General features: G+C 69.9%; 52 protein-coding genes and 1 pseudogene (2 of these 53 only partly in view). 37 read left to right on the top strand and 16 right to left on the bottom strand.

Going from position 1 to position 55,118, the window contains the following annotated elements:
• From dctP to AC1M14_RS05730, 5 genes are all read left to right on the top strand, one after another.
• Window positions 1-296 carry the final stretch of a TRAP transporter substrate-binding protein DctP gene (gene dctP, locus AC1M14_RS05750; protein WP_102773716.1) on the top strand. The gene continues 760 nt to the left of window position 1, outside the view, so only the last 296 of its 1,056 coding nucleotides appear in the window; its start codon lies beyond the left edge, outside the window; it ends in the stop codon at window positions 294-296.
• Window positions 297-317: 21 nt separating this feature from the next.
• On the top strand, window positions 318-833 hold the full coding sequence (locus tag AC1M14_RS05745) for a TRAP transporter small permease subunit (protein WP_479731187.1): 516 nt from the start codon (window positions 318-320) through the stop codon (window positions 831-833).
• Window positions 833-2,152: a TRAP transporter large permease gene (locus AC1M14_RS05740; protein WP_479731186.1), complete on the top strand. Its 1,320-nt coding sequence runs from the start codon at window positions 833-835 to the stop codon at window positions 2,150-2,152. The genes AC1M14_RS05745 and AC1M14_RS05740 overlap by 1 nt, the downstream gene beginning before the upstream one ends.
• Window positions 2,153-2,227: 75 nt before the next feature.
• Window positions 2,228-3,103, top strand: coding sequence for a 4-hydroxy-tetrahydrodipicolinate synthase (dapA, locus tag AC1M14_RS05735; RefSeq protein WP_102773719.1), 876 nt, complete (start codon window positions 2,228-2,230; stop codon window positions 3,101-3,103).
• 10 nt (window positions 3,104-3,113) lie between these two features.
• Window positions 3,114-4,595 carry an aldehyde dehydrogenase gene (locus tag AC1M14_RS05730; protein WP_111825677.1) on the top strand — a complete coding sequence of 494 codons (1,482 nt, stop codon included), beginning with the start codon at window positions 3,114-3,116 and terminating at the stop codon, window positions 4,593-4,595.
• Between the two features lie 35 nt (window positions 4,596-4,630).
• On the opposite strand, the gene AC1M14_RS05725 is transcribed toward AC1M14_RS05730, so the two are convergent.
• Window positions 4,631-5,287, bottom strand: a complete 657-nt coding sequence (locus AC1M14_RS05725; RefSeq protein WP_102773721.1) for a GntR family transcriptional regulator — start codon at window positions 5,285-5,287, stop codon at window positions 4,631-4,633.
• 242 nt (window positions 5,288-5,529) lie between these two features.
• Here AC1M14_RS05725 and AC1M14_RS05720 point away from each other — a divergent pair, with 242 nt between their 5' ends.
• The 3 genes from AC1M14_RS05720 to AC1M14_RS05710 all read left to right on the top strand — a co-directional run bounded on the left by AC1M14_RS05720 (window position 5,530) and on the right by AC1M14_RS05710 (window position 9,145).
• Window positions 5,530-7,023, top strand: coding sequence for a helix-turn-helix transcriptional regulator (locus AC1M14_RS05720; RefSeq protein ID WP_102773722.1), 1,494 nt, complete (start codon window positions 5,530-5,532; stop codon window positions 7,021-7,023).
• Between the two features lie 242 nt (window positions 7,024-7,265).
• A complete protein-coding gene (gene bioB, locus AC1M14_RS05715) occupies window positions 7,266-8,282 on the top strand; it encodes a biotin synthase BioB (protein ID WP_479731185.1) in 1,017 nt (338 codons plus the stop codon).
• Entirely contained in the window at window positions 8,279-9,145 is an 867-nt protein-coding gene (locus AC1M14_RS05710; protein ID WP_479731789.1) for an EamA family transporter, read from the top strand. The genes bioB and AC1M14_RS05710 overlap by 4 nt, the downstream gene beginning before the upstream one ends.
• Window positions 9,146-9,158: 13 nt before the next feature.
• Here AC1M14_RS05710 and AC1M14_RS05705 read toward each other — a convergent pair whose 3' ends face one another.
• Window positions 9,159-10,538, bottom strand: coding sequence for an MFS transporter (locus AC1M14_RS05705; protein WP_479731184.1), 1,380 nt, complete (start codon window positions 10,536-10,538; stop codon window positions 9,159-9,161).
• Window positions 10,539-10,625: 87 nt separating this feature from the next.
• On the bottom strand, window positions 10,626-11,129 hold the full coding sequence (locus AC1M14_RS05700; protein WP_102773725.1) for a peroxiredoxin: 504 nt from the start codon (window positions 11,127-11,129) through the stop codon (window positions 10,626-10,628).
• Window positions 11,130-11,355: 226 nt separating this feature from the next.
• On the opposite strand from AC1M14_RS05700, the gene AC1M14_RS05695 reads away from it, so the two are divergent.
• Window positions 11,356-11,793, top strand: a complete 438-nt coding sequence (locus AC1M14_RS05695) for a hypothetical protein (RefSeq protein WP_111825680.1) — start codon at window positions 11,356-11,358, stop codon at window positions 11,791-11,793.
• Window positions 11,794-11,834: 41 nt separating this feature from the next.
• Window positions 11,835-12,689, top strand: a complete 855-nt coding sequence (locus AC1M14_RS05690) for a spermidine synthase (RefSeq protein WP_479731183.1) — start codon at window positions 11,835-11,837, stop codon at window positions 12,687-12,689.
• Window positions 12,690-12,787: 98 nt separating this feature from the next.
• Here the strand turns inward: AC1M14_RS05690 and AC1M14_RS05685 are convergent, their stop codons facing one another.
• Both AC1M14_RS05685 and AC1M14_RS05680 read right to left on the bottom strand, forming a co-directional pair.
• On the bottom strand, window positions 12,788-13,666 hold the full coding sequence (locus tag AC1M14_RS05685; RefSeq protein ID WP_479731182.1) for a dienelactone hydrolase family protein: 879 nt from the start codon (window positions 13,664-13,666) through the stop codon (window positions 12,788-12,790).
• A gap of 61 nt (window positions 13,667-13,727) precedes the next feature.
• Window positions 13,728-17,231, bottom strand: a complete 3,504-nt coding sequence (locus AC1M14_RS05680) for a DUF748 domain-containing protein (protein WP_479731181.1) — start codon at window positions 17,229-17,231, stop codon at window positions 13,728-13,730.
• A 171-nt stretch (window positions 17,232-17,402) separates the two neighbouring features.
• On the opposite strand from AC1M14_RS05680, the gene moaC reads away from it, so the two are divergent.
• Genes moaC through AC1M14_RS05655 form a run of 5 tightly spaced genes read left to right on the top strand, consistent with a single transcriptional unit; the run spans window position 17,403 to window position 20,338 of the window.
• Window positions 17,403-17,891, top strand: a complete 489-nt coding sequence (moaC, locus tag AC1M14_RS05675; RefSeq protein WP_102773730.1) for a cyclic pyranopterin monophosphate synthase MoaC — start codon at window positions 17,403-17,405, stop codon at window positions 17,889-17,891.
• Window positions 17,872-18,123 (top strand): MoaD/ThiS family protein, encoded by a 252-nt coding sequence (locus AC1M14_RS05670; RefSeq protein ID WP_102773731.1) that lies wholly within the window; start codon window positions 17,872-17,874, stop codon window positions 18,121-18,123. Before moaC ends, AC1M14_RS05670 begins: the two co-directional genes overlap by 20 nt.
• A 5-nt stretch (window positions 18,124-18,128) precedes the next feature.
• The gene (locus AC1M14_RS05665; protein WP_168202168.1) at window positions 18,129-18,611 is read left to right on the top strand and encodes a molybdenum cofactor biosynthesis protein MoaE; all 483 of its coding nucleotides are present in this window, start codon (window positions 18,129-18,131) and stop codon (window positions 18,609-18,611) included.
• Window positions 18,608-19,129, top strand: coding sequence for a molybdenum cofactor biosynthesis protein B (moaB, locus tag AC1M14_RS05660; RefSeq protein ID WP_102773733.1), 522 nt, complete (start codon window positions 18,608-18,610; stop codon window positions 19,127-19,129). Before AC1M14_RS05665 ends, moaB begins: the two co-directional genes overlap by 4 nt.
• A 3-nt stretch (window positions 19,130-19,132) precedes the next feature.
• Entirely contained in the window at window positions 19,133-20,338 is a 1,206-nt protein-coding gene (locus AC1M14_RS05655) for a molybdopterin molybdotransferase MoeA (RefSeq protein WP_102773734.1), read from the top strand.
• Between the two features lie 13 nt (window positions 20,339-20,351).
• Here AC1M14_RS05655 and moaA read toward each other — a convergent pair whose 3' ends face one another.
• Together moaA and AC1M14_RS05645 are read right to left on the bottom strand one after the other, a co-directional pair.
• Window positions 20,352-21,455 (bottom strand): GTP 3',8-cyclase MoaA, encoded by a 1,104-nt coding sequence (moaA, locus tag AC1M14_RS05650; protein WP_111825685.1) that lies wholly within the window; start codon window positions 21,453-21,455, stop codon window positions 20,352-20,354.
• A gap of 7 nt (window positions 21,456-21,462) precedes the next feature.
• Entirely contained in the window at window positions 21,463-22,563 is a 1,101-nt protein-coding gene (locus AC1M14_RS05645) for a substrate-binding domain-containing protein (RefSeq protein WP_111825686.1), read from the bottom strand.
• Between the two features lie 138 nt (window positions 22,564-22,701).
• On the opposite strand from AC1M14_RS05645, the gene AC1M14_RS05640 reads away from it, so the two are divergent.
• From AC1M14_RS05640 to AC1M14_RS05615, 6 genes are all read left to right on the top strand, one after another.
• Window positions 22,702-23,259, top strand: a complete 558-nt coding sequence (locus AC1M14_RS05640; protein WP_479731180.1) for a formate dehydrogenase subunit gamma — start codon at window positions 22,702-22,704, stop codon at window positions 23,257-23,259.
• Complete coding sequence (locus tag AC1M14_RS05635; RefSeq protein WP_479731179.1) at window positions 23,256-24,827, top strand: formate dehydrogenase beta subunit; 1,572 nt, start codon at window positions 23,256-23,258, stop codon at window positions 24,825-24,827. Before AC1M14_RS05640 ends, AC1M14_RS05635 begins: the two co-directional genes overlap by 4 nt.
• A 13-nt stretch (window positions 24,828-24,840) precedes the next feature.
• Window positions 24,841-27,717 carry a formate dehydrogenase subunit alpha gene (fdhF, locus tag AC1M14_RS05630; RefSeq protein WP_479731178.1) on the top strand — a complete coding sequence of 959 codons (2,877 nt, stop codon included), beginning with the start codon at window positions 24,841-24,843 and terminating at the stop codon, window positions 27,715-27,717.
• A 14-nt stretch (window positions 27,718-27,731) separates the two neighbouring features.
• Window positions 27,732-28,562: a formate dehydrogenase accessory sulfurtransferase FdhD gene (gene fdhD, locus AC1M14_RS05625; protein WP_479731177.1), complete on the top strand. Its 831-nt coding sequence runs from the start codon at window positions 27,732-27,734 to the stop codon at window positions 28,560-28,562.
• 17 nt (window positions 28,563-28,579) lie between these two features.
• A complete protein-coding gene (locus AC1M14_RS05620) occupies window positions 28,580-28,837 on the top strand; it encodes a formate dehydrogenase subunit delta (RefSeq protein ID WP_111825689.1) in 258 nt (85 codons plus the stop codon).
• Between the two features lie 105 nt (window positions 28,838-28,942).
• Complete coding sequence (locus AC1M14_RS05615; protein WP_102773741.1) at window positions 28,943-30,061, top strand: methyltransferase; 1,119 nt, start codon at window positions 28,943-28,945, stop codon at window positions 30,059-30,061.
• Window positions 30,062-30,096: 35 nt separating this feature from the next.
• Here AC1M14_RS05615 and AC1M14_RS05610 read toward each other — a convergent pair whose 3' ends face one another.
• Genes AC1M14_RS05610 through AC1M14_RS05600 form a run of 3 tightly spaced genes read right to left on the bottom strand, consistent with a single transcriptional unit; the run spans window position 30,097 to window position 31,910 of the window.
• Window positions 30,097-30,774: a DUF1345 domain-containing protein gene (locus tag AC1M14_RS05610; protein ID WP_102773742.1), complete on the bottom strand. Its 678-nt coding sequence runs from the start codon at window positions 30,772-30,774 to the stop codon at window positions 30,097-30,099.
• A 36-nt stretch (window positions 30,775-30,810) separates the two neighbouring features.
• Window positions 30,811-31,335, bottom strand: a complete 525-nt coding sequence (locus AC1M14_RS05605; protein WP_102773743.1) for a chromate transporter — start codon at window positions 31,333-31,335, stop codon at window positions 30,811-30,813.
• Window positions 31,332-31,910 carry a chromate transporter gene (locus AC1M14_RS05600; RefSeq protein ID WP_479731176.1) on the bottom strand — a complete coding sequence of 193 codons (579 nt, stop codon included), beginning with the start codon at window positions 31,908-31,910 and terminating at the stop codon, window positions 31,332-31,334. Before AC1M14_RS05600 ends, AC1M14_RS05605 begins: the two co-directional genes overlap by 4 nt.
• A gap of 90 nt (window positions 31,911-32,000) precedes the next feature.
• Here AC1M14_RS05600 and AC1M14_RS05595 point away from each other — a divergent pair, with 90 nt between their 5' ends.
• From AC1M14_RS05595 to AC1M14_RS05580, 4 genes are all read left to right on the top strand, one after another.
• Window positions 32,001-32,918: a LysR substrate-binding domain-containing protein gene (locus tag AC1M14_RS05595; RefSeq protein ID WP_209165741.1), complete on the top strand. Its 918-nt coding sequence runs from the start codon at window positions 32,001-32,003 to the stop codon at window positions 32,916-32,918.
• A 46-nt stretch (window positions 32,919-32,964) separates the two neighbouring features.
• Window positions 32,965-33,768, top strand: coding sequence for a glutamate racemase (gene murI, locus AC1M14_RS05590; RefSeq protein WP_102773746.1), 804 nt, complete (start codon window positions 32,965-32,967; stop codon window positions 33,766-33,768).
• A 92-nt stretch (window positions 33,769-33,860) separates the two neighbouring features.
• Window positions 33,861-34,286: a universal stress protein gene (locus AC1M14_RS05585; RefSeq protein WP_102773747.1), complete on the top strand. Its 426-nt coding sequence runs from the start codon at window positions 33,861-33,863 to the stop codon at window positions 34,284-34,286.
• Between the two features lie 17 nt (window positions 34,287-34,303).
• Window positions 34,304-34,732: a universal stress protein gene (locus AC1M14_RS05580; RefSeq protein WP_479731175.1), complete on the top strand. Its 429-nt coding sequence runs from the start codon at window positions 34,304-34,306 to the stop codon at window positions 34,730-34,732.
• A gap of 13 nt (window positions 34,733-34,745) precedes the next feature.
• Here the strand turns inward: AC1M14_RS05580 and AC1M14_RS05575 are convergent, their stop codons facing one another.
• The 3 genes from AC1M14_RS05575 to AC1M14_RS05565 are packed head-to-tail and all read right to left on the bottom strand — an operon-like array spanning window position 34,746 to window position 37,098.
• On the bottom strand, window positions 34,746-36,119 hold the full coding sequence (locus AC1M14_RS05575; RefSeq protein WP_102773749.1) for a sensor histidine kinase: 1,374 nt from the start codon (window positions 36,117-36,119) through the stop codon (window positions 34,746-34,748).
• Window positions 36,116-36,778: a response regulator transcription factor gene (locus AC1M14_RS05570; RefSeq protein WP_209165740.1), complete on the bottom strand. Its 663-nt coding sequence runs from the start codon at window positions 36,776-36,778 to the stop codon at window positions 36,116-36,118. The genes AC1M14_RS05575 and AC1M14_RS05570 overlap by 4 nt, the downstream gene beginning before the upstream one ends.
• Complete coding sequence (locus AC1M14_RS05565) at window positions 36,778-37,098, bottom strand: PepSY domain-containing protein (protein ID WP_102773751.1); 321 nt, start codon at window positions 37,096-37,098, stop codon at window positions 36,778-36,780. Before AC1M14_RS05565 ends, AC1M14_RS05570 begins: the two co-directional genes overlap by 1 nt.
• Window positions 37,099-37,320: 222 nt before the next feature.
• Here AC1M14_RS05565 and AC1M14_RS05560 point away from each other — a divergent pair, with 222 nt between their 5' ends.
• The 10 genes and pseudogenes from AC1M14_RS05560 to AC1M14_RS05515 all read left to right on the top strand — a co-directional run bounded on the left by AC1M14_RS05560 (window position 37,321) and on the right by AC1M14_RS05515 (window position 45,875).
• A complete protein-coding gene (locus AC1M14_RS05560; RefSeq protein ID WP_479731788.1) occupies window positions 37,321-37,635 on the top strand; it encodes a PepSY domain-containing protein in 315 nt (104 codons plus the stop codon).
• 57 nt (window positions 37,636-37,692) lie between these two features.
• The gene (locus tag AC1M14_RS05555) at window positions 37,693-39,003 is read left to right on the top strand and encodes a PQQ-dependent sugar dehydrogenase (protein ID WP_479731174.1); all 1,311 of its coding nucleotides are present in this window, start codon (window positions 37,693-37,695) and stop codon (window positions 39,001-39,003) included.
• 46 nt (window positions 39,004-39,049) lie between these two features.
• Window positions 39,050-39,754 (top strand): SDR family oxidoreductase, encoded by a 705-nt coding sequence (locus AC1M14_RS05550; RefSeq protein WP_479731173.1) that lies wholly within the window; start codon window positions 39,050-39,052, stop codon window positions 39,752-39,754.
• Window positions 39,755-39,854: 100 nt separating this feature from the next.
• Window positions 39,855-41,420, top strand: a complete 1,566-nt coding sequence (locus tag AC1M14_RS05545; RefSeq protein WP_479731172.1) for a DUF1800 domain-containing protein — start codon at window positions 39,855-39,857, stop codon at window positions 41,418-41,420.
• A 10-nt stretch (window positions 41,421-41,430) separates the two neighbouring features.
• Window positions 41,431-42,810, top strand: a complete 1,380-nt coding sequence (locus tag AC1M14_RS05540; RefSeq protein ID WP_111825698.1) for a DUF1501 domain-containing protein — start codon at window positions 41,431-41,433, stop codon at window positions 42,808-42,810.
• Window positions 42,811-43,063: 253 nt separating this feature from the next.
• Window positions 43,064-43,441, top strand: a pseudogene (locus AC1M14_RS05535) (REP-associated tyrosine transposase); the annotation flags it as partial.
• A gap of 177 nt (window positions 43,442-43,618) precedes the next feature.
• Window positions 43,619-44,074 (top strand): GNAT family N-acetyltransferase, encoded by a 456-nt coding sequence (locus tag AC1M14_RS05530; RefSeq protein ID WP_209165761.1) that lies wholly within the window; start codon window positions 43,619-43,621, stop codon window positions 44,072-44,074.
• 85 nt (window positions 44,075-44,159) lie between these two features.
• Window positions 44,160-44,528 carry a COG4315 family predicted lipoprotein gene (locus AC1M14_RS05525; RefSeq protein WP_111825699.1) on the top strand — a complete coding sequence of 123 codons (369 nt, stop codon included), beginning with the start codon at window positions 44,160-44,162 and terminating at the stop codon, window positions 44,526-44,528.
• A 17-nt stretch (window positions 44,529-44,545) separates the two neighbouring features.
• Window positions 44,546-45,058 (top strand): RNA polymerase sigma factor, encoded by a 513-nt coding sequence (locus AC1M14_RS05520; RefSeq protein WP_102773757.1) that lies wholly within the window; start codon window positions 44,546-44,548, stop codon window positions 45,056-45,058.
• Between the two features lies 1 nt (window position 45,059).
• Window positions 45,060-45,875, top strand: a complete 816-nt coding sequence (locus AC1M14_RS05515; RefSeq protein ID WP_479731171.1) for an anti-sigma factor family protein — start codon at window positions 45,060-45,062, stop codon at window positions 45,873-45,875.
• Here AC1M14_RS05515 and AC1M14_RS05510 read toward each other — a convergent pair.
• The 3 genes from AC1M14_RS05510 to atzF are packed head-to-tail and all read right to left on the bottom strand — an operon-like array spanning window position 45,872 to window position 52,138.
• On the bottom strand, window positions 45,872-46,603 hold the full coding sequence (locus AC1M14_RS05510) for a GntR family transcriptional regulator (protein WP_479731170.1): 732 nt from the start codon (window positions 46,601-46,603) through the stop codon (window positions 45,872-45,874). The genes AC1M14_RS05515 and AC1M14_RS05510 overlap by 4 nt on opposite strands.
• Before the next feature lie 2 nt (window positions 46,604-46,605).
• Window positions 46,606-50,238 (bottom strand): urea carboxylase, encoded by a 3,633-nt coding sequence (uca, locus tag AC1M14_RS05505; protein ID WP_479731169.1) that lies wholly within the window; start codon window positions 50,236-50,238, stop codon window positions 46,606-46,608.
• 28 nt (window positions 50,239-50,266) lie between these two features.
• Entirely contained in the window at window positions 50,267-52,138 is a 1,872-nt protein-coding gene (gene atzF, locus AC1M14_RS05500; RefSeq protein WP_479731168.1) for an allophanate hydrolase, read from the bottom strand.
• Window positions 52,139-52,469: 331 nt separating this feature from the next.
• Here atzF and urtA point away from each other — a divergent pair, with 331 nt between their 5' ends.
• Together urtA and urtB are read left to right on the top strand one after the other, a co-directional pair.
• A complete protein-coding gene (gene urtA, locus AC1M14_RS05495; RefSeq protein WP_111825703.1) occupies window positions 52,470-53,723 on the top strand; it encodes an urea ABC transporter substrate-binding protein in 1,254 nt (417 codons plus the stop codon).
• A 20-nt stretch (window positions 53,724-53,743) separates the two neighbouring features.
• Window positions 53,744-55,118, top strand: the 5' portion of a protein-coding gene (gene urtB, locus AC1M14_RS05490) for an urea ABC transporter permease subunit UrtB (protein WP_479731167.1). 245 nt of this gene lie beyond the right edge of the window; 1,375 of the gene's 1,620 nt are visible here — the first part of the coding sequence; it begins with the start codon at window positions 53,744-53,746; its stop codon lies beyond the right edge, outside the window.

Raw genomic sequence — 55,118 nt, 5'->3', positions numbered from 1 at the left:
CCGACCTCAAGCCGCTGATCGAGGCGGCCGCCGAACTCACCACGCAGCAGAGCCTGGACTACTTCTACGACGCCGACATGAAGGCCATGGCGAAATACCGCAGCGGCCGCAACGAGATCATCACGCTGGCCCCCGAATTCGTGAAGCAGCTGTCCGACGCCGGCAACGACTGGATGCGCAAGACGGCCGAGGCCCGCAAGGCCGCCGGCAAGCCTGAGATGGCCGAGGTGCTGGCCGACTACCAGGCCTATCACGAGCGCTGGAAGGCCGAGAGCGGCTATCTGGTCCGCAACTGACGCACGGTGAGGAAGGCGATCATGCTCGATGTCCTGGCCCGGTTCGCCAATGGCGTATCCCGGTTCGCGTCCCTGCTGGCCAGCCTGGCGGCGGCGGTGCTGACCCTGTCGATGGTTTACGAAGTCTTCGCGCGCTACGTGTTCGACGCGCCCACCGCGTGGGCGTTCGACATCGCTTACATGAGCAACGGCGCGGTGTTCCTGCTGGGCATGGCCTATGTGCTGCGCGAAGACGGCCACATCCGCATCGACGTGCTGCGCAACCGCCTGCCGGCGCGCGTCAACGACGCGGTCCAGGGCGTCGCCTACCTGCTGATCCTGGCGCCGTTTTTCGGCGTGCTGTCCTGGATCGCGCTGTCGCACTCCTGGCGCGCCTGGGTGCGCCAGGAGGTCGAGACGGTCAGCCCCTGGGCGCCGTTGATGTGGCCTTTCTATCTGCTGATCGCGATCGGCCTGATCGCGATGACCCTGCAACTCGCGGCCGAAGGACTGCGCGCCTTCGCGGGCCAGCGCGCATCGGCCACGAAGGAACATTGATGAATCCGACTGTCGCCGCCCTGATGTTCCCCGGGATGTTCCTGCTGATTTTCCTGGGCATCCCGGTTTCCCTCGCGCTGTTCATTCCCGCCATCGTCGGCGGCTGGTTCGCCTTTGGCGGAAACGTTTTCAACCAGCTCTACGGCGGGCTGTATTCCGCCGCCACCAACTACGTCCTGTCGGCGATTCCGATGTTCGTGCTGATGGGCGCGATCCTGGAACGCTCGGGGATCGCCGCGCGCCTGTTCCGCACCATGCAGCTGTGGCTGGGACGCCTGCCCGGCGGCCTGGCCGTGGCCACCATCGCCATGGGCGCGACCTTCGCGGCCGCGGCCGGCGTGGTCGGCGCGGTCGAGGTCATGGTGGGCCTGATGGCGATTCCGGCGATGCAGCGCTTTCGCTATGACAACTCGCTGATCGCCGGCACGATCTGCGCCGGCGGCTCGCTGGGCACCATGATTCCGCCCTCGGTGGTGGCCGTGGTGTACGCCTCGCTGGCCCAGATCTCGGTGGGCGAACTGTTCGCGGCCATGCTGTTTCCCGGCCTCATCATGGTGGGCCTATTCATCCTGTACATCATCGGCGTGTGCGTGCTCAATCCGAAGAAAGGCCCGCCCGCCGACGCCGAGGACATGCGCCTGCCGCTGGCCGACAAGCTGCGCATCACGCTGAGCGGGCTGGTGCCCACGATGCTGCTGATCTTCGCGGTGCTGGGCTCGCTGATGGCCGGCATCGCCTCGCCGACCGAGGCCGCCGCCGTCGGCGCGATCGGCGCCCTGGTCCTGTGCATCTGCTACGGCCAGTTCAGCATCCCGATGCTGCGCGAGTCACTGGCGATCACGGTGCGGATCTCGGCCATGATCCTGCTGATCGTGGCCGGCGGCATCATGTTCACCGGCATCTTCGCGGCCAACGGCGGCTCGCGCCTGATCCAGGGCCTGACCGCGGACCTGGGCCTGGGCGTGAACGGCACGCTGGTGCTGTTCCTGGTCATCGTGTTCCTGCTGGGCTTCGTGCTGGACTGGACCGCCAACGTGCTGATCTGCGTGCCGCTGTTCCTGCCGGTGCTGACGGCCGCGGGCGTGGACCCGATCTGGTTCGGCACGCTGGTGATCATCGTGATCCAGACCAGCTACCTGACGCCGCCTATGGCCTCGTCGATCTTCTACCTGCTGTCGATCGCCCCGCCCGACATGAAGTACGGCCAGGTATGCCGGGGGGTGATCCCCTTCATCCTGGTGCAGTTCTTGACGCTGGCCCTGGTGGCGCTGTTCCCGGTCCTGGCGACCTGGCTGCCGCAGCGCATCGTGGGGTTCTGAACCATCTGGCTGACGGGCCCGCGCGGCCCGGCTTTCTCCCGCTAATACGGGTCCTTTTTTGCATTAGGAAGAGTTATGAATATCGAAGGAGTCCTGGTACCCATCGTGACGCCGTTCGGCGCGGACGGCGGCGTCAACGCCGACGCCCTGCGGCAGCTGGTGGATCGCTTCGTGGAAGCGGGCGTGGCCGGCATCGTGGCCTGCGGCACGACCGGCGAGTTCTACGCGCTGGAAGACGCCGAGCGCGAGCTGGTGCTGCGCACCGTCGCCGAGGCCGCGCGCGGGCGCATCACCCTCATCGCCGGCATCAACGCGCTGTCCACGCCGCAGGCCATCCGCAACGCTCGGCAGGCGCAGGAACTGGGCTACCAGGGCCTGATGCTGACCGCGCCGCCGTACAGCCTGCCCGAACAGGCCGGCATCCTGGCGCACTTCCGCACGGTGGCCGCCGCCACGCCGCTGCCCATCATCCTGTACGACTTCCCGGCGCGCATCGGCGTGCAGATCGCGGTCGAAACCATCACCGAGCTGGCCCGCATCCCCAACATCGTCGGCATCAAGGAAAGCAGCGGCAACTTCAACCGCGCGCTGGCCCTGATCCAGGCCCGCATCCCGGACTTCCAGATCGTCAGCGGGTCCGACGACATGGCCGCCGACTTCCTGTTCTGGGGCGTGCGCAGCTGGATCAGCGGCGGCGCCAACGTGTTCCCGGCCGAGCAGGCCGCCATGGTCAAGGCCGCCGGCGAACAGCGCTGGGACGAAGTGCGCCGCCTGATGAGCGGCATGTACCCCGTGATCCAGGCCATGGAATCGGGCGACTACAACCAGAAGGCCAAGCTCGGCTGCCGCCGCCACGGCGTGGACGCCGGCACGGTGCGCCTGCCGCTGGCGCCGCTGTCGGCCGAGGACGAGCGCGCGTTCATCGCGATGCTCGACGCCTACCAGGGATAAGGAGCGAGCCATGCCTCAAACCAAAGAGCGGATATTCGAGCAGGCCCGCGCCGGCCAGCTTTGGGCGGGCCACCTGATTCCCGGCCACGCCGCCCCCGGCGCCCGCCTGGAGAACACCACGCCCATCGACAACAGCGTGATCGGCGCGATCGAGGCCGGAACCGCGGCCGACGTGGACCTGGCCGTGCGCGCCGCGCGCGCCAGCTTCAAGTCCGGCGAATGGTCGGGCCTGGCGCCGGCCGAGCGCAAGCGCGTCATGCTGGCCTGGGCCGACCTGCTGACCGAGCACGCCGAAGAGCTGGCGGCGCTGGACTGCATCGACGCCGGCAAGCCCATCACCGAATGCCTGAACACCGACCTGCCGGCCACGCTGGACACGTTCCGCTGGTACGCCGAAGCCGTGGACAAGTGCTACGGCCGCATCTCGCCGACCGGCTCCGAGGCGCTGGGCCTGATCGTGAAAGAACCCATCGGCGTGGTGGGCGCGGTGCTGCCGTGGAACTTCCCGGCGCAGATGTACGCCTGGAAAGTGGCGCCGGCGCTGGCCGCCGGCAACTCGGTGATCGTCAAGCCGGCCGAGCTGACTTCGCTGAGCGCCTACCGCATGACCCAGCTGGCCCACCAGGCCGGCATTCCGGCCGGCGCGCTGATCCTGGTCACCGGCCTGGGCGAAGAGGTGGGCCAGGCGCTCGGCCGCCACATGGACGTGGACGTGGTCTCGTTCACGGGCTCCACGGAGGTGGGGCGCTACTTCCTCAAGTACTCGGCCGAGAGCAACCTGAAGGAAATTGTGCTGGAGTGCGGCGGCAAAAGCCCGCAGGTGATTTTCGAGGACGCCGACCTTGACGGCCTGGCCGACCACGTGCTGGCGGCCGCCTTCTGGAACATGGGCGAGAACTGCAGCTGCGGCTCGCGCCTGATCGTCCAGGCCGGCATCAAGGACGCCCTGCTCGAACGGCTGCGCCAGCGCCTGTCGGAATGGAAGGTGGGCCTGCCCACCGATCCCGAGGTCAAGATCGGCCCCATGATCGAGCGCGCGCATTTCGACAAGGTGCGCGGTTTCCTCGAAGGCGCCGCGGCGCAGGGCGCGCGCCTGGCGCACGGCGGGCGCATCCACGCGGAACTGGGCAGCGGCTGGTACATCGAGCCGACGGTGTTCGACGCCGTGGCGGCGGACTCGCGGCTGTTCCAGGAAGAGGTGTTCGGCCCCATCCTGGCCGTCACGACCTTCGAGACCGAGGCCGAGGCCATCGAGCTGGCCAACGACAGCCACTACGGCCTGGCGGCCTCGCTCTACACCCGCGACGTGCGCCGCGCGCAACGCGTGGCGCGGGCCATCCAGGCCGGCACGGTGTCCATCAACGGCTTCTCCGAAGGCGACATCACCACGCCCTTCGGCGGCTACAAGCAGTCCGGCTTCGGCGGCCGCGACAACGGCCTGGAAGCGCTGGACCAGTACCAGCAGGTCAAGACCATCTGGTACGTCAACTGAGCGGCGCCGGGGGCCCCGGTGGCCGCCCGGCTTTCTCACCCTTCGATCACCGTGTGGGTGAATTCCATCAGGTAGCTCATCAGCGCGTCGGCCCCGGCCATGGCGCGCTCGGGGTCGTTGGCGTAGATGCCCTCGGCCTCCATCAGGTGGCATTGGGCGCCGCGCTCCAGGTCGCCTTCGTGCTGGAAGGCGTACCAGAACCGCCGGCACTGGATGATCATGGGAATGATGGCCTGCACCGCGTAGGGGTTGCGGCTGGCTTCGTGGTTGACCCGGTCCAGGGCCTGGTCGGCGTGCATGTAGCCGGCCAGGTCGCCGCGGCTGGCGGCGTCGACCATGTCATGCGCATGCTGCAGCAGCTTGGCGCGCTGCTCCGGCGTGGCGCGGCGCGCCGAGGACATGGCGATCAGCCGCTCCAGCACGCGGCGCGTTTCGATCAGGATCAGGTGCTCGGCGATGCGGATTTCGCTCACGCGCAGGCCGCGGCGCGGCTGCTGCTCGATCAGGCCGCTGGCCACCAGGCGCATCAGCGCCTCGCGGATGGGCGTGCGGCCCAGGCCGGTCATCTGGATCAGGTCGCTTTCGACGATGGGCTGGTTGGGTTCGAGCTTGAGCGTCGCGATCATCTGTTCGATCGCATCGTAGGCGGCTTCGGTCGCGCGGGTTTTGACGACGGGCGGGGCTTGTTTCATGGCGATGATGACCAGAATCCCTGCAACAGCCGCGGCCGCGCCGCGCCGGCCGGCAAGCTCGCTGCACGGATCGTTAATATTTTTTGAGTATATTAGATTCGGGACCGCGCCGCACGGGCCTATCCGAAAAGCCTGCCGGGTCTGCGCCCGGTACGCGCAGACTCGTCCGTTTCGCCATCTGGACAGCAGCGGGCCGCGCCGTCATCCTTTACGTTCGTGCCCTGCGAAATGAAGAGGACTACGTGACCGCGAAAGCCGCCGCGCCCCATGCGCACCGACAGCATCTGCAGGACATCATCGCCGGCCTGAACGAAGGCATCATTCTGCTGGAATCCAATGGCGCCATCGCCTGGGCCAATGACAGCGCCCTGGCCCTGCACGGCGCCGGAAAGCTCGAAGAGCTGGGCGAAACGCCCGCCGGCTACCGCAAGCGCTACACCCTCACCTACCGCAACCATCACCGCCTGCCTGCCCGCCAGTATCCGCTGGACCGCCTGGCCGCCGCCGAGCCGTTCGAGGAACTGATGCTGGACCTGCGGCGCAAGGACGACGAGGAATTCCTGCGCAACGTGCGCGCGCGCGGCCTGAACCTGGAAAACGGCGACGGCGCGGGCTTTCGCGTGCTGATCCTGCACGACCAGACCGAACAGATCAACGCCGAGGAGCGCTTCGAGCGCACCTTCAACGCCAATCCCGCTCCCGCCCTGATCTGCCGGCTGGCCGATCTGCGCTACGTGAAGGTCAACCAGGGCTTTCTGGAAATGACCGGCCATACGCGCGATACCGTGCTGGGCAAGTCCACTTATGAGCTCGACGTGCTGGACGGCGGCGAGGACAAGGAAGCCGCGGTCGCCCGGCTCGACGAGGGCCGGACCATCCCCCAGCGCGAAGGCGTGGTCAAACTGGCCGACGGCGGCGAGAAGTTCGTGATCGTGGCCGGCCAGCCCATCGACATGAACGGCGAGCCCTGCATGCTGTTCACCTTCATCGACCTGGAGGCCCGCAAGCGCACCGAACTGGCCCTGCGCGAAAGCGAGGAGCGCTTCTCCAAGGCCTTCCGCCTGGCGCCGGTGCCCATGGCGCTGTGCGAGGCCGACGACCTGAGCGTGCTGGACGTCAACGACGCCTGCGTGGCGGCCACCGGGGTGCCCGCGGAAAAAAGCGTCGGCCAGGCGCTGACCGAGCTGGGCCTGCAGTCCTACGACGGCCTGGCCGCCAGCCTGCGCGGCGGCGAAAGCCTGCGCAACCGCGAGGCCGCGCTGCTCACGCATGACGGCGGGCAGCTGGACTGCCTGGTCTCGGCCGAGCCCGTCATGATCGGCGGCCAGCGGCGCCTGCTGGTGGTGATGCACGACATCACCGAGCGCAAGCGCTCCGAGACCGAACTGCTGACCGCCATCGAGGCCGTCATGCAGGACACCTCCTGGTTCAGCCGCGGCATCATCGAGAAACTGGCGCAGCTGCGCCAACCCGCTCCCGCCACGCGCGACGTCGCCGAACTGGCGCAGCTGACCTCGCGCGAGCGCGAGGTGCTGGGGCTGATGTGCCAGGGCCATGACGACGACGGCATCGCCAAGACCCTGAAGCTGTCGCGCAACACGGTGCGCAACCACGTGGCCACCATCTACAGCAAGATCGGCGTGCACCGCCGCAGCGCCGCCATCGTCTGGGCGCGCGACCGCGGCATCACCGGGCATGAATCGGCCCGCAAGGCCGACAGGCGGCGCCCGGAATGAGGTCCGGGTTATTTACAATTAGATGCAAAATAATCGGCCCGGGCGCGTCGCCGAAGATGCGGCCGAGTTAACGGAAGCGGCAAGCCAAAATCCGCTAATTTCCGCCAAAAATACATCAATCAGCAGCTAATTTCTTCCATACCAGGCCGATTGCGCAAACCCTGCGCGGCTTCTTACGATCCGCCGGACCTGCCCTTGCCCAGCAAGCGGCTCGATTCCGCCAGACCGACAGGAGCCCGTTCATGCAGACCGCCTATATTCCCGTCCCGACTCCCGCCCGGCCCGCCGCCCCCGCCGCCTGGAGCGCCGCCGACATCCTGGCGCTCTACGAGCTGCCGTTCATGGACCTGGTGTTCCGCGCCCAGCAGACGCACCGCGCCCATTTCGACCCCAACGTCATCCAGCTCTCCAGCCTGCTGTCGATCAAGACCGGCGGGTGCCCCGAGGATTGCGCCTACTGCCCGCAGTCGGCGCACTACGACACCGGCCTGGACGCCGACAAGCTGATGCCGCTGGCCGACGTGGTGGCCGCGGCGCGCCAGGCCCAGGCCGGCGGCGCGCAGCGCTTCTGCATGGGCGCGGCCTGGCGCAGCCCCAAGCCGCACCACCTGGACGCGGTGGCCGAGATGGTCAGCGCGGTCAAGGCGCTGGGCCTGGAGACCTGTGTCACGCTGGGCATGCTGCGCGAGGGCCAGGCCGAACAGCTCAAAGAGGCCGGCCTGGACTACTACAACCACAACCTGGACACTTCGCCGGAGTTCTACGGCAAGATCATCTCCACCCGCACCTACCAGGACCGCCTGGACACGCTGGAGCGGGTGCGCGAGGCCGGCATCAGCGTGTGCTGCGGCGGCATCGTCGGCCTGGGCGAATCGCGGCGCGAGCGCGCCGGCCTGATCGCCCAGCTGGCCAGCATGGACCCCTACCCCGAATCCGTGCCCATCAACAACCTGGTCCAGGTGGAAGGCACGCCGCTGGCCGGCGTGGACGCGCTGGACCCGTTCGAGTTCGTGCGCACCATCGCGGTGGCGCGCATCGCCATGCCGCGCGCCGCGGTGCGCCTGTCGGCCGGGCGCGAGACCATGGACGACGCGCTGCAGGCGCTGTGCTTCATGGCCGGGGCCAATTCCATGTTCTACGGCGACGCGCTGCTGACCACCGCCAACCCGCAGATGGAAGCCGACCAGCGCCTGCTGGCGCGCCTGGGCATGCGCGTGGACGCGGCCGGCCACGACGGGGAGCCCTCGGCGTGCCGCTGACGCCCGGCCTGCTGTACCTGCTGGCCAGCGTCGCATGCAGCGTGACGGTGGCCGTGCTGCTCAAGCTGGCCCGGCGCTGGCGGATCGACGTGGGCCAGGCCATCGCCATGAATTACCTGGTCGCCGCCCTGCTCTGCTGGGCCGTGCTGCGCCCGGACGCCGCCGGGCTGCTGGCTCCGCGCACGCCGTGGCTGGTGCTGGCCGCGCTGGGCGTGCTCCTGCCCAGCGTGTTCCTGGCCATGGCGCAGGCGGTGCGCCATGCCGGCATCGTGCGCAGCGACGCCGCGCAGCGGCTGTCGCTGTTCATTCCGTTGCTGGCCGCTTTCCTGCTGTTCGGCGAACCGCCCAGCGCCCGCAAGCTGGGCGCGACGCTGCTGGCCGCCGGGGCGCTGTACTGCCTGCTGCGCCGCGCCCCGCCCGCGGCCGAGGACGGCCCCGGCGGTGGCCGCGCGGCCTGGCTGTGGCCGCTGGCGGTATGGCTGGGCTATGGCGTCATCGACATTCTGTTCAAGCAGATGGCGCGCGCCGGCACCGCGTTCGCGGGCGGCCTGCTGCTGGCCTTCGTCATCGCCGGCCTGCTGATGCTGGCCTACCATCTGCTGCGGCGGACGCGCTGGGAGGCCCGCCACCTGGCCGCCGGCGTAGCGCTGGGGCTGGCGAACTTCGGCAACATCCTGACCTATATCCGCGCGCACCAGGCGCTGCCCGAGCACCCCGCGCTGGTGTTCGCGTCGATGAACATGGGGGTCGTCACGCTGGGCACGCTGGTCGGCGCGCTGGCGTTTCGCGAGCCGCTGTCGCGCCTGAACCTGCTGGGCATCGCCCTGGCCCTGGCCGCCATCGTGCTGATGGCGCCCTGGTGACCCTGGGCAGGATTCAGGTGCCGGTGCGGATCTCGCGTTCGTCGCCGGGCTCGGCCGTTTCGTCCGAAGCGGCTTCGGCGGCATCCGCCGCAGCCGGTTCCGCGGGCGGAACGGCCGCCGACGGATCGGGCTGCACCATCTCCATGGCGATGTCGTTCTCGGGATCGACGCGCGGGTCCAGCACCGCCGCCGCCGGCGAGCTCTGCAGCGTGTCGGGCATGGGCACGAAGTGCGTGGGCGCCTCTTCCACCTGGTGCGCGCCGGTGACGCGCGTGGGACGCACCTGCCAGACCAGGATCACGGCGCAGGCCGATATGAACACGTAGTACATGCTGGGGCCGGCCATCGACATCATCACGCCGGCGATCATGGGGCCGACACAGGCCCCCACCCCGTAGGTCATGAGCAGCACGGCCGACAGGCTGACCCGGCGTTCGGACTCGACGTGGTCGTTGGCGAAGGCCGCGCCCAGCGGGTACAGCGTGAACTGCAGCACGCCGAAGATGCAGGACATGGCGACCAGCGCCCAGTACGGCAGCGCGATCCAGCCCCACATGACGATGGGCAGCAGCACCAGCAGCAAGGCGTTGAAACGGATCATGCCGGCGCGGTTGATGCGGTCGGACAGCCAGCCCATGGGCCATTGGGACAGCAGGCCGGCGGTCACGGCGGCGGCCACGAAGATGGCCGCCTGCGAGGTGGACAGCCCGTGCTTGGCGGCGTAGACCGCCGCCAGGCCGTAGAAGGCCCCGGACAGGTTGCCCGCCACGAACAGCACCGTCATCGACAGCGGCACGCGCTGCATGAAGAAACGGATGTCCAGCGGCGCGGGCAGCGGCGTGGGCGGGTGGGAGCGGGCCGTGACGGCGATGGGCACCAGGCACAGCACCAGGCACATCGCCACCAGGGTCAGCGGGCGCAGGTCCAGCGTGGCGTAGGCGGTCAGGGCCAGCTGGCCCAGCACCGTGCCCAGGCCGGACACCACCATGTAGACGGAGAACACGCGGCCGCGCTGGTGGTTTTCGGTCTGCTCGTTGAGCCAGCTCTCGATGACCATGAATTCGGTCACCATGACGATGCCGGAGATGACGCGGAACACCAGCCACAGCGGCATGGATTCGACCAGCGTCTGGGCCAGGATCATGCTGGTGGCGATGGCGGCGCAGGCGACGAAGGCCCGGATGTGGCCGACGCGGATGATGAGGCGGTGGCCCAGGCGGGCCCCGCACACCAGGCCCAGGTAGTAGCCGGCGATCAGGGCGCCGATCCATACCTCGCTGACCGATTGCGCGGTCAGCCGAAGGCCCATGTAGGTGTTGAACAGACCTGTGCCGATCAGCATCAGCAAGGTCGCGAAATACAGCGACGAGAATGAGGAAAGGGTGGCGAGCATGGCGTCGGCGACCGCTGCTGTCGGTAGCGCCGCGGGCCGCAAAGGCGGCCCGCGGCGTCGAGCGGTAAAACGGAAACGGCTGGGGGGTCAGACCTGCGACAGCATGGTGGCGGCGTCGCTGACTTCGAACTTGCCGGGCGCCTCGACGTTCAGCTGCTTGACCACGCCGTCGACGATCAGCGCCGAGTAGCGCTGCGAGCGCACGCCCATGCCGCGCTGGACCAGGTCCAGCTCCAGGCCCAGGGCCTGGGTCCACAGCGCCGAGCCGTCGGCCAGCATGCGGACCTTGCCGTCGGTTTTCTGCTCGCGGCCCCAGGCGCCCATGACGAAGGCGTCGTTGACCGCCACGCACCAGATTTCATCGACGCCCTTGGCCTTGAGCGCGTCGGCCTGCTCCACGTAGCCGGGCAGGTGCTTGGCCGAGCAGGTGGGCGTGAACGCGCCCGGCACGGCGAACAGCGCGATGGTCTTGCCGCGGACCAGGTCGGCGACCTGGAACGCGTTGGGGCCCAGCGAGCAGCCGGCGGTTTCGGTCTCGATGAATTCGGTCAGGGTGCCGTCGGGCACGCGGTCGCCGACTTTGATCGTCATGGGGAATCTCCAGGGGTAAAGGGATACGGCTTCGGGGGCGGAATCGCCCCGCAGGCTCCATCATAGTTCTTGCGCGGCCCGGGCGCTGCAAAGCCCGGCCGGGGAAAAGAAGATGCACAGTCTGATACGACTCTATACCGCCCCTACATGGCCTCGAAACGGCTGATTGTCATAATATGCGGGATATTTTCGTGTGACAGACACCCACGCCCGCGGAGATTCACCGATGCGCAAGATCCTGACCCGCCTGGCCTGGGCGCTGGGCGCCGCCGCTCCCCTATGGACCGCCCCCGCCTGGGCGGCCCCCGACGCCAGCGAACAGATCCAGTACGACTCCTTCGTCATGGCCGCCGGCGCCTCCAACGGCGCGGCCCGCGCCTGCGGCGCCTCCGAGCCCGACCTGGCCCAGCACCAGTCCAACTCCCGCAAGAACCTGCTCCAGTACGCCCAGGAATACGGCTTTTCGGCGGCCGCGTACGACGCCGAATTCCAGAAGGGGCAGGCCCAGGGCAAGACCATGATGGACGACATGAAGCGTTCCGGCGTCGACGGCTGCCGCGGCGTGCTGGGCGGCTTCCAGAACGAACGCGTCATGAGCTACGAGGACATGAAGAACGCCCTGGCCGAGGTCAACGACGGCCTGCCGGGAGAAGACGCCAAGTAGGCGGGCGATATGATGTGCCATCCCCATCGATGGCACTTCCTATGCTCCGCCTGCTCTGCGCCTCGTTCCTGGGCCTTGCCGCCCTCTTCCATTCCGGCGTGCAGGCCGGCGCCGAACTGCTGCACAGCGAACGCTCGCGCTTCGGCGCGGTCCTGGTGTTCGAGGAAAACGGCGAGCGCTGCATGAACTTCAACACCATGGTGGACTTCGGCCGCCAGACCTGCATGGACCTGGCCGACCCCGAAAAGCTGGTGTTCTCCTACACCCGCATGATGATGAGCGCGCTGTACGCCAAGCCGGCGCCGGCCAGCATACTGATCGTCGGCCTGGGCGGCGCATCCTTGCAGAACACCCTGGCCAGGCTGCTGCCCGAGGCGGTCATCGACACCGTGGAAATCGACCCCGCGGTCGGCAAGGTCGCCGCCGCCTACTTCGGCTACCGCGAAGGTCCGCGCCAGCGCCTGCACATCGAGGACGGCCGCGCCTACATCGAACGCGCGCATCGCGAGAACCGGCTGTACGACATGGTGATGCTGGACGCCTTCGACGTCGACTACATCCCCGAACACCTGATGACGGTGGAATTCCTGGAGCACGTCAAGGCGATCCTGACGGACGACGGCGTCGTGGTCGCCAACACCTTCACCAACAGCCGGCTGTACGAACGGGAATCGGCCACGTACGCGGCCGTGTTCGGGACCTTCTTCAACCTGCGCGAATCGAACCGGGTGATCGTGGCGGCGCGCGGGCCGCTGCCGGGGCGCGATGTCCTGGCCGCGAACGCGGCGCGATGGCGTGGCGCGCTGGGCCGCATCGGGGTCGAGCCGGAGCGGGCGCTGGACCGGTATGGCTCGACCCTGGTGGCGGTGGAAGGGGTGGAGTTGTTGCGGGATTGAGCGGGGCGTAGGATGGGTGCAGCGCGAGAATTCTTAAGCAAGCACTCAAGTATCCAGCGCGCGTGTTCTTGTCTGGAGCGTCTCGCGCTGCACCCATCCTACAGCCCCTTCTGCTTGAACCAGTCCAGCATGCGGGTCCAGGCCTGTTCGGCTTCGGCCTTGCGGTAGGACGGGCGGTAATCCGCGTGGAAGGCGTGCGGCGCGTCGGGGTAGACGTCGATGCGCGAGGCCTTGGCCGGCGTGGGGCCTTCGGCCAGGGCGAGCCGCATGCGGTCCACGTCGGTCTGCGGGATGCCGGCGTCCTTGCCGCCGTAGGCGCCCAGCACCGGCGCCTTCAGGTCCTTGACCAGGCTCAGCACCGAGCGGGGCTTGAGCTCGCTGGGTTCGCCGCCAAGCTGGCCGTACCACGCGGCGCCGGCCTTCAGCCTGGGGTTGTGGGCGGCGTAGAGCCAGACCTGGCGTCCGCCCCAGCAGAACCCCAGTATGCCTAGGCGGTCCGGGTCGCCGCCGTTGGCGGCGGCCCAGGCGGCCGCGGCATCCAGGTCGGCCTGGGCCTGGGCGTCCGGCACCTTGCTGATCACTTCGGCCTGCAGCTTCGGAATGTCGGTGTACTTGGACGGGTCGCCCTGGCGCGCGAACAATTCCGGCGCGACGGCCAGGTAGCCCTGGTGGGCCAGCCGGCGGCAGACGTCCTGTATGTACTCGTGCACGCCGAAAATCTCCGACACCACCAGCAGCGTGGGCAGGTTTTTCTTGCCCTGCGGCGCCGCGCGGTAGGCCGGCATGCGGCCGTCCTTCACCGGGACGTCGATCCTGCCGGCGGTCAGGCCGGAGGCGTCGGTGGAAATCGCGGTCTGGGCCACGGCCTGGCCGGCCGCAAGCGAGAATCCCGCCGCCACCGACGTGGCGATGAATCCCCGCCGGTCCAGCCGCAGGGGCGGAAGCAGGCTGTCGAACTGCGCGTCCTGGTCTTTCATCGAGCATCTCCTGGCAAAGGCCGGCCCGGGGCGCAGGCGCGCCCCTCGCGGCCAGCCGGGTTCACTTCAGAGAGAAGTCCACGCGCGAGGGCAGGCCCTCGTCCTTGATGCCGTCGGCGTCCAGTTGCGGCGCAACGATGAACACCCGATCCGCGAGTCCTTCCTGGGCTTGCAACTTCTCGTAGACTGCCTGCGCGCGCGCGTCGGCCAGCTGGCGCAACTGCTCTTCGCCCACCGGCGCCGCCTTGCGCAGCATTGCTTCCATCTGTTCGGCCGGCACCGACTTGGCGATGCCGATGAAATTACGCGGCTTGTCCTCGATGTCCGTGTCGTCGTAGATCTCTTCCAGGTACTTGGCGCGCTCGGCGGCCGACACCTGCACGCCGGCCGGATTCGGCTTCTTGCCGCGCGGGGCCGTGTCGGCGGCCTTGGCGGCGCGGATCTGGCCGTCGACCCAGGCCTGGCGCAGGCCTTCCATGTCGGTCTTGGGATCGGCGCGGCCGCTGATGTCCATCTTCAGCGCGGGGCGGTCGGCCAGCGCCTTGGTCAGCGTGTCGATGCGCTGCACGCTGTCCTCGGTCAGCGCCGCGCTGCCGGGCGCGAACTCCACGTAGGACAGCTCCTCGCCGCCGCCGAAGGCCGAGGCCAGCAGGCTGAAGGGCGAGGTCACGGCCTTGACCACCAGGTTCATCAGCACGCGCACCACGATGCCGCCCACCGAGAACTGCGGATCGTCCAGCGAGCCGGACACCGGCAGGTTGATGTCGATATTGCCGCGCGCGTCCTTCAGCAGCGCCACCGCCAGCAGCACCGGCAGCTTGGTGGCGTCGGGGCTGTTGGTCTTGTCGCCGAAGGTCAGCTGGTTGAGGATGACGTGATTGGTGGCCTGCAGCGCGCGGTCCTTGATCTTGTATTCCAGGTCGACCGAGAGCTTGCCGCGCTTGATCGGGTAGCCCACGTACTTGGCCGAATAGGTGTTGAAGCGCGGCAGGTCCACGCCCTTGGCCGTGGCCTTGAGGTCCAGCGTCAGGTACTTGGCGAAGGGCTGCACGATGCCGCTGATCGACAGCGGCGCCGTGGTGTAGACGCGGCCGGTGACCTTGACCTTGGCGGGCTGCGGATTGGTGGAGGACACCGCCGTGATCGAGCCTTCGATGCTGGACAGCTCGGCCACGTAGTTGGGCTTGACGAAGCGGTCGGTGAAGGTCATGCGGCCGCGGTTCAGCGTGACGCTGTTGACCGCGATGTCGGGCATGGCGCTGGCGCCGCCCTTGGCCGGCGCCGCCGCCGGCGGGGCCTTGTTGCGGCCCGGCGTCTGCGTGTCCTGGGTGATCGAGCCGCCGGCCTGGCCGGGCGCGGCCACCAGGTCCATGACGTTCAGCCGTCCCTGCGCATTGAGCAGCACCCGGCCGTAGAAATCCTCCAGCGCGATGTCGCCCAGCCTGGCGCCGATCTTGTCGCCCGCCACCGAGATGTCCATGCCCGAGAAACCCAGCCGCTTCCAGTTCAGGAAGTCGTCGTTGTTGACGCGGTCCTGCAGGTCCACGTCGGTGATTTCCACCCCGCCCTTCCAGCCGGCCTTCATGGGCGCGTTGCCGGCCGCGGCGGCGAATTCCGCATTGCCCTTGGCGCCCAGCGTGATGGCGCGCACCGTGGCGTTCAGGCTGGAGGCCGCGTACGGCGCGAAGGTGGCGACGTTCAGGCCCGACAGGTCCACCGCGGTCTTCACCGTCAGCGGCTGCGGCGTGAAGACGCCCTTCAGGTCCAGCTTGCCGTTGCCCTGGACGCCGGCCGCGGCCAGCGTGAAATTGCTCTGGCCCGGTCCCATGGCCAGGCGGTCGGCGGTGACACGCAGGCTCTGCAGCGCCAGGTCCAGCGCCGGCTTGAGCGATTCGTCGCGCGCCTTGAAGCCGGTCAGGTCGGCCTGCACGCCAGTCGCCGACGCATCGACCGCGCCGTTTTGCTCGCGCACGTGCACCTGCGCGGCCGCGGCCAGCCGGCCGTCGAGCAGCGCGATCGGCGCGGCGTTGCGCACGGCCGGCGCCAGCGGCGCCAGCGCGACGTTGCCCAGCCGCACGCCCAGCTCCAGCGACAGCGGCTTGATGACCAGCGGCCCCTTGGCGCGCAGCCAGCCGCCGTCGGTGCTGTTGTCCATGGTCAGCCACAGGTTGATGGGCTCGCCCTCGACCTGCGGCAGCGCCACGCCTTCGACGGTGGCGGCCAGGCCGGTCATGACGTAGTCCAGCTTGCTGACCGCGTCGTTGACGTACAGCTCGCCCTCGTGCAGGTTGAAGGCGTCCAGATTGACTTTCCAGTCCGCGGGTTCGGGCGGCGCGGCGGGGGCGGCGGGCGGCGCCGCCGCGCCGGCATCGGCGGGCGTGGCCGCCGGCGCCGCAACGGCTGCCGCGGCGGGCGCTGCCGGATGCTCGGCCGGCTTCAGGCCGCTGGCCTTGCGCAGCTTGTCGGCCACCGGCGTGGCGGTGGGCTCGACGCCGCCGAGCTGCTTGAGTTTGGCCACCACGTCCAGCCAGTTCAGCTGCGCATTGGCCTGGCGCCGCACGTGGATCTGCGGCGCCCACAGGCCCACCTCGCCCACGTAGACGCGGCGTTCGATGGGCTCGAGTTCGAGGCGGCTGACCGTCAGCGCGCTCCAGGCCGCCAGGCCCTGGCCGGCGGTGTCGCGCAGGTCCAGCCGGCGCAGCCCCAGGTCGCCCATGACGCGGATCTTGGGCGGCGCGTCCTTGGGTTGCTCGAACACGACCTGCAGATTGGAATCGAGCAGCGCGCTTTCCAGCTTGAACGGCAGCGGCATGGGCCAGACGTCGGCCCACTTCTCCAGCTGCAGGCCGTCGAACGCCACGCGCAGCGTGGACGAGGGCACCACGTCGAAGGGCCGCGCCACGCCGGTCAGGTCGAAGGGGCTGCCGTTGATGCGCAGGTGCAGGCGCGGCTGCACGTCGATGTCGGTGGCGTAGCCGAAGGTGGAGATGAAAGGCACGCCCACGCCCAGTTCGTCGACCACCTGCTTGCGGCCGGTGACCTTGTCGTCCAGCGTGATGGAGCCGTTCTCGATGACCATGTTGTTCAGCGAGAAACGGGGCAGCCCGGCGTCGGGCTCGGGCGGCGCTTCGGGCTGGGCGGCCGCCATTTCGGCCACGCGTTGCTGAATGTCAGAGAAATTGAAGCGCGTGACGTCCTCGCGCACGATGGCGATGTTAGGCTCGCGCAGCGTCATGCGGTCGACCACGGGCGCGAACCAGAACAGCGAGGTCCAGGCCGCGCTGGCGTCGAGTTCGGCCAGCGTGAGCAGCGGCGTTTGCGAGCCGGGCTGGGCCACGGCCAGGTCGCGCGCGCGAACGGTCAGCGTGAAGGGATTGAAGCTGATCTTGCCGACGGAGACGTCGCGGCCGATCATCTTGGAGACGTCCTGCGTGAGCACGTCGGCCAGGACCTTGGGAACTTGCCAGGCGGCGACGCCGAAGAGGATGAGTATGAATGCCGCAATGCCTAGAAGAATTTTGCCGACCCGGCCTGACAACCGAAGTTTTGGCATCCGCAAGGGCATTGCGCGTCTCCTGATACGAATTGAAGGCCGTGCGATTCCGTCCTTCTAATGACTACAGGCGCGATTATCGCGCCCCCTTCACCGCTCGTCTATCATAGGCGCAACAGCGGCCTTGTCCGGCCCGCCGGGGCCGCCCTTTTCAATCATTAACAATTCTCGCTTCCGATACCCATGTCCACGTCCACCCCAACCTTGAGCCACCTGGACGAAGCCGGCCAGGTCCGCATGGTCGACGTCATCGCAAAGACGGACACCGAGCGCGTGGCCGTCGCCGCCGCCTCCGTGCGCATGAACGCCGTGGCCTACGGCCTGCTGACCCAGCCGGGCCAGGGCAAAGGCGAGGTGCTCAACACCGCGCGCGTGGCCGCCATCCTGGCCGCCAAGCGCTGCGCCGAGCTGATCCCGCTGTGCCACAGCCTGCCGCTGTCCTTCGTCGGCGTGGAGTTCGCGCTGGACGACTCGGCGCACCGCATCGACATCCTGGCCACCTGCCGCACCAGCTACAAGACCGGCGTCGAAATGGAGGCCATGACGGCCTGCAGCGTGGCCGCGCTGACCATCTACGATATGTGCAAGGCTGCCGACAAGGGCATCGTGATCGAACAAGTTCGCCTCAAGTACAAGGCGGGAGGAAAAAGCGGTGAGTGGCGCAACGATTAATCTTCTGTACTTCGCGCGCGTGGCCGAACTGGTCGGCAAGCGCGCCGAAGCCTGGCCCCTGGAGGGCGAATCCACCGGCGCGCAGCTGCTCGCCGCGCTGGGCGAACGCTATCCCCAGCTGGCGCCGGCCGCGCGCCTGAAGCTGGCCATCAACCAGACCCACTCCAAGCCCACGGCGGTCATACGCGCGGGCGACGAGGTCGCCGTATTCGAACCCGTGACCGGAGGTTGAACGCCATGATCAGCGTCCAGGAAGCCGACTTCGACGGCGCCGCGCTTACGGCCGCCCTGCGCGCAAGCGCCGGGCCGGGCGTGGGCGGCATCGTCACTTTCGTGGGCTACGTGCGCGACTACGCGCCCGACACGCCCACCGACACGCTCTTTCTCGAACACTATCCCGGCATGTGCGAGCGCGAGCTCGAAGAGATCGCCGCCACCGCCCGCGCGCGCTGGAACCTCGCCGGCACGGTGATCGTGCACCGCGTGGGCGCGCTCGCGCGCAACGCGCAGATCGTCTTCGTGGCGGCCGCCAGCGCCCACCGCGGCGACGCCTTCCGGGGCTGCGAATACATCATCGACGCGCTCAAGACCCGCGCGCCTTTCTGGAAGCGCGAGACCCTCGCGGGCGGCGACAGCTTCTGGGTGGAACAACGACAATCCGACCAGGACCGCACGCAGTCCTGGGATGAAGAAAGCCCCGCCACGAAGGAGCATCCATGAACGAAGAACGCCCTGTTTCGCTGGCCTGCGCCGTGCTCACGGTCAGCGACACCCGCAGCGCCGGCGACGACACCTCCGGCAACCTGCTGGCGCAGAGCCTGGCCCGCGAGGGCCACCAGTGCGTGCGGCGCGACATCGTCAGGCACGACCGCTACCAGATCCGTCGCATCCTGAGCGAATGGATCGCCGATCCGGAAGTGCAGGTCATCATCACCAGCGGCGGCACCGGCTTCGCCCCGCGCGACCAGACCCAGGCGGCGGTGCAGCCGCTGCTGGACCGCGAGGTGCCCGGCTTCGGCGAACTGTTCCGCCAGCTCTCGCACGGCCAGATCGGCAGCTCGGCGGTCCAGTCCGGCGCCTTCGCCGGCCTCGCCAACCAGACCCTGATCTTCTGCCTGCCCGGCTCGAACAACGCCTGCGAAACCGCCTGGGAGCACATCCTGCGCGAGCAGCTCGACAGCCGCCACCGGCCCTGCAATTTCGCCACGCAATTCAAGAAACGCGAAGAAGAAGACTGACCCATGCTCGATTTCGATCAAGCCCAGACCCTGCTGGCCCACGCCGCGCAGCCGCTGCAGCGCAGCAGCGAAGTCGACCTGGCCGAGGCCGCCGGCCGCGTGCTGGCCGTGGCGCTGGACGCCACCGTGGACATTCCGCCGGCCGACAACAGCGCCATGGACGGCTACGCATTGCGCGAGGCCGACTGGACGCCCGAGGCGCGCCTGCCGGTCCAGCAGCGCTGCTACGCCGGCGACGTGCCCGAACCGCTCAAGCCCGGCCACGCCATCCGCCTGTTCACCGGCAGCCTGATTCCGGCCGGCGCCGACAGCGTGGTCATGCAGGAAGACGCGGCCGAGGCCGACGGCAGCGTGCAGATCTCGCGCCGCCCCACGCCGGGCGAACACATCCGCCGCCGCGGCGAGGACACCCTGGCCGGCGCGCCGCTGCTGCCCGCGGGCACGCTGCTGGAAGCCGCGCACGTGGCGCTGATGGCCTCGCAGGGCCTGGCCCGCGTGCGGGTCTACGACCGCCTGCGCATCGGCATCCTGACCACCGGCGACGAACTCGTCCAGCCCGGCCAGCCGCGCGCCGCGCAGCAAATCTACAACTCCAACGGTCCCATGCTGGCCGCGCTGGCGCGCGGCATGGGCGCCGAGCCGGTGCACGTGCTGCATGCGCGCGACACCGAGGCGGACCTGCTGGCGGCGTTCAAGACCCTGCTGGCCGACTGCGACCTGGTGCTGACGGTGGGCGGCGTGTCGGTGGGCGAGCGCGACCTGGTCAAGCCGGCCCTGGCCACCCTGGGCGGCGAACTGGCGCTGTGGAAAGTGCGCATGAAGCCGGGCAAGCCGGTGGCGCTGGCCACCATAGACGGCAAGCCCGTGGTGAGCCTGCCCGGCAATCCGGTGTCGTCGTATGCGGTGTTCGCCATGCTGGTCTCGCCGCTGGTGCGCCGCATGCAGGGCCGCGAAACCCTGTTCCCGCCGGTCAGCCGGCTGCCGCTGCGCACCGAAGCGCCGCGCCAGGACGCGCGCGAGGAATTCCTGCGGGTGCAGCGCCGCCCGGCCGAGGACGGCGGCGCCGAACTGATCCCGTACCGCCACCAGGGCTCGGGCGTGATCAGCTCCATGCCCTGGTCCACCGGCCTGGCCCGGCTGCCCGCGGACGTGCCGGTGCACGACCGCGACCGGGTAGTCTATTACGACCTACGCCACTGGCTGGCGTAGCGCGGCGGCGGCGTCAGCCGCCGATATAGCTCATTTCGATCTTGCGCGACGGGTCCGCCATGTTGCGGCCGCGCTGCTCCGAGTAGTTGTCGGCGCGGCCGGCCCAGATGCCGGCCAGGATGCGCGCCAGCTCCTCGTCGCTGGCGCCGTCGCGCAGCGGCGCGCGCAGGTCGTAGCCTTCGTGCGCGAACAGGCACAGGAACAGCTTGCCTTCCGGCGACAGGCGCGCGCGCGTACAGCCGCCGCAGAAGGCGTGCGTGACGCTGGAGATAACCCCGATTTCGCCGCCGCCGTCCAGGTAGCGCCAGCGTTCGGCCACGCGGCCCATCTCGCCGTCGCTGATCGGCTCGATCGGGTGGACCGCGGCGATGCGGTCCAGCACTTCGCGGCTGGGCACCACTTCGGCCAGGTTCCAGCCGTTGGTGTTGCCCACGTCCATGTATTCGATGAAGCGCAGGATGTGGCCGCTGTTGCGAAAGCGCTCGGCCATCGGCAGGATCTGGCCGTCGTTCAGGCCGCGCCGCACCACCATGTTGACCTTGACCGGGGCCAGCCCGGCCGCAGCCGCGGCGTCGATGCCGCGCAGCACGTCGTCCGGCGTGAAGCCGCTGTCGCTCATGTCCTGGAACATGGCCGGGTCCAGCGCGTCCAGGCTGACCGTCACCCGCGTGAGCCCGGCGCGCTTGAGATCGGCGGCCTTGCGCGCCAGCACGCTGCCGTTGGTGGTGAGGGTCAGGTCCAGCGGACGGCCTTGCGGCGTGCGCAGCCCGGCCAGCAGCCCCACCAGGTTTTCCAGGTGCTTGCGCAGCAGCGGCTCGCCGCCGGTCAGGCGGATCTTTTCCACGCCCAGCTGCGTGAAGATGCCGGCCAGCCGCGTGATTTCCTCGAACGACAGCAGCGCCGAATGCGGCATGAAGGTATAGCTGCTGTCGAACACCTCGCGCGGCATGCAGTAGGTACAGCGGAAATTGCAGCGGTCGGTGACCGAGATCCGCAGGTCGCGCAGCGGCCGCGCGCGCCGGTCGAGCGCGGGCTGGCCGTCGGGCGGCAGTTCTCCGGGGACGAGGCCGGCCGGACGGCCGTTGCGATGATCGGCAAGGAGTATCACTTTGCTCATGGATGCATCATATCCCGGCGCCCGGCCCCGATGGAAAGGCTTCTTGCAGGGTCTGCAGCCGTCCCGTGTCGCGCGCGTCATAACCAGCCAGCTGGCCGACATAGCCGATGTAGTCGGGGCTGCGCATGATGGAAAGCAGGCCTTGCATGGCCGCCGTCTCCAGCGCCGACTTGCGGATGGCGAAGAAGTAGCGCTCGCGCACCAGCGGAATGAAGTCCAGGCCGAAGCGGCAGGCCGCGGTCTCCACCCCCATGCCGGTATCGGCCATGCCGCTGGCGATGTGCGCGGCGATGGCCATGTGGGTGAATTCGTTGGTGTCATAGCCCTGCACCTGGCCGGTCGTCACCCCCGCGCGCTGCAGCATCAGCTCCACCAGGTGGCGGGTGCTGGAGCCGATCTGGCGGTTGACGAAACGCACGTCGGGACGCGCCAGGTCGGCCATGCCGCGTATGCCCTTGGGGTTGCCGGCCGTGACGAACAGGCCGGCGTTGCGCACCGCCAGGTGGATCAGCAGGCAGTCGTCGGCGTGCAGCCACTGCGCATAGCGCGCCATGATGGGCGCCTCGAACTCGCCCTGCGGCACCTGGAAACCCGCTAGGTCGCATTCGTGGCGCTCCAGCGAGGCCAGCGCCTCGATCGCCGTGCGGTAGCGCAGCTCCAGGCCGGGCTTGCGCCCGCTCATGTGCTGCATCAGCGACTCGACCGCGAAGCCGTGGCTGGCATGCAGCCGCAGGTGCGGCCCGCTCTCGGGCAGCAGGCGCTCCAGTTCCTCCTGGAGTTCCGAGGCCATGCTTTCCAGCGTGGGCATGAGGCGCGCCTCGATGCGCCGGTTGGCCCACAGCAGGCGCTGCGCGAACGGCGCCAGTTGCGTGCCCTGGCGGCGGGCGGTGATGAGCAGCTGGGTCCCGAATATGTCCTCGAACCGCCGCAGCACGCCCCAGGCATGCCGGTACGACAGCCCGCAGGCGCGGCAGGCGCCGGCGATGTTGCCCGTGGCGTCGATGGCCGCCAGCAGCGCCAGCATGTCCTGCAGGGGCACCGCCGCCGATCCGTCCTCGCCGCCCAGCGTCCATTGCGGGCGCAGGCCGATGCGAAACTTATATGTCATTTATTTCTTATTGATGAGCCAGGTTTAGGTGGCTAGAGTACACAAATAACGCGGGCGGCTGGTGTTTTATATGCTTTTAACAACATATAAATCTCAAAAACAGGCCCCCACACCACAGCAATACAGGAGGAGACCGACGTGCAAGCGCGCGAGGCAACATCCGATCTGGCGTCCAGCGGCGGCGCCCGCGGCGGCCAGATGGCCCTGGACGCGGCCCAGGCGTCCCCCACCCCGGCCATCGCGGCCACCGCCCGCATACTGGCCCGGCTGAAAGACCGGCCCGGCCCGCTGCTGCCCGTGCTGCACGCGGTGCAGCACGAACTGGGCTGTATTCCGGCCGAGGCGGTGCAGACCATCGCCGAGGCCCTGAACCTGTCGCGCGCCGAGGTCCACGGCGTCATCACCTTCTATCCGCATTTCCGCAGCGAACCGCCGGCGCGCCACAGGCTGGAAGTCTGCCGCGCCGAAGCCTGCCAGGCCATGGGCGGCGAACGCCTGGCCGAACACGCGCGCGCCGCGCTGGGCTGCGATTTCCACGCCCGCTCGGCCGACGGCGCCGTGTCGCTGGAGCCGGTGTACTGCCTGGGGCTGTGCGCGCAGTCGCCGGCGGTCATGCTGGACGGCCGGCCCCGGGCCCGCGTCACCCCCGAAAAGCTGGACCGGCTGCTGGCCGGCCTGCGGGAGGCCGACGCATGAACGCCCCCATCCTCATCTATGTGCCGCGCGACGCCGCGGCCCTGGCCCTGGACGCCGACGCCGTGGCCCTGGACATCGAACGCGCCGCGGCGCAACGCGGCCAGGACGTGCGGATCGTGCGCAACGGTTCGCGCGGCATGCTGTGGCTGGAGCCGCTGGTCGAAATCGCCACGCCGCAGGGCCGCATCGCCTACGGCCCGGTGCAGCCCGAGGACGTGGCCGGACTGTTCGACGCCGGCTGGCTGGCCGGCGGCGCGCACGCGCTGCGCCTGGGTCTGACCGAGGAAATTCCCTATCTCAAGCAACAGGAGCGCCTGACCTTCGCCCGCGTCGGCGTGACCGATCCGCTGTCGCTCGAGGACTATGCCGCGCACGGCGGCCTGCAGGGCCTGCAGCGCGCGCTGGCCATGGCGCCGGCGCAGATCGTCGAGGAAGTGGTGGAGTCCGGACTGCGCGGGCGCGGCGGCGCGGCGTTCCCGACCGGCATCAAGTGGCGCACCGTGGCCGCGGCCCCGGCCGGCCAGAAATACATCGTCTGCAACGCCGACGAAGGCGATTCGGGCACCTTCGCCGACCGCCTGCTGATGGAAGGCGACCCCTACGTGCTGATCGAAGGCATGACCATCGCCGGCCTGGCGGTGGGCGCCACGCAGGGCTACATCTATGTGCGCTCGGAGTATCCGCAGGCCATCGCCACGCTGCAGGCCGCCATCGAACGCGCCCGCGAAGCCGGCTGGCTGGGCGGGGACGTGCACGGCAGCGGACGCCGCTACGACCTGGAGGTCCGGGTGGGCGCGGGCGCCTATATCTGCGGCGAGGAAACCTCGCTGCTCGAAAGCATCGAAGGCAAGCGCGGCGTGGTGCGCGCCAAGCCGCCGCTGCCCGCCGTCTCCGGCCTGTTCGGCCGGCCCACGGTCATCAACAACGTGATCTCGCTGGCCACCGTGCCCATCATCCTGGCGCGCGGCGCGGCCTACTACCGCGACTACGGCGTGGGCCGCTCGCACGGCACGCTGCCGTTCCAGCTGGCCGGCAATCTCAAGCACGGCGGGCTGGTGGAAAAGGCCTTCGGCCTGACCCTGCGCGACCTGCTGTACGGCTTCGGCGGCGGCAGCGCCTCGGGCCGCCCCTTGCGCGCGGTGCAGGTGGGCGGGCCGCTGGGCGCCTACCTGCCGGAATCGCAATGGGACGTGCCGCTGGACTACGAGGCCTATGCGCAGATCTCGGCCATGATCGGCCACGGCGGCCTGGTGGCCTTCGACGACACTGTCGACATGGCGCGCATGGCGCGCTATGCGATGGCGTTCTGCGCCATCGAATCCTGCGGCAAGTGCACGCCCTGCCGCATCGGTTCGACGCGCGGCGTCGAAACCCTGGACCGGATCGCCGCCGGCGGCCCCGGGCGCGAACAGCAGGTGCACCTGTTGCGCGACCTCTGCGACACGATGCTGGCCGGTTCGCTGTGCGCGCTGGGGGGCATGGCGCCCTACCCCGTGCTGTCCGCGCTGAACCACTTCCCGCAGGACTTCGGCATCGAATCCTCCCAGCCCGCCGCTCACACGGCCTGAACCCGAGACCGCCATGCTAGAAACCGTCATCAAGCGCGATCGCGACCTGGGCACGCCGGCGCGCGAATCCGCCGTCACCGTCACCCTCACCATCGACGGCCAGGCCGTCACCGTGCCCGAGGGCACGTCGCTGATGCGCGCGGCCGCCGAGGCCGGCATCAACATCCCCAAGCTGTGCGCCACCGACAGCCTGGAGCCGTTCGGCTCCTGCCGGCTGTGCCTGGTGCAGATCGAAGGCCGCCGCGGCTATCCCGCGTCCTGCACCACGCCGGCCGAGAACGGCATGGTGGTCCATACCGAAACGCCCAAGCTGCACGACCTGCGCCGCGGCGTGATGGAGCTGTACATCTCCGATCACCCGCTGGATTGCCTGACCTGTCCGGCCAACGGCGACTGCGAACTGCAGGACATGGCCGGCGTGGTGGGCCTGCGCAACGTGCGCTACGGCTACGAGGGCGCCAACCACCTGAAAGACGCCAAGGACGAATCGAACCCGTACTTCACCTACGACCCGTCCAAGTGCATCGTCTGCAACCGCTGCGTGCGCGCCTGCGAGGAAACCCAGGGCACTTACGCGCTGACGATCTCCGGCAAGGGTTTCGAATCGCGCGTGGCGGCCGGCCAGGACCAGCCGTTCCTGGACAGCGAATGCGTGTCCTGCGGCGCCTGCGTGCAGGCCTGCCCGACCTCCACGCTGCAGGAAAAGACCGTCATCATGATGGGCCAGGCCGAGCATTCGGTGGTCACCACCTGCGCCTATTGCGGTGTGGGCTGCGGCTTCAAGGCCGAGATGAAGGGCCAGGAAGTGGTGCGCATGGTGCCCTGGAAGGACGGCCAGGCCAACCGTGGCCATTCCTGCGTGAAGGGCCGCTTCGCCTGGGGCTACGCGACCCACAAGGAGCGCGTGCTCAAGCCCATGATCCGCCAGCGCATCACCGACCCGTGGAAGGAAGTGTCGTGGGAAGAGGCGATCGCCTACGCGGCCTCGGAATTCCGCCGCATCCAGGGCCGCTATGGCCGCGACGCGGTCGGCGGCATCACCTCGTCGCGCTGCACCAACGAAGAAACCTGGCTGGTCCAGAAGCTGGTGCGCGCCGCCTTCGGCACCAATAACGTCGACACCTGCGCGCGCGTCTGCCACTCGCCCACCGGCTACGGCCTGAAGCAGACGCTGGGCGAATCGGCCGGCACCCAGACCTTCGATTCGATCATGCACAGCGACGTGGTGATCGTCATGGGCGCCAACCCCAGCAGCGGCCACCCGGTGTTCGCCTCGCGCCTCAAGCGCCGCCTGCGCCAGGGCGCGCGCCTGATCGTGATCGACCCGCGCCGCATCGAGCTGGTGAGTTCGCCGCACATCAAGGCCGATTTCCATCTGCAGGTGCGCCCGGGCACCAATACCGCGCTGCTGTCGTCCATGGCCCACGTGATCGCCACCGAAGGCCTGATCGACGAAGCCTTCGTGGCCGCGCGCTGCGAGGCCAAGTCCTTCCAGCAGTGGCGCGATTTCGTGTCGCTGCCCGAGAACTCGCCCGAGGCGATGGAGGCCATCACCGGCGTGCCCGCGCAGGCCGTGCGCGGCGCGGCGCGCCTGTACGCCACCGGCGGCAACGGCTCCATCTATTACGGCCTGGGCGTGACCGAACACAGCCAGGGCTCGACCACCGTGATGGCGATCGCCAACCTGGCCATGGCCACGGCCAACATCGGCCGCGAAGGCGTGGGCGTCAATCCGCTGCGCGGGCAGAATAACGTGCAGGGCTCGTGCGACATGGGTTCGTTCCCGCACGAACTGCCGGGCTACCGCCATATCTCCGACGACGCGGTGCGCAGCCAGTTCGAACAGGACTGGGGCGTGACCCTGCAGCCCGAGCCCGGGCTGCGCATCCCCAACATGTTCGAGGCGGCGCTGGCCGGCTCGTTCAAGGGCCTGTACTGCCAGGGCGAGGACATCGTGCAGTCCGATCCCAACACCCAGCACGTCGCGGCCTCGCTGGCGGCGATGGAGTGCATCGTGGTGCAGGACCTGTTCCTGAACGAGACCGCCAAGTACGCGCACGTGTTCCTGCCGGGCTCGTCCTTCCTGGAGAAGGACGGCACCTTCACCAACGCCGAGCGCCGCATTTCGCGCGTGCGCAAAGTGATGCAGCCCAGGAACGGCAAGTCCGACTGGGAAGTCACCGTGGCGCTGTCGAACGCGCTGGGCTACCCCATGAACTACAGCCATCCCGGCGAGATCATGGACGAGATCGCGCGGCTGACGCCGACCTTCGCCGGCGTCACCTACGAGAAGCTGGACCGCCTGGGCAGCCTGCAATGGCCGTGCAACGACGAGGCGCCCGACGGCACGCCCACCATGCACGTGGACGAGTTCGTGCGCGGCAAGGGCCGCTTCATGATCACCAAGTACGTGCCCACCGACGAGCGCAGCACGCGCCGCTACCCGCTGCTGCTGACCACCGGCCGCATCCTGTCGCAGTACAACGTGGGCGCCCAGACCCGCCGCACGCCCAACGTGGCCTGGCACAGCGAGGACCTGCTGGAACTGCATCCGCAGGACGCCGAGGACCGCGGCGTGCGCGACGGCGACTGGGTCGGCGTGCAGAGCCGCGCCGGTGAGACCGTGCTGCGCGCCACGATCACCGACCGGGTGCAGCCGGGCGTGGTGTACACCACCTTCCACTTCCCCGAATCGGGCGCCAACGTGGTCACCACCGACAGCTCCGACTGGGCCACCAACTGCCCCGAGTACAAGGTCACCGCCGTGCAGGTCACGCGCGTGTCCCAGCCCTCGGAATGGCAGCGCGAGTGGTCGCGCTTCGCCGACATCCAGCACAAGCTGCTGCGCGAACGCGAACGCGAAGACGCCGCCGCGCTGGCCGGCAAATAAGGCCGCGAACCGCCATGATGTCCCTGCCCTTCCCCGCTCCCGCCGCCCGCGCCGACTGCGCGCGGGTGCCCATCACCCGCCTGCGCGCGGGCGCCTTCGGCGCCGGCGCCGAGGACTACGTGGCCGAGGAAACCCCGGTGGCCCTGGAGTTCAACGGCATCAGCCACGCCACCATGCTGGCGACGCCGGCCGACCTGGAGGACTTCGCGCTGGGCTTCGCGCTGTCCGAAGGCATCGTCGCCGGCGTCCATGACGTGCGCGGCATGGAACTGCTGCCGCGGCCCGACGGCATCGTGGTGCAGGTGGAAATCTCCAGCGCCTGCGAGGCGCGTCTCAAGGCCCGCCGGCGCGCGCTGGCGGGGCGCACCGGCTGCGGGCTGTGCGGCGTGGAAACGCTGCCCGAAGTACTGCGTCCCGTCGCGCCCCTGACCCGCGCCGCGCCGGTGCGCGTGCAGGCGGTGCTGGCCGCCATGCGCGCCATGCGCGCGCGCCAGGCGCTGCATGAATTGACCGGCGCCACCCACGCCGCGGGCTGGGCCGGCGCCGACGGCTCGCTGGCGCTGGTGCGCGAGGACGTGGGCCGCCACAACGCCCTGGACAAGCTCATCGGCGCCCTGGCGCGCCAGGGCATGCGCGGCGACGCCGGCATCGCCGCGGTGACCAGCCGCGCCAGCTTCGAAATGGTGCAGAAGACGGCGGCGGCCGGCATCGGCGTGCTGGCGGCCGTGTCCGCGCCCACCTCGCTGGCCATCCGCCTGGCGCAGGACGCCAACCTGACCCTGCTGGGATTCCTGCGCGGCGACGACGCCACGCTGTACTCCCATCCCGAGCGCATCGTCACCTGAACCGGACTACACCACGCATGGAAATCGGCAACCTCATCCGCATGGCCAACCGCATCGGCCAGTTCTTCGAAGCCATGCCCGACCGCCACGAGGCGCTCGAGGGCGTGGCCAACCACATCCATAAATTCTGGGAGCCGCGCATGCGCAACGAGCTCCTGGACTTCCTGGCCCGCAGCCCCGACGGCGACGCCGGCGACACCCGCCTGCACGGCCTGGTGCTGGAGGCGGTCACGCAGAACCGCCAGCGCCTGACGCCGGCCGCCCGCGCGCAATAGCCGGCGGCGGGGCGCGAAGCTGCTACATTGGCAGCCCGCGCCCTTTTCTTTTGCATCCCGAATGACTGCCCTGTCCCGCGCGCGCCGGCCCGCCGGAGCGACGCCTTGAACCCGCCCGAAATCCACTGGGAAGAAAACCAGCTTGCCCGCGCCGCGCGTTGGCGTTCCGAAAGCGGCGCCGCGCCGCCCCGGCGCGTGGTGCTGGCCGATGACACGCTCGGCGCGGACCAGGCCTACCGCCAGGCCTGCGAGGGCGTCGGCCTGCTGTGGCGCGGCGACTTCCACAACGCGCGCCAGCTGCTGCAGGCCATGGCGCGGCGCGTCGACAAGCGTCCGCGCAAGCCCGCGGCCACGCTGCGCGACGCCTTCAACCAGCACCGCCAGTTCCAGTCGCAGCGCGCCCGCATCCTGGGCATGCTGCTGATCGGCTTCGACGCCGGCCACGGCATCGCCCTGCGCCGCGCGCCCGACGCGCGCCAGGCCTGCGAAGCCGCCTACGGCCCGGCCGACGAGCCCTACGTGGCCTCGCTGCGCGAGCTGCTGGGGCTGATCGGCGCCTACGAATGGCGCAAGAAAGGCGTGGAGATCGCGGCCCTGGGCGCGCGCATCCATCCGCACTACGGCGTGTTCTCGCCGCTGCGCGGCGAATACGTGGACCTGGTGGCGCAGGCGCCGCTGCCGCCCGGCGACGCCGCCTTCGACATCGGCACCGGCAGCGGCGTGCTGGCCGCCGTGCTGGCGCGCCGCGGCTTCAGGCGCGTGGTCGGCACCGACCAGGACCCGCGCGCCCTGGCCTGCGCCCGCGAAAACCTGCAAAGGCTGGGACTGGAAGACCGGGTGGAACTGGCGCAGGCCGACCTCTATCCCGAGGGCCGCGCGGCGCTGGTCGTGTGCAACCCGCCCTGGGTGCCGGCGCGCCCCAGCTCGCCGGTGGAATACGCCGTGTACGATCCCGACAGCCGCATGCTGCGCGGCTTCCTGGACGGCCTGGCCGCGCACCTGGCGCCAGGCGGCGAAGGCTGGCTGATCCTGTCGGACCTGGCCGAGCACCTCGGCCTGCGCAGCCGCGAACAGCTGCTGGAATGGATCGCCCAGGCCGGGCTGCGCGTGGCGGGCCGGCTCGACACCCGGCCCACCCACGGCCGCGCAGCCGACACGGCCGACCCGCTGCATGCGGCGCGCTCGCGCGAGGTGACCTCGCTGTGGCGGCTGGCGGCGGCCTAGGGCCTGTTCACACTAAAAGGAGCCACGCACAGGCCCTAGACGCGCCCGGCCGCCACGTTCACGCTGATGGCGATGATGAACACGTTGAAGAAAAACGCGATGACGCTGTGCGTCAGCGCGGTGCGGCGCAGCCGCCGGTTCACGATCTGCACGTCCGACACCTGGAAGGTCATGCCCAGCACCAGCGCGAAATACGCGAAGTCCCAGTAGTCCGGATCTTCCGTGCCGGGAAAGTCCAGGCCCTTGTGCATGGCGTTGCGGTGGCCGTAATAGCCGTGGGCGTAATGCAGCGCGAAGATCATGTTCATGTAGAGCCACGACAGGATGATGGTCGCGGCGGCGGCCAGCATGGCCAGCACGCTGCTGGCGCCTTCCTCGATGCGCAGCTCCACCCACAGCGCCGTCATCACCATGCAGGACAGCGCCACGCTGCTCCACAGCACGCCCGTGCGGCCCACGTCCTGCTCCTGCGCGTGGCGGCGCATGGCCTGGGCGCTGGTGCGGCCGAACACGCGGGCCGTCAGGATCAGGAAGACCAGCGCCCCCAGGTCGAACCCCAGCAGCAGCGCCAGCACCAGCGGCAGGCCCGCGGCGTACAGCACGCCGGCGCCGGCCAGCAGCAGCGCGGCGCACAGCACCAGGCGCCGGTGCGCATGGAAGAACGGCAGGCTGGCGGCGGCGGTCTCGGGCTCGAAATCCTTGAGCGGGGGCATGGCGGGCTCCTGCGCGTGGCGAGGCAAGCCCCTACCCTAACCGATGCCGAGCAAACCGGCCAGCGCCCCGCCGAACAGCAGCCACAGCGGATGGATGCGGGTCACGCTGCCCAGCAGCGCCACCAGCGCGGCGATCGCGCCCAGCAGCCAGCTGTGCACCGAGGCCTCGGTGATCAGGGCCGCGCTGGCGGCCACCAGACCCACCGTCATGGGAAAGATGCCGGCCTGGATCACGCCGCGCCACGGGCGGTCCTTGAAGCGTTCCCACAGGCCCAGCGCGATCACGGTGATCACCGAGGACGGGCCGAACTTGGCGATGGTGGTGACCAGCACGCCCAGGCCGCCGGCCACGTGCCAGCCCACCAGCGTGACCACCATCAGGTTGGGACCCGGCGCGGCCTGCCCCAGCGCGAACAGGGCCGAAAAGTCCGCCGCGCTCATCCAGCCATGCACTTGCACGACCTGGCGCTGCATCTCGGGCAGGATGGTGTTGCCGCCGCCGAAGGCCAGCACCGACAGCTCGGCGAAGATCAGGCCCAGCGCGATAAGGGTATGGATCATCGACGCTGCCTCCACACCATCAGGATGCTCAGCGGCGTCAGCACCGCCATGGTCGGCAGCAGCGGAATGCGCAGCACGGCGATGGCGATGAAACACACCGTGGCGACCGCGCCGGCCAGCCAGTCGCGGCGCTTGAAAACCGGGGTGCCGATCTTCACCGCCATCGAGATCAGCAGGCCCGCGGCGGCGGCGGCCAGCCCGGCGAACAGGTGCTGGATGTGCGGATCGTCCTGGAACCGGTCGTACACCATGCCCAGCATGATCACGATGATCGACGGCGCCAGGATCAGGCCCATCAGCGCCGCGAAGGCGCCGCGCGGGCCGCGGAATTTCATGCCCAGCGCGACCGAAAGATTGATGATGTTGCCGCCCGGCAGGAACTGGCACAGGCCCAGCAGATCGGTGAACTCGGGGCCGCTCAGCCAGCGGTGCTTTTCGACCACCATGCGGCGCGCCAGCGGCAGCGCGCCGCCGAAGGCCGTCAGGCCGAGCATCAGGAATCCGTAGAACAGTTGCCCACAGGTGGGCGGGGGCCGCAAGGCGGCCTCGGTGGTGGAGGGTGCTGCTGCGTTCATTTTTATGTGACCAGTAAAGAGTTTGCAGCCTACTCTCCCCACTAGATAATGTCTAATATATGGAAATCTACTGACTCATATCGGGTACATATGGCGTCCATCGACTTGCGGCTGCTGCGCTACTTCGTGGCGGTGGCGGAAGAATCCCACCTGACCAAGGCCGCGGCGCGGCTCGGCATCCGCCAGCCGCCGCTCAGCCAGCAGATCCGCGTGCTGGAAGAGGAGCTGGGCGTCACGCTGTTCCACCGCCTGCCGCGCGGCATGGAACTCACCGAAAGCGGCCGCGCGCTGCTGGAGGACGCGCACAAGATCCTGGCGCTCACCGAGCAGGCGGTCGAAGGCGTGCGCCGCGTGTCGCAGGGCGAGGCCGGCCGCCTGACCGTCGGCTTCACCGGATCGGCCGCCTTCCACCCGTTCGTGCCCTCGGTGATCCGGCGCTTTCGCGAACTGGCGCCGAATGTGCGGCTGGTGCTGGAGGAAAGCAGCACCGGCGAACTGATGGACGACGTGTGCGGCGGCCGGGTGGACGTGGCGTTCGTGCGCGGCCCCTATGGCCCGGACCGCGGCGTGGTGGTGGAAAAAGTGCTGGACGAAACCATGCTGGCCGCGTTTCCCGCCGACCATCCGGCGGTGCGGCGGCGCCCGCGCCAGCGCATCGCGCTGTCCGAACTTGCCGACGAATCCCTGATCCTGTACCGCCGCCACAGCGGGCCGGGCCTGTACGACGCCATCCTGGCGGCCTGCGCTGCCGCCGGTTTCAGCCCGCGCATCGCGCAGGAAGCGCCGCGCATGCTGTCCACGCTGAGCCTGGTGGCCGCCGGACTGGGCGTCTCGCTGGTGCCGGCGTCGCTGCGCCGCGTCAACATCGAGGGCGTGGTCTACGTCAGCGTCAGCCGGCCCGCCTCGCTGCGCGCGCCGCTGAACCTGATCTGGCGCGACGCGCCGCTGTCGGGCGCGGCCCGCAGGCTGATCGAAGAGGTCCGCCGCCACCGCCAGGAATCGCCGTGAGCGCCGCGGCGCTACACTGCCGCACACCCCAATCCGCTTTTCTTTCATGCTTTCCGAATCCCCCATCGGCATCTACGACTCCGGCGTCGGCGGGCTGAGCGTGCTGCGCGCGATCCGCGACGCGCTGCCGCAGGAATCCCTGCTGTACGTGGCCGATTCCGCGCACGTGCCCTATGGCGAAAAAACGCCGCAGTTCGTGGCGCAGCGCGCCGCCACGCTGGCCGATTACTTCGTCTCCTGCGGCGCCAAGGCCATGGTGGTGGCCTGCAACACCGCCACCGCGGCCGCCATCGCGCAGCTGCGCCAGCGCCATCCCGGGCTGGTCATCATCGGCGTGGAGCCGGCGATCAAACCGGCCGCCCACCTGACCCAGAGCGGCGTGGTCGGCGTGTTCGCCACCACCGGCACGCTGGCCAGCGCCAAGTTCGCCGCCCTGGTGCGGCGCGAGGCGCCCGAGGTGCGCATCCTGCTGCAGCCCTGCCCCGAATGGGTGCGGCTGGTGGAGCAAGGCGTGCTGCACGGGCCGCAGGCCGAGGCCGCGGTGCGCGGCCCGGTGGCGCAGCTGCGCGAGGCCGGCGCGGACGTGCTGGTGCTGGGTTGCACCCATTTCCCGTTCCTGCGCGAGGCCATCGAGGCGGCCGCCGGCCCCGGCGTGCCGCTGCTGGAAACCGGCGCCCCGGTGGCGCGCAGGCTGCGCCACCAGTTGCAGGAACGCGGCCTGCTGAGCGCGGGCGGCCCGGGCGCGCTGCGGCTACAGACCAGCGGCGCGGCCGGCGCGCTCGCTGCGCAGGCCAGCCGCCTGCTGGGCCAGGCGCTGGCCGCCGACGCGCTGGCCGAACGCTGGCGCTGAATGCCGGCGGCTTGATCCGGCGCATTCCGCGGCGGCGCGATTCGGCCAATAATGGGCGTACAGCGCACGCCGGCGCTCATCCGGAGACACCCGTGAAACGCATCCTGATCCCCGTGGACGGTTCGCAGCCGTCCCTCCACGCCGTCCAGGCCCTGATCGACGCCCGCCGCTACGCCCCGGTCGAACGGGTCGAACTCCTCAACGTCCAGATTCCGCTGCAGGCCGGCAAGATCGGCCGCGGCCTGTCGCAGGCCGAGATCGACGCCTACCACCAGGAGGAAGGCGAGGCCGCCCTGCAGGCCGCCCGCGCGCTGCTGAGCAAGGCCGGCGTGCCGTTCGAGGAACGCATCGAAATCGGCGCGGCGGCCGACACCATCGTGCGCGTCGCCCAGGAAACCGACGCCGACGAGATCTACATGGGCTCGCGCGGCCTGGGCTCGGTTTCGTCGTGGTTCCTGGGTTCGGTCGCAACCCGCGTCCTGCACCTGGCGGAACTGCCCGTCACGCTGGCCAAGTAAGGCCCGGAGGAACAACCATGCTGAACATCCTGGTCCCCGTCGACGGCTCCGACTACGCCAACCGCGCCGTCCTGTACGCCCGCGAGCTCGCCCAGGGCGCGGGCGCCGCCCACATCCACCTGCTCAATGTCCAGACGCCCGTGCAGGGCCGCGCCGGCCTGTCGCGGCTCATCACCCGGGACATGATCGACGAGTTCTACGCCCGCGAAGGCGAAGAGGCGATGGAAGAGGCGCGCAAGCTGCTCGACGTGACCGGCACCGCCTACACGCGGCACGTCGCCTTCGGCCACGTGGCCAGCGAAATCGCCGGCTACGCGCGCGACCACCGCTGCGAGCGCATCGTCATGGGCACGCGCGGCAACGGCGCGCTGGCCAACATCCTGATCGGCTCGGCCGCCAACCAGGTGCTGCAGCTGGCCGACGCGCCGGTCACCCTGATCAAGTAGCCGCGCCCGCGGTTCAGGCGGCCGGCAGCCGCAGCGACACGCGCAGCCCGCCCAGCGGCGAGCGCGCCGCGCTCACCTCGCCGCCGTAGGTGGCGGCCAGGTCGCGCACGATGTCCAGGCCCAGGCCCGAGCCGGGTCGCTGTTCGTCCATGCGCACGCCGCGCAGGAAGATGCGCTCGCGCTCGTGGTCCTCGATGCCCGGGCCGTCGTCGTCGACGTGGATCGACAGGCGCCCCGGCCCGTCCTCCTGCGCCGTGAGCCGCACCCGGCCGGCCGCCCACTTGCAGGCGTTGTCCAGCAGGTTGCCCAGCATTTCCTGCAGGTCCTGCTGTTCGCCGCGAAACGCCAGGCCGGGCGCGGCCTGGGCGTCCTCGATCTGCAGGCCGCGCTGCGCGTACAGGCGCCGCACCACGCGCAGCAGGCCCTGCGCCGTTTCCGCCAGCGGCGTGCGTCCGTCGGCCGCGCCCGAGGCCGCCGCGGCCCGGGCCCGCGCCAGGTGGTAGTCGATCTGCCGGTTCGCCATGCCGACCTGCTCGCGCACCAGCGCCGCCAGCGGCCCTTGCTCGCGCGCGGCGGCGTTGGCCAGAATGGCCAGCGGCGTCTTGACCGCGTGCGCCAGGTTGCCGGCCTGGGTGCGCGCGCGCTGCACGATCTCGGCGTTCATCGCCAGCACCTGGTTGAAATCGTCGACCAGCGGCTGGATCTCGCTGGGAAAACTTCCCTCGATGCGGCGGCTGTCGCCCGCGTCCTGCGCCGCCAGCTCGCGCCGCAGCCGCGCCAGCGGCCGCAGGCCGACCAGCACCTGCACCACCGCGGCCACGGTCAGCCCGGCGGCCAGCGCGCCCAGCGCGATCGCCAGCATGTGGTTGAAGCGTTCGATGGGTTCGGCCAGCGCGGCGCGGTCCGCCGCCACCAGCAGCCGCAGCGGCGCCGCGCCGTCCTCGGCCGGCGTGACCACGCGCCCCAGCGCGGCCAGTTCGCGCCCGCCGGGGCCAGCCACGTCGTAGGCGCGGTCGCCCTCGCCCGGCGCCTCGGGCGGCGCCTGCAGGGTCTGGTCCCACAACGAACGCGAACGCGCCACGCCGGCGGCGGCCGGCTGCCCGTTCGCGGCCAGCCGGTCGATCTGCCAGTACAGGCCCGACAGCGGCTGCTCCAGGCGCGGATCGCTCAGCGGCGGGGCCACCGCCGGCCGGCCGTCCGCGCCGACGTTGAGGGCGGCCGTCAGCTGGTTCAGGTGCAGCGTCAGTTCGGCTCGCAATTGCTGGGTGATGTGCTGGCGGAACAGGCTGGCCAGGCCCCAGCCCGCCAGCGCCACCGAGGCCAGTATCCAGGCCAGCGTGCCGGCCAGCAGCCGCAGCCGCAGCGAGCGCGCCGCGGGCCGCGTCATTGCGGGGCCGCCAGGCGGTAGCCCAGCCCGCGCACGGTTTCGATGGTGTCGGGCGGCAGCTTCTTGCGCAGCCGGCCGACGAAGACCTCGATGGTGTTGGAATCGCGGTCGAGGTCCTGCGCGTAGACGTGCTCGGTCAGTTCGCTGCGCGAGACCACTTCGCCGGCGCGCTGCATCAGCACCGACAGCACCTTGAATTCGTGGCTGGTCAGCGTCAGCGGACGGCCGTCCACGCTGGCCCGCGCCTGACGCGTGTCCAGCAGCAGCGGGCCGCAACGCCATTGCGCGCTGGCGTGCGCGGTGCTGCGCCGCAGCAGCGCGCGCACCCGCGCCAGCAGCTCTTCCATGTGGAACGGCTTGGTCAGGTAATCGTCGGCGCCGGCGTCTATGCCGGCCACTTTTTCATGCCAGTTGTCGCGCGCGGTCAGGATCAGCACCGGCATGTTGCGACCGCCGGCGCGCCAGGCCTTCAGCACGGTCAGGCCGTCCACCACGGGCAGGCCCAGGTCCAGCACCACCGCGTCGAACGCCTCCACGTCGCCCAGGTAGCGCGCCGATTCGCCGTCGGCGGCGGCATCCACGGTATGGCCGGCGGCGCGCAGCGCCTCGGCGAGCTGGCCGGCCAGCGTGGGTTCGTCTTCGACCACCAGTATCCGCATCAGGGTTCGCCTTTGAACTTGATGTCGCGGCCCTTGATCCCCAGCAGCGTGCCGTCGCGCGCGTCGAGCTTCAGTTTGAGGATGCCACCGCCGCTTTGCAGCACCCGGATCTCGTAGATGAATTCGTCGTCGTCCTCCTCGAACTCGACCTTGACCACCTGCCCCGGGAAATCGCGCTCCACGATGTCCAGCACCGCGCCCAGCGGCAGCACCTTTCCGGCCTGCAGCGCCTGGCGCGCGCGCTCGTGGTCGCTCTCGTCGGCCAGGCCGGCCACCGGCCCCGCGATCAGCGCGAGCGCGAGCGCGCAGGCCGGCAGCATGCCTGCGGGCCTGAATCCGGTTCTAGGGTCGCGCAACGCCGGGCCTCTCTGTGGAAATGGGGGATTCAAAAGGGGATGGATCAGGCGTCTTTTATACCGCGGCGCGGATGAACCGGGCATGAACGGCGTCTTCAGAACCGGTTCATGCGCCAACCCGAATAATGCCGGCAGGCCGTGAGGACGGCCCCATCCATCCAGTCCAAACCTTAGGAGAATTCCATGATGACGCGCATTCAGAAAACCCTGGCAGCCCTGGCGATCGGCGGCTCGGTCCTGGCGGCGGGCGCCGCCGTCCATGCCCAGGCCGCGCCGCAGCAGGCGCCGGCCCCCGCGGCCACCGCGCCCGCGGCCCCGATGCTGACGATCCGCCAGGTCTACGACAAGATGGAGGCGGCCGGCTACCGCAACATCTCCGAGATCGAGCGTTCCCGCAAGCACGGCTACGAGGTCAAGGCCGACGACCCGCAGGGCCAGCGCGTCAAGCTCCACGTCGATCCGCAGACCGGCGCCGTGACCCCCAGCCGCTTCGACGACTGAAGGCCGAAGGGCGCGCCAGCGCCCGAGTATGATGGGACATCGTCCGGGAGTCGCATCATGCAGATCCTACGTACCGCGGCGGCGGCCGGCCTGGCGCTGGCCACGCTCAGCGCCTGCGGCGAAATGGCCACGCTGCCCGTCGAGGCGGGCATGGGGCCGGCGCCGCAGCTGCCCGCCCCCAATCCCACCCTGATCCCCACCGTCAAGACCGCCAAGGCCGTAGGCTGGCCCGCCGGCGCGCATCCGCGGGCCGCGGACGGCCTGGCCGTGACCGGCTTCGCCGCCGGCCTGGACCATCCGCGCTGGCTGTACGTGCTGCCCAACGGCGACGTGCTGGTGGCCGAGACCAACGCGCCACCCAAGCCGGAATCGGCCTCGGGCGGGCTGAAGGGCTGGATCGCCGGCCTAGTGATGAAGCGGGCCGGGGCCCGCACGCCCAGCGCCAACCGCATCACGCTGCTGCGCGACGCCGACGGCGACGGCGTGGCCGAAACCCGCGGCGTGCTGCTCGCAGGCCTGAACTCGCCGTTCGGCATGGCGCTCATCGGCCGGCACCTGTACGTGGCCAACGCGGACGCGGTGCTGCGCTTTCCGTACGAGTCCGGGCAGACCCGCATCGACGCGCCGGGCGAAAAAGTCACCGACCTGCCCGCCGGCATCAACCACCACTGGACCAAGAACCTGCTGGCCAGCCCCGACGGCGCCCGGCTGTACGTCTCGGTCGGCTCCAACAGCAACGTGGCCGAGAACGGCATGGACGCCGAAACCGGCCGCGCGGCCATCTGGGAGATCGACGTGGCCAGCGGCGCCAAGCGCCTGTACGCCACCGGGCTGCGCAATCCGGTGGGCATGGCCTGGGGGCCCGACGGCAAGACGCTGTGGACCGCGGTCAACGAACGCGACGAACTCGGCAGCGACCTGGTGCCCGACTACATGACCTCGGTGCGCGACGGCGGCTTCTACGGCTGGCCCTACAGCTACTTCGGCCAGCACGTCGACACCCGCGTCGCGCCGCAGCGGCCCGACCTGGTGGCGCGCGCCATCGTGCCCGACTACGCGCTGGGACCGCACACCGCCTCGCTGGGCCTGGCCTGGTCCGGCGGCGCCAGGCTGCCCTACGGCGAGGGCATGTTCGTGGGCCAGCACGGCTCCTGGAACCGCAATCCGCCCAGCGGCTACAAGGTCATCTTCGTGCCGTTCGCCGGCGGCCGGCCCGGCGGGCCGCCGCAAGACGTGCTGACCGGTTTCCTGGACGAAAGCGGCCAGGCGCAGGGCCGGCCGGTCGGCGTGGCCGTCGACCGCCGCGGCGGCCTGCTGGTGGCCGACGACGTCGGCAACGCGGTCTGGCGGGTCGGCGCCGCGCCCTGAGCCGCCCCTACAATGTCCGCTCCGAATATTCGACACAGGAGCGAACATGAGCACGGATAAAGTGGCGGTCGTTACCGCGGGCGGCAGCGGCATGGGCGCGGCGGCGGCGCGCAAGCTGGCGGCCGACGGCTTTCGCGTGGCCATACTGTCGTCCTCCGGCAAGGGCGAGGCCCTGGCCCGGGAACTGGGCGGCCTGGGCGTCACGGGCTCGAACCGTTCGCCCGAGGATCTGGCGCGGCTGGTGGACACCGTCGTGCAGAAGTGGGGCCGCGTGGATGCGGTGGTCAACAGCGCCGGCCACGGCCCCAAGGGCCCGCTGCTCGAAATCAGCGATGAGGACTGGCGCCTGGGCATGGAGTTCTACCTGCTGAACGTGGTGCGCATCACGCGCCTGGTCGCGCCCATCATGAAGCAGCAGAAGTCCGGCGCCATCATCAACATCTCCACCTACGCCACCTTCGAGCCCGAGGCCTTGTTCCCCACCTCCGGCGTGTTCCGCGCCGGGCTGGCCGCCTTCACCAAAGTGTTCGCCGACGAATACGCAGGACACAATGTGCGCATGAACAACGTGCTGCCAGGCTTCATCGACAGCCTGCCGGAAAAGGAAGACCGGCGCGTGCGCATCCCGATGGGCCGCTACGGCACGGCCGAAGAAGTCGCCGACCTGATCGCCTTCCTGGCGTCGGACGCCTCGTCCTACATCACCGGCCAGAACATCCGCATCGACGGCGGTATCACGCGCTCGGTCTGAGCCTCCCGCTTTAGTCGTAGTCCCTCATCCGAATGACGGTATTGAAGCCCGCCCGGGGCTTCAGTACCGTAGGTTTTCGCATTCGACGAGGTGCCTGCGCATGTCCGCTACGCCGTCAGCGGCTGCGCCGCAGTCCGCTGCCCCTACGCTACCCCGCCCCACGCCGGGCCAGGCCTCGCGCTTCCTGGCGCAGGCGACGTTCGGCCCCACGCCGGCCGACATAGAAGCCGTGGTGCGCGACGGCTACGCCGCCTGGCTCGACAGGCAGCTGGCCATGCCGCCGTCGCAGACGCATTTCGACTGGCTGCTGCAACAGGGCAAGAACACCGAGGAATTCAAGGGCAACGGCATCAACGGCCCCCTCGAATCCACGCTCTGGCGCAAGTTCATCAGCGCCCCCGACCAGGTGCGCACGCGGGTGGCGTTTTCGCTGTCCGAGATCTTCGTGGTGGGCGTGTCGTCCATCACCGCGTCCTGGCCCTTGTTCGGCGCGGCCGGCTTCATGGACCTGCTGGCCGAGCACGCGCTGGGCAATTACCGCGACCTGCTGGCCGCGGTCAGCCAGAACCTGTCCATGGGCTGCATGCTGACCTACCGCGGCAACCGCAAGGAAGATCCCAAGACCGGCCGTCATCCCGACGAGAACTACGCCCGCGAAATCATGCAGCTCTTCAGCATCGGCCTGCTGGAGCTGGAGCCGGACGGCTCGCTCAAGATGGTCGACGGCAAGCCGGTGGAAACCTATACCAACGCCGACGTGCAGGGGCTGGCCAAGGTATTCACCGGCTGGGACATCAACGGTCCGGAGACCGACGTGGAATTCCACCGCCGGCCGATGGCGCTGAACAACGCGCTGCACTCGCTGGCCGAAAAACGCTTCCTGGGCGCCGTCATCCCGCCGGGCACCGACGGCCACCTGTCGCTCAAGCGCGCCATCGACGTCATCAGCGCCCATCCCAACGTGGGACCGTTCATCGGCACCCAGCTGATCCAGCGCCTGGTCACCAGCAATCCCAGCCGCGCCTACGTCAGGCGCGTATCCGCCGCCTTCGCCGACGACGGCACGGGCGCGCGCGGCAATCTCAAGGCCGTGGTGCGCGCCATCCTGCTGGACCCGGAGGCGCGCAACCCCGACCTGAACGCGCCCGACTGGGGCAAGGTGCGCGAACCCATCCTGCGCTTTTCCGGCTGGGCGCGGGCCTTCGGCGCGGACTCCACCAACGGCGTATGGGCCATGCCCGACACCACCGACAACACCATACGGCTGGCGCAAAGCCCGATGCGCTCGGCCAGCGTGTTCAACTTCTTCCGCCCGCGCTACGTGCCGCCGGTCACCGAACTGGCGCGCCGCCACCTGGTGGCGCCGGAGCTGCAGATCACCGACGAAACCAGCGTCGCCGGCTACCTGAACTTCCTGGCCATCTACGTGGACCGCGGCTGGGAAGACCTGCAGACCTCCTACGCCGCCGAGATCGCGCTGGCGCCCGACCCCGCCGCGCTGGTGGCGCGGGTGGCGCTGCTGCTGGCGGGCGACGCCTTCTCCGACCGGACCGCCGCGGCGATCGCCCAGGCCGTCTCCAGCATCCCGCCCGACCGCCCGCGCGACCGGGTGCGGGCCGCGATCACGCTGGTGGCGGCCACCCCGGAATACCTGGTACAGAAATGAAAGCCCGCAGATGAAAAACGCCAGCCGCCGTGAATTCCTGCTCCGCGCCTGCGCGCTGGGCGCCTCCCATGCCGCCGCCCCGCTGGCGCTGAACCTGGCGGCGCTGGGCGCGGCGGCCGCGCAGTCCGCCCCCAATGACTACAAGGCGCTGGTCTGCGTCTTCCTGTATGGCGGCAACGACCCGTACAACTCGCTGGTGCCGTTCGACGCGCCCGCATACCGGGCCTACGCCCAGGCGCGCACCGACATCGCGCTGCCGCGAGACGCCTTGCAGGCGACCGCGCTGCGCGGCAGGCAGGCCGCGCCCGGCGGTGCGCAATTCGCGCTGGCGCCGTCGCTGGCGCCGCTCAAGCCGCTGTACGAAAGCGGCGACATGGCCGTGCTGCTGAACATCGGCCCCCTGGTCGTGCCGACCACCAAGGCCGAATACATCGGCGCGCGCGTGCCGCTGCCGCCCAAGCTGTTCTCCCACAACGACCAGCAGTCGTACTGGCAGGCGCTGGCCCCCGAAGGCGCGTCCTCGGGCTGGGCCGGGCGGCTCACCGACCTGTTCGCCGACGCCAACGCGCAGCGCACGTTCACCGGCATCACCGCCGGCGGCAGCACCGTGCTGCTGGCCGGCCGCCAGGTCGCGGGATATCGCGTCGGCATCCACGGCTCGACCCCCATCGACCTGCTCGGCCGCGACATGTACGGCTCCAGCGATTGCACCGCGCTGCTGCGCCAGCTCATCACCCAGCCGCGCGAACATCTGATGGAACGCGAACTGTCGCGCATCGCGGCCCAGTCCATCGACGCCGACGCCCGCCTGCGCGCCGCGCTCGCCGGCGTCGCGGTGCCCGGGGATTTTTCCACGCCCCTGGCCCAGCAGCTGAAGATCGTCGCCCGCATCATCGGCGCGCGCCAGGCGCTGGGCGCGCGGCGCCAGGTGTTCTTCGTGTCCCAGAACGGCTATGACAACCACGCCGGCCTGAACGACACCCACCCGGCGCTGCTGCGCGAACTGGGCCAGGCCCTGGCCGCGTTCCAGCAGGCGCTGGCGGCCACCGGCGTGGCCGACCAGGTCACCACCTTCACCGCATCCGAATTCGGCCGCACCCTGGGCTCCAATGGCAACGGCTCCGACCACGGCTGGGGCTCGCACCATTTCGTGCTCGGCGGCGCGGTCAAGGGCGGCCGCTACTACGGCCAGCACCCCGAGATCGCGCGCGACGGCCCGGGCTTCGTCGACAACGGCCGGCTGCTGCCTACCCTGGCGGTGGACCAGCTCGGCGCCTCGCTGGGGAAATGGTTCGGGGCCAGCCCGGAGGACCTGAAGCTGGTGTTTCCGAACCTGCGGCATTTCGATGCCGATGCGTTGGGGTTGTTTGAGGGTTCTGGCGGGGTCTGATGGGTGTCGCGCGCTGGGCATTCGTGTTCTTGCCCGGTGAATCTCGCGCTATACCCATCCTACGGATCGACGCAGGTCGGGGAACCGTAGGATGGGTATAGCGCGAGACGACTTCCACTAGAAGCCAATCATCGAACGCGCGACACCCATCACGCGCCAACCTCACGGCCACCCGCGATGGACCGATATGACACTCCCGCCCTCGGCCACGGCCGCGCCGGCCTATGCTTGACCGGCTTATCGAGGAGCCGGGATGACCGACTACAGACGCCATTACGTTCCAGGCGGCACCTACTTTTTCACCGTGGCCGCGCGACGGCGCGGAACCTGGCTGCTGGTGCAGCGCGCCGAACTGCTCAAAGCCTGCATCCGCGCGGAACAGCGGCTGGCGCCATTCGCGATTCTTGCCGCGGTCATCATGCCGGACCATCTGCACATGGTCTGGCGGCTGCCGCAGGGCGACAGCGACTATCCGAACCGTTGGCGCCGGATCAAGACCCGCTTTTCGCGCGCGCTGCCGGGCGCGACGCGCACTTCCACATCGGCGCGCGGCGAGCGCGGCATATGGCAGCGGCGCTACTGGGAACACACGGTGCGCGACGAGTCGGATCTGACCGCCTGCATCGGCTACGTCCATGCCAATCCGGTCAAACACGGCGACGTGGCGCGGCCGGAACTGTGGCCGCATTCCACCCTGCTCGCCTGGCAGGAACGCCGCCGCCTGCGCTTGGCAACACCGCCCCGGCGGTTCTATAAACTGGATCTGCGGGCCGATGGCGCCCGCGCCCCTGCCACCTGCCGCCCGCCCATGACCGCCTCCCCTGCCCTGACGCTGGCGCCCGCCACCGAAGCCGACCTGCCCTTTCTGCTGGCCCTGCGCAAGTCCACCATGACCGAGCACCTGCGGCGCGCCGGCGCGCCCAGCGACGACGCCTACCACCTGGTCCGTATCCGCCACCGCTTCGAGGACGCCCGGATCGTCTGGGCCGACGGCCGCAAGGCGGGGCTGTTCAAGGCTACGCGCGACGGCGCGGCCTGGCGCGTGGTGCAGATCCAGATCGCTCCCGAGTTCCAGGGGCGGGGCCTGGGCCGGCGCCTGCTGGCCGGCCTGCTGCAAGAGGCCGACTCCCGGGCGGCGACGGTCGACCTGGGCGTGCTGCATGGCAATCCCGCCCGGCGTCTCTACGAATCGCTGGGCTTCACCCCCGTCGAGGAGCATCCGCTGGAAACCGAAATGCGCTACTTCCCCCGGAAGGCCGGCTGATATTTTTTCGTGTAGCGGGAATAAGCCGGGGGCCGGCAGCGTCTGTGTCAGGCAGTCCCCACTTTTTCTATCCGCGAGGCACACCATGCGCAAACACTACGTCGCAATCCTGGCCCTGGCTTCCGCCGCCCTGTTCTCGGCCGGCGCCCAGGCCCAGGCCGTCAAGACCCAGAACGGCATGCTGGTCAACAGCGCCGGCATGACGCTTTACACCTTCGACAAGGACTCGGGCGGCAAGAGCGCCTGCAATGACCAGTGCGCCAAGATCTGGCCGCCCGTCATGGCCGCCGCCGACGCCAAGCCCAGCGGCGACCTGACCGTCATCACCCGTGACGACGGCAGCAAGCAATGGGCCAGCAAGGGCAAGCCGCTGTACACCTACGCCAAGGATGCGAAGGCCGGCGACAAGACCGGCGACAACTTCAAGGAAGTCTGGCACGTGGCCAAGCCCTGATCCCGCGCCGCCGCTCCATGCGCCCCGACGACGAAGCCTTGATCCTGGCCTGCATCCCCAGCCTGCGGCGCTACGCCCGCGGGCTGACGGGCGACCCGCAGCGGGCCGACGACCTGGTCCAGGACACGCTCGAGCGCGCATGGAGCCGCTATTCGCGCTGGCAGCGGCGCGGAGAGCTGCGCGCCTGGATGTTCGGCATCATGCACAACCATTTCATCGACGGGGTGCGCGCCAACAGCCGGCGCGTGGACCAGACCGCCGCCGGCGACCTGCCCGACGCGCCGGTGCGCGCCACCCAGACCGACCGCCTGGAAGTACGCGACCTCGAGCGCTGCCTCCAGGCCCTGCCCGCCGAGCAGCGCGAAGTCCTGCTGCTGGTATGCGTGGAAGATCTTTCCTATCAGGAAACCGCACAGATACTGGACGTGCCCTTGGGCACGGTCATGTCGCGCCTGTCGCGCGCCCGCGAAAAACTGAGCGCGCTGATGCAGGGCCGCGATACCTCCAACCGGCTCCACCGCGTGAAATAACATGAACGACAAACGCCTGCACCCGGTGCCCGGCCCGGGCGCCCCCATCACCGAGGCCGATCTGCATGCCTATGCCGACGGCCAGCTGCCGCCGGCGCGCCATGCGGAGGTCGAGGCCTTCCTGGGCGCGCATCCGCACGACCAGGCGCGGGTGGACGACTGGAAGGCGCAGCGCCGCGCGCTGCACGCGCTGCTGGACCCCGTGCTCGACGAACCGCTGCCGCTGCGCCTGCCGCTGGCGCCGCCGGCGCGCCACTGGCCCTGGCGCGCGCTGGCCGCCGGCGTGGCGGTGGCCGCGATCAGCGCCAGCGCGGCCTGGATGGCGCGCGGCGCGATGGACGCCCGCCACCTGCAGACGGTGCTGGCCGCCGCCGCCCCCGAACGCGCCGCCGGCGGCTATGCGCAGCGCGCCGCCATCGCCCACGCGGTCTACGCGTCCGACATGGGCCGCCCGGTGGAAGTTGGCGTGGACAACGAAGCGGGCCTGGTCAAGTGGCTGACCAAGCGCATGGGCGCGCCGGTGCGCGCGCCCTCGCTGTCGCAGGCCGGCTACGAGCTGATGGGCGGACGCCTGCTGCCCGGCGGCGCCGGCCCGGTCGCGCTCTTCATGTACGGCTCCCCCGACGGGCAGCGCCTGACGCTGTACGTCACGCGCGAGGCGACCGGAGAAAAAACCGCCTTCCAGTTCACGCAGGAAGGCGCCGTGCGGGTGTTCTACTGGGTCGAGGGCCAGTTCGGCTACGCGCTGTCCGGCGCGGTCAGCCGCGAGGAACTGCAGCGCGTGTCGCAGGAGGTCTACCGCCAGCTGCAGGGCTAGCCCGCTGCGCGGCCGCCGCACGCCTGTTGCAGCATGTGCAGCGTGATCTTGCGCACTTCGGCCTTGCTCGCGCCGATATGCTCGCGCAGCATTTGCGCCGCCTCGTCGGCGCGCCGCGCCAGCACCGCGCGCAGGATGGCCGCATGCTCGTCGTAGGTGGCGTCCACCCGGCGGTCCTGGGTGAAGTCCAGGCGCCGGACGATGCGTATCTTTTCCGTCACTTCGCGGTGGATCTGCGTCATCTCGGGGTTGCCGGCGGCGGCCACCAGCGCGCAATGGAAAGCCTCGTCCAGCTGGGCCACCTGCCGGCCGTCGGCGATGCGCTGGCGCGGCGGCGCCAGCCATACCTCCCGCAGCGCGTCCAGCATGCCGGCCTGGTCCACGCGCTCGCGCGCGCACAGCCGTTGCACCGCCGCCTGCTCCAGCACCACGCGCACGTCGTACAGCGCTTCGAACCGCTCGAAGTCGAAGGGCCGCACCTGCCAGCCGCTGCGCGGACGCGGCAGCACGTAGCCCTCGCGTTCCAGGCGCGCCAGGCTCAGGCGCACCGGCGTGCGGCTCACGCCCAGGCGCGCCGCCAGATCCGCCTCGGTAAAGCGTTCGCCCGGCAGCAGACGGAAGTCGAACAGGTCGGCCTTGAGCCTTTGATAGACCTGCTCGGCCAGCGATCGGGCCAGGGCCGGCGCCTGCCGCAGCGCCGAGCCGGGCGTCATGAGTTCCCCGCGCATGGTCAGTTCACCGGGCAGGAAACGTCTTCGGCCAGGACGATGAGCGGATCGCCGGCATTGACCGGTTTGCCGGGCGCGCAGCGGATGGCGGCGACGGTGCCGGCGGCGGGCGCGACGACGGACAGCTCCATCTTCATGGCCTCGACCACCACCAGCGTGTCGCCGGCCGACACGCTCTGGCCCACCTGAACCGGAATCTTCCAGACGTTGCCGCACATATCGGCGCTGACCAGGCGCTCGCCTTCGGACAGCGCCGCCTGCGGTTCGAGGTCTGGCTCGGTCTCGGCGGCGTGCTGCGCCGCCTCGGCCTCGCCGGCCTTCCACAAGGCCACCTCGGCGTCGAACGCGCGTTTCTGGCGCGCCTGGAACGCGGCGATGCTGTCGGCCTGCTGCGCCAGAAAGCGCTGGTGCGCGGCGAAGTCGAACACTTCCTCTTCGATGCGGACGGCGGCCCGGCCTTCCCGGAAATCGGCGCGCAGCGCGTCCAGTTCGGCCTCGGTCACCGGATAGAAGCGCACCTGATCGAAAAATCGCAACAGCCACGGCTTGCCGTCCTGGAACACCGGGTTCTTCAGGAACTTGTTCCATATGGGCAGGGTGCGGCCGACCAGCTGATAGCCGCCGGGCGAGTCCATGCCGTAGATGCACATGTACACGCCGCCGATGCCCACGGTGCCTTCGGCGGTAAAGGTGCGGGCGGGGTTGTACTTCGACGTCAGCAGGCGGTGGCGCGGATCGATCGGCACCGCGCAGGGCGCGCCCAGGTACACGTCGCCCAGGCCCATGACCAGGTAGCTGGCGCCGAACACGATGTCGCGGACCTGCTCGCGGCTTTCCAGGCCGTTGATGCGCTGGATGAAATCCACGTTGTTGGGCAGCCACGGCGCCTCGGCGCGCACGGTTTCCTGGTAACGCCGCACGGCGCCCAGCGTGGCCGAGTCCTCGAACGCCATCGGCAGATGGACGACGCGGGTGGGCACCTTGAGCGTGGCCACGTCGGCCAGGCCGGCTTCGATCTCCAGCAGGCGCGCGATCAGCGCGTCCTGCGCGATCGTGTGGCTGTCGTAGCGGATCTGCAGCGAGCGCACGCCCGGCGACAGTTCCCGCACGCCGGCGACGGGATCGGCGTCGAGCGCCTGCATCAGCAGGTGCACGCGCATGCGCAGCGCCAGGTCCAGCACGTTGTCGCCGTATTCCAGCAGCAGGTAGCCGTCGCCGGCCTGGCGGTAGGTCACCGACGGGCGCGAGCCCCGGGCCGGCAGCGCCGCCACGATGGCCTCGGACGCCGCCGCCGGCGCGCGCGCCGCGGCCTCGGGCGCGGCCGCCAGTTCGGCCACGCGCCTGTCCTGCGCCGCTTCCAGCGCCACGGCCCGGGCGTAGTCCATGCGCACGAAGCGGATGCGGTCGCCCGGCTTGACCTGGCCGACCTTCCAGAGCTCGGCGCGGGCGATGGTGGCGGGGCAGACGAAGCCGCCCAGGCTGGGGCCGTCGCGCGTCAGGATGACCGGGCTGTCGCCGGTGAAATTGATGCTGCCGATGGCGTATTCGCAATCGTGGATGTTCGACGGATGCAGGCCGGCCTCGCCGCCGTTCTCGCGCGCCCAGGCCGGCTTGGGACCGATCAGGCGCACGCCCAGCCGGTTGGAGTTGTAGTGCACTTCCCAATCGGCGGCGAAGAAGGCTTCGATGGCCTCGGGCCGGAAGAAATCGGGCGCGCCGTGGGGACCGTAGAGCACGCCGATTTCCCAGGTGTCGCCATAGGCCGGGATCAGTTCGGCCGGCGCGGCCTGCGGCGCGGACAGGGCCGGCGCGGCGTCCGCCAGTTCCGGGCGCACCAGGGGCAGCACGTCGCCCACGCGCAGCGTGCGCCCGGCGTGGCCGCCGAACTGGCCCAATGCGAACGTCGAACGGCTGCCCAGATAGACCGGCACGTCCAGGCCGTTGCGCACGGCCAGGTAGCCGCGGCAGCCCGACAGCGCCCGGCCGATGGACAGCACCTGGCCGCTGCGCACCGCCACCGGCCGCCACATGGGCAGCGGCTCGCCGTCCAGCGTGGCGGCGCACGCCGCGCCCGTCAGCGCCACGATGGCGTCGCCATGGAATCGCAGGGTCGGACCGACCAGCGTGGTTTCCAGCCCGGCCGCGTCGGGCGCGTTGCCGACGATGCGATTAGCCATGCGGAACGCATAGTCGTCCATCGGCCCCGACGGCGGCACGCCGATGTTCCAATACCCCTCGCGCCCCGGATAGTCCTGCACGCTGGTGTAGGTGCCCGCCTCCAGCACCTCGATCGCGGCCGGCCGGTAGACGAAGCCGTCCAGAAAGCGCGTGGAAAGCTCGCCGGCGCGAAAGCGCGCGTCGTCCACGATCTGCCGCAGGTAGTCGAGGTTGGTGGCGATGCCATGCAGCCGGGTCCGCGCCAGCGCCTCGGCCAGCCGGTCCAGCGCCTGCTCGCGCGTCGGCGCATGGACGATCAGCTTGGCCAGCATGGGGTCGTAGAATGCCGGCACCTCCGTGCCGGTCGAGACCCAGCCATCGACCCGCACCCCGGGCGGAAACGACACCTCGGTCAACACGCCGGGCGCGGGCTGGAACTGGCGCAGCGGATCCTCGGCGTACAGGCGCACCTCGATCGCCGCGCCGCGGGGCGCGCGCGACATGGCGTCGAAGTCCAGCGCCTCGCCGGCGGCCACGCGCAGCATGCATTCGATCAGATCCAGGCCGGTCACCTCTTCGGTCACGGGATGCTCGACCTGCAGCCGCGTGTTCACCTCCAGGAAATAGAAGCTGTCGCGCGCCGGATCGTAGATGAACTCCACCGTGCCCGCCGAGCGGTAGCAGACCGACTCGCCCAGCCGCAGCGCGGCCGCGTGCAGCGCGGCCCGGGTGGCCTGCGGCAGCCGCGGCGCCGGGGTTTCCTCGATGACCTTCTGGTTGCGGCGCTGCACCGAGCAGTCGCGCTCTCCCAGCGCCAGCACCCGGCCGCAGCCGTCGCCGAAGATCTGCACCTCGATGTGGCGGGCGTTATCCACGTAGCGTTCGATGAACGCGCCGCCATCCTTGAAGAAATGCTCGCCCATGCGCTGCACGCCATCGAAGGCCGCGGTCAGTTCGGCCTCGTTGGCGCAACGCGACAGTCCGATGCCGCCGCCGCCCGCGGTGCTCTTGAGCATGACCGGGTAGCCGATGCGCTCGGCCTGCGACAGCGCTTCGCCCAGGCTGCCCAGCAGGCCCGTGCCCGGCGTCATCGGCACCCCTGCCGCGGCCGCCAGTTCGCGGGCGCGGTGCTTCAGGCCGAACTCGCGGATCTGCGTGGGCGTGGGGCCGACGAACGCGATGCCGGCGTCCTCGCACGCCTGCGCGAACTCGGCGCTCTCGGACAGGAATCCGTAGCCCGGATAAATCGCCTGCGCGCCATGCTCGCGCGCGGCCGCCAGCAGCAGGTCCATGCGCAGGTAGCTGTCGGCGGCCTTCTCGCCGCCCAGCGCCACGGCCACGTCGGCCTCGCGCACGTGCGCGGCGTTGCGGTCCGGATCGGAGTACACGGCCACGCTGCGGATGCCCAGCCGCTTGAGGCTGCGGATGGCGCGGACGGCGATTTCGCCTCGGTTGGCGATCAGAACGGTATCGAACACGTTGCGGCTCCCAGAAGTCTGTCGGGTGTTAGCGAAGCGGGGCGGGGCTGGCGTCGAGGCTGGCCAGGTAGGCGCGCCAGCCGCCATAAGCGGTGATGTCGCGCGCGCCCTCCAGGCCGCGCGGTTCGCAGATGAATCCCTTGACCTGGCGGCCGTCTTCCAGCTCCAGCGTGCCGATGCCCAGCGGCGCGGGAATCTCCGCCACGAAGGCGCCGAAGGCCGCCAGCGGCACGTCCCAGAGCTCCACCTCGATGGGCGCGCCGCTGTCGCGCTTCACCAGGCCCGGTTTGGGCGGCGACGTGTTGGCCAGCGCGTACAGGCGGTAATCGGCCGCCGTGCGCGTACGTTCGACGAACACGGCGCCGCGCGAGGTCAGCTGATGGTTCAGCGGCATGCCGCGCAGATGCGCGCCCACGACGGACACGCGCACCGCGTCGGCGGCCGGCTCTCGGGCAGGGCCGGGCGCCGGCAGCGGCGCGCCGGTGGCGCCCAGCGGCAGCCCCAGGCGCGCCTGCCACTGGCGGCCGAAGCGCGCCAGCGCGCGGTCGTGCCAGGCGGGGGCGATCAGCGTGATGCCGGCGGGCAGGCCATCGGCGCGCATCCCCGCCGGCAATGCCAGCGCCGACAAATCGGCCAGATTGACGAAGTTGGTATAGATGCCGAGGCGCGAATTGAGCGTCACCGGGTCGGCCTCCAGCTCGGCGATGGTGTAGATCGCCGGCGAGGTCGGCACGACCAGCGCGTCGAAGCCCGCCAGCGACCGGTGGATGCGCCGCGCCAGCGCCGCGCGCCGGTACTCCGCCTTGAACGCATCCAGCGCGCTGTAGCCGGCGGCCTGCTCGACGATGCCGCGCACCACCTGATGGATGGCGTCCGGGGTTGCATTCCACAGCGCTTCCACGGCGGCGAAACGCTCGGCCACCCAAGGCCCTTGATAGAGCAGCGCCGCCAGTTCGCTGCAGGGCGTGAAGTCGATCGCCTCGACCGCCGCCCCGCCGTCCCTCAACCGGCGCACGGCCTCTTCGAAGGCGGCGGCCGCCTGCGCGTCGCCGAAGAATTCCAGCTGCGCGGGAATGGCCAGCCTGGGCCGCTCGGGCCAGGCCGGCGCGGCTTGCGTGGGCTGCTCGCGCGAATAGGGATCGCGCTCGTCGAAGCCGGCCGCGATGTCGGCCACGAGTTCGGCATCGTCCACCGTCAATGCGAACACCGACACGCAGTCCAGGGTGCGGCACGCCGGCACCACGCCGGCGGTGCTGAGCCGGCCTTTGGTGGGTTTGAGGCCGACGATGTTGTTAAAGCCCGCCGGCACCCGGCCCGAGCCCGCGGTGTCCGTGCCCAGCGCGAACGCGACCAGGCCGCGCGCCACCACCGAGGCCGAGCCCGAGCTGGAACCGCCGCTCACATAGGCCGGATCGAAGGCGTTGGGTACGGCGCCGTGGGGCGAGCGGGTGCCCACCAGCCCGGTGGCGAACTGGTCCAGGTTGGTCTTGCCCACCAGAATGGCGCCGGCCGCGCGCAGGCGGGCGACCACGCCGGCGTCCTCGTCCGGCACATAGGCGAACTCGGGGCAGGCGGCCGTGGTCGGCCAGCCGGCGGCGTCGATATTGTCCTTGACCGCGAACGGCACGCCATACAGCGGCAGACGCGCGAGGTCGCCGCCGGCAGCTTCCAGCAGGCCGCGCAGCGCGTGGAGCTGGCGGGCCAGCATGGCGCCATCCACGCGCGCGATCCAGGCATTGTCCGCGGGGCCGCCGCAAGTCGCCCACGGCGCCAGCAGCGTCTCGGGCACGGCGCCGCCGTCGCGGTAGGCGGCCTGCCACTGCGCGATCGTCCAGGCCAGCGGCCCGTCATGGACTGCCTGATTGCGGATAGGGCCTTTCTGCGTTGCTGCGGCATTCATGCTGGGATCCTCGTTGGTATTCACGTATGGATTCCCAAGCAATAGGTATGCCATGTCGGCCTGCTCCCCGGCGCCATCCTCGGTTCGGCCCGGAAGCGCCGCGGGCGGCCCGCCGCGCGCGCACCGGAACGGGCCGTTTTCGCACCCTTGTTGTGCGTGCGGCACCACATCGACCCACGCCCACCGCCCTGCCCGCCCGTGCGCCTCATGGCGCGCCACGGACCCTCACCGACCTGGCATGGGCTTTGCTTTGAAGTCATGGCGGGCATGCATATCGAGCAAGCCGCCGTTCCAGCCGGCCAGGCCGGCGCCTTCCCTTTCAGGAGTCACCATGAAACGCAGACTAGCCCTTAAGCAACTGACCGCCGTGAGCCTGTTGGCCCTGTCGGGATGGATGCCGCAGTCGTACGCCGCCGAGGACACCATCAAGGTGGGCATCCTGCATTCGCTCTCGGGCACCATGGCGATCTCGGAAACCTCGCTCAAGGACGTGGCCCTGATGGCCATCGCCGAGATCAACGCCAACGGCGGCGTGCTGGGCAGGAAGCTCGAACCCGTGGTGGTGGACCCCGCGTCGAACTGGCCGCTGTTCGCCGAGAAAGCGCGCCAGCTGCTGTCGCAGGACAAGGTGGCGGCGGTCTTCGGCTGCTGGACTTCGGTGTCGCGCAAGTCCGTGCTGCCGGTGTTCAAGGAACTGAACGGGCTGCTTTTCTATCCCGTGCAGTACGAAGGCGAGGAACTCGAGAAGAACGTGTTCTACACCGGCGCCGCGCCCAACCAGCAGGCCATTCCCGCGGTGGAGTACCTGATGAGCGAAGACGGCGGCGGGGCCAAGCGCTTCGTGCTGCTGGGCACCGACTACGTCTATCCGCGCACCACCAACAAGATCCTGCGCGCCTTCCTGCATTCCAAGGGCGTCAAGGACAGCGACATCGACGAGATCTACACGCCGTTCGGCCACTCGGACTACCAGACCATCGTGGCCAACATCAAGAAGTTCGCCGCCGGCGGCAAGACCGCCGTGATCTCCACCATCAACGGCGATTCCAACGTGCCCTTCTACAAGGAGCTGGGCAACGCGGGCCTGAAGGCCACCGACGTGCCGGTGGTGGCCTTTTCGGTGGGCGAGGAAGAGCTGCGCGGCGTGGACACCAGGCCGCTGGTCGGCCACCTGGCCGCGTGGAACTACTTCCAGTCGATCCGCAACCCGGTCAACGCGGCCTTCATCGAGAAATGGAAGGCCTACGCCAAGGCGAACAAGCTGCCCAACGCCGACACGGTCGTGACCAACGATCCGATGGAGGCCACCTACATCGGCATCCACATGTGGAAGCAGGCGGTCGAGCAGGCCAAGACCACGGACGTGGACAAGGTGATCGCGGCCATGGGCGGCCAGAAGTTCGACGCGCCCGACGGCTACACCATCGAGATGGACAAGACCAACCATCACCTGCACAAGCCGGTCTACATCGGCGAGATCAAGGCGGACGGCCAGTTCAACGTGGTGTGGAAGAGCAAGGGACCGATCCGCGCCCAGCCCTGGAGTCCGTACATCCCGGGCAATGAAGCCAAGCAAGGCCTATGACGCACACCGGAACCGCAGCCATGCGCATCGCTGTCATCGCTCTCTACTTGCGTCGTTTTCTTCTGGCGTGGCTGGCGTCCCTGCCGCTGCAGGCGGCGGCCGGCGTGGACCCGGCCCTGCTCGCGCCGCTGTCCGGCGACGACACGGACGCCAGGCTGCAAGCGATCGCCGCGCTGGGCGAGCTGCCCGACCCCGGCGCGACGGCCGTACTGGAGGCGCTGGGCGAAGGCCGGCTCTACGCGGGCGGCGACGGCCGCCTGCTGATCGGCGACGGCGGCCCGCGCGCCGCCGACGCCGCGACGGGCGCCGCCGCCGAGCTGCCCGCGGACGCGGAAGCCGTGATGGTCAACAACCGCCTGCGCCGCGCCATCGAGGCCGCGCTGGCCGGCGCGCGCCTGTACGCCGACCAGCCCGCCGTGCGCCTGGCGGCGGCCCGCCGGCTTCAGCAGACCGGCGACCCCGCGCGCCTGCCCATGCTTGCGAAGGCGCTGGCCGCCGAGCGGGACCCGGCCGTACGCGATGCGCTGGAGATCGCGCAGGCCAATCTGGAATTGAAAAGCGACGATCCCGCTAAGCGGCGCCATGCGGTGCAGGTGCTGGGCGAAACCGGCAACGCGGTGTTCCGCCCCACCCTGGCCGCCCTGACCCTGGAGCGCGATGGGGCCTATGCGGAACCCGACGCCGGCGTGCGCCAGGCCGCCGCGCGCGCGCTCAAGCAGATCGACCGCCGCCTGGCCACGATCGAATGGGCCGGCAATCTCTACTACGGCGTCAGCCTGGGCAGCGTGCTGCTGCTGGCGGCGCTGGGCCTGGCCATCACCTTCGGCCTGATGGGCGTCATCAATATGGCGCACGGCGAGCTGCTGATGATAGGCGCCTACGTGACCTATGTGGTGCAGACGGCGTTCCGCGCCTGGCTGCCGGGCTGGCTGGACTGGTACGTGCTGGCGGCGCTGCCGCTGGCCTTCGTCGTGACCGCGCTGGTGGGCATGGCGCTGGAACGCACCGTGATCCGCTGGCTTTACGGCCGGCCGCTGGAAACGCTGCTGGCCACCTGGGGCATCAGCCTGATCCTGATGCAGGGCGTGCGCACCCTGTTCGGCGCGCAGAACGTGGAAGTGAGCAATCCCGCCTGGATGTCCGGCGGCCTCACGGTACTGGGCGGGCTGGTGCTGACCTACAACCGGCTGGTCATCATCGGCTTCGCCTTCTTCGTGGTGTTCCTGGTGTGGGCGCTGCTGAACCACACCCGCCTGGGCCTGTTCGTGCGCGCCATCACCCAGAACCGGCGCATGGCCGACTGTGTCGGCGTGCCCACCGGCCGCGTGGACATGCTGGCCTTCGGCCTGGGCTCGGGCATCGCCGGGCTGGCCGGCGTGGCCCTGTCCCAGCTGG

It is taken from the genome of Achromobacter sp. SX5 (genome assembly GCF_056711425.1).
The sequence above is the reverse complement of the archived record's forward strand: the minus strand, read 5'-3'. Positions and strand labels throughout refer to the sequence as shown.

What these genes read in the sequence shown, in the direction of transcription:
- AC1M14_RS05540 (WP_111825698.1), top strand. Translation starts at nt 41,431, where the DNA reads ATGAAAAACGCCAGCCGCCGTGAATTCCTGCTCCGCGCCTGCGCGCTG.
- fdhD (WP_479731177.1), top strand. Translation starts at nt 27,732, where the DNA reads ATGATGTCCCTGCCCTTCCCCGCTCCCGCCGCCCGCGCCGACTGCGCG.
- AC1M14_RS05705 (WP_479731184.1), bottom strand. Translation starts at nt 10,538, where the DNA reads ATGCTCGCCACCCTTTCCTCATTCTCGTCGCTGTATTTCGCGACCTTG.
- AC1M14_RS05700 (WP_102773725.1), bottom strand. Translation starts at nt 11,129, where the DNA reads ATGACGATCAAAGTCGGCGACCGCGTGCCCGACGGCACCCTGACCGAA.
- AC1M14_RS05525 (WP_111825699.1), top strand. Translation starts at nt 44,160, where the DNA reads ATGCGCAAACACTACGTCGCAATCCTGGCCCTGGCTTCCGCCGCCCTG.
- urtA (WP_111825703.1), top strand. Translation starts at nt 52,470, where the DNA reads ATGAAACGCAGACTAGCCCTTAAGCAACTGACCGCCGTGAGCCTGTTG.
- bioB (WP_479731185.1), top strand. Translation starts at nt 7,266, where the DNA reads ATGCAGACCGCCTATATTCCCGTCCCGACTCCCGCCCGGCCCGCCGCC.
- AC1M14_RS05545 (WP_479731172.1), top strand. Translation starts at nt 39,855, where the DNA reads ATGTCCGCTACGCCGTCAGCGGCTGCGCCGCAGTCCGCTGCCCCTACG.
- AC1M14_RS05740 (WP_479731186.1), top strand. Translation starts at nt 833, where the DNA reads ATGAATCCGACTGTCGCCGCCCTGATGTTCCCCGGGATGTTCCTGCTG.
- dapA (WP_102773719.1), top strand. Translation starts at nt 2,228, where the DNA reads ATGAATATCGAAGGAGTCCTGGTACCCATCGTGACGCCGTTCGGCGCG.
- AC1M14_RS05560 (WP_479731788.1), top strand. Translation starts at nt 37,321, where the DNA reads ATGACGCGCATTCAGAAAACCCTGGCAGCCCTGGCGATCGGCGGCTCG.
- moaA (WP_111825685.1), bottom strand. Translation starts at nt 21,455, where the DNA reads ATGAGCAAAGTGATACTCCTTGCCGATCATCGCAACGGCCGTCCGGCC.
- AC1M14_RS05695 (WP_111825680.1), top strand. Translation starts at nt 11,356, where the DNA reads ATGCGCAAGATCCTGACCCGCCTGGCCTGGGCGCTGGGCGCCGCCGCT.
- AC1M14_RS05645 (WP_111825686.1), bottom strand. Translation starts at nt 22,563, where the DNA reads ATGACATATAAGTTTCGCATCGGCCTGCGCCCGCAATGGACGCTGGGC.
- AC1M14_RS05555 (WP_479731174.1), top strand. Translation starts at nt 37,693, where the DNA reads ATGCAGATCCTACGTACCGCGGCGGCGGCCGGCCTGGCGCTGGCCACG.
- AC1M14_RS05655 (WP_102773734.1), top strand. Translation starts at nt 19,133, where the DNA reads ATGCTCGATTTCGATCAAGCCCAGACCCTGCTGGCCCACGCCGCGCAG.
- moaB (WP_102773733.1), top strand. Translation starts at nt 18,608, where the DNA reads ATGAACGAAGAACGCCCTGTTTCGCTGGCCTGCGCCGTGCTCACGGTC.
- AC1M14_RS05550 (WP_479731173.1), top strand. Translation starts at nt 39,050, where the DNA reads ATGAGCACGGATAAAGTGGCGGTCGTTACCGCGGGCGGCAGCGGCATG.
- AC1M14_RS05680 (WP_479731181.1), bottom strand. Translation starts at nt 17,231, where the DNA reads ATGCCCTTGCGGATGCCAAAACTTCGGTTGTCAGGCCGGGTCGGCAAA.
- AC1M14_RS05635 (WP_479731179.1), top strand. Translation starts at nt 23,256, where the DNA reads ATGAACGCCCCCATCCTCATCTATGTGCCGCGCGACGCCGCGGCCCTG.
- AC1M14_RS05620 (WP_111825689.1), top strand. Translation starts at nt 28,580, where the DNA reads ATGGAAATCGGCAACCTCATCCGCATGGCCAACCGCATCGGCCAGTTC.
- AC1M14_RS05530 (WP_209165761.1), top strand. Translation starts at nt 43,619, where the DNA reads ATGACCGCCTCCCCTGCCCTGACGCTGGCGCCCGCCACCGAAGCCGAC.
- murI (WP_102773746.1), top strand. Translation starts at nt 32,965, where the DNA reads ATGCTTTCCGAATCCCCCATCGGCATCTACGACTCCGGCGTCGGCGGG.
- AC1M14_RS05665 (WP_168202168.1), top strand. Translation starts at nt 18,129, where the DNA reads ATGATCAGCGTCCAGGAAGCCGACTTCGACGGCGCCGCGCTTACGGCC.
- AC1M14_RS05510 (WP_479731170.1), bottom strand. Translation starts at nt 46,603, where the DNA reads ATGCGCGGGGAACTCATGACGCCCGGCTCGGCGCTGCGGCAGGCGCCG.
- AC1M14_RS05565 (WP_102773751.1), bottom strand. Translation starts at nt 37,098, where the DNA reads ATGCTGCCGGCCTGCGCGCTCGCGCTCGCGCTGATCGCGGGGCCGGTG.
- AC1M14_RS05600 (WP_479731176.1), bottom strand. Translation starts at nt 31,910, where the DNA reads ATGAACGCAGCAGCACCCTCCACCACCGAGGCCGCCTTGCGGCCCCCG.
- AC1M14_RS05520 (WP_102773757.1), top strand. Translation starts at nt 44,546, where the DNA reads ATGCGCCCCGACGACGAAGCCTTGATCCTGGCCTGCATCCCCAGCCTG.
- AC1M14_RS05690 (WP_479731183.1), top strand. Translation starts at nt 11,835, where the DNA reads ATGCTCCGCCTGCTCTGCGCCTCGTTCCTGGGCCTTGCCGCCCTCTTC.
- AC1M14_RS05515 (WP_479731171.1), top strand. Translation starts at nt 45,060, where the DNA reads ATGAACGACAAACGCCTGCACCCGGTGCCCGGCCCGGGCGCCCCCATC.
- atzF (WP_479731168.1), bottom strand. Translation starts at nt 52,138, where the DNA reads ATGAATGCCGCAGCAACGCAGAAAGGCCCTATCCGCAATCAGGCAGTC.
- AC1M14_RS05745 (WP_479731187.1), top strand. Translation starts at nt 318, where the DNA reads ATGCTCGATGTCCTGGCCCGGTTCGCCAATGGCGTATCCCGGTTCGCG.
- moaC (WP_102773730.1), top strand. Translation starts at nt 17,403, where the DNA reads ATGTCCACGTCCACCCCAACCTTGAGCCACCTGGACGAAGCCGGCCAG.
- AC1M14_RS05575 (WP_102773749.1), bottom strand. Translation starts at nt 36,119, where the DNA reads ATGACGCGGCCCGCGGCGCGCTCGCTGCGGCTGCGGCTGCTGGCCGGC.
- fdhF (WP_479731178.1), top strand. Translation starts at nt 24,841, where the DNA reads ATGCTAGAAACCGTCATCAAGCGCGATCGCGACCTGGGCACGCCGGCG.
- AC1M14_RS05685 (WP_479731182.1), bottom strand. Translation starts at nt 13,666, where the DNA reads ATGAAAGACCAGGACGCGCAGTTCGACAGCCTGCTTCCGCCCCTGCGG.
- AC1M14_RS05730 (WP_111825677.1), top strand. Translation starts at nt 3,114, where the DNA reads ATGCCTCAAACCAAAGAGCGGATATTCGAGCAGGCCCGCGCCGGCCAG.
- AC1M14_RS05570 (WP_209165740.1), bottom strand. Translation starts at nt 36,778, where the DNA reads ATGCGGATACTGGTGGTCGAAGACGAACCCACGCTGGCCGGCCAGCTC.
- AC1M14_RS05605 (WP_102773743.1), bottom strand. Translation starts at nt 31,335, where the DNA reads ATGATCCATACCCTTATCGCGCTGGGCCTGATCTTCGCCGAGCTGTCG.
- AC1M14_RS05580 (WP_479731175.1), top strand. Translation starts at nt 34,304, where the DNA reads ATGCTGAACATCCTGGTCCCCGTCGACGGCTCCGACTACGCCAACCGC.
- AC1M14_RS05725 (WP_102773721.1), bottom strand. Translation starts at nt 5,287, where the DNA reads ATGAAACAAGCCCCGCCCGTCGTCAAAACCCGCGCGACCGAAGCCGCC.
- AC1M14_RS05595 (WP_209165741.1), top strand. Translation starts at nt 32,001, where the DNA reads ATGGCGTCCATCGACTTGCGGCTGCTGCGCTACTTCGTGGCGGTGGCG.
- AC1M14_RS05610 (WP_102773742.1), bottom strand. Translation starts at nt 30,774, where the DNA reads ATGCCCCCGCTCAAGGATTTCGAGCCCGAGACCGCCGCCGCCAGCCTG.